52 protein-coding genes and 1 tRNA gene (2 of these 53 only partly in view) are annotated in these 56659 nt (G+C 63.6%); 37 read left to right on the top strand and 16 right to left on the bottom strand.

The window, feature by feature from the left end; genetic code table 11:
• From ADJ79_RS05995 to rpoC, 9 genes are all read left to right on the top strand, one after another.
• Positions 1-44 (top strand) — tRNA-Trp (locus tag ADJ79_RS05995); it begins 32 nt to the left of the window's first position.
• Between the two features lie 84 nt (positions 45-128).
• Positions 129-512 (top strand): preprotein translocase subunit SecE, encoded by a 384-nt coding sequence (secE, locus tag ADJ79_RS05990; protein WP_050715201.1) that lies wholly within the window; start codon positions 129-131, stop codon positions 510-512.
• Positions 512-1072 carry a transcription termination/antitermination protein NusG gene (gene nusG / locus ADJ79_RS05985; RefSeq protein WP_050715200.1) on the top strand — a complete coding sequence of 187 codons (561 nt, stop codon included), beginning with the start codon at positions 512-514 and terminating at the stop codon, positions 1070-1072. The genes secE and nusG overlap by 1 nt, the downstream gene beginning before the upstream one ends.
• Before the next feature lie 103 nt (positions 1073-1175).
• A complete protein-coding gene (gene rplK / locus ADJ79_RS05980; RefSeq protein WP_050715199.1) occupies positions 1176-1607 on the top strand; it encodes a 50S ribosomal protein L11 in 432 nt (143 codons plus the stop codon).
• A complete protein-coding gene (gene rplA, locus ADJ79_RS05975) occupies positions 1608-2306 on the top strand; it encodes a 50S ribosomal protein L1 (RefSeq protein ID WP_050715198.1) in 699 nt (232 codons plus the stop codon).
• 301 nt (positions 2307-2607) lie between these two features.
• Positions 2608-3117 (top strand): 50S ribosomal protein L10, encoded by a 510-nt coding sequence (gene rplJ, locus ADJ79_RS05970; protein ID WP_050715197.1) that lies wholly within the window; start codon positions 2608-2610, stop codon positions 3115-3117.
• A gap of 45 nt (positions 3118-3162) precedes the next feature.
• A complete protein-coding gene (gene rplL / locus ADJ79_RS05965; RefSeq protein WP_050715196.1) occupies positions 3163-3543 on the top strand; it encodes a 50S ribosomal protein L7/L12 in 381 nt (126 codons plus the stop codon).
• Positions 3544-3864: 321 nt separating this feature from the next.
• Positions 3865-7977, top strand: coding sequence for a DNA-directed RNA polymerase subunit beta (gene rpoB, locus ADJ79_RS05960; RefSeq protein ID WP_050715195.1), 4113 nt, complete (start codon positions 3865-3867; stop codon positions 7975-7977).
• Positions 7978-8125: 148 nt separating this feature from the next.
• A complete protein-coding gene (rpoC, locus tag ADJ79_RS05955) occupies positions 8126-12427 on the top strand; it encodes a DNA-directed RNA polymerase subunit beta' (protein ID WP_050715194.1) in 4302 nt (1433 codons plus the stop codon).
• A 283-nt stretch (positions 12428-12710) separates the two neighbouring features.
• Here rpoC and ADJ79_RS05950 read toward each other — a convergent pair whose 3' ends face one another.
• Both ADJ79_RS05950 and ADJ79_RS14960 read right to left on the bottom strand, forming a co-directional pair.
• On the bottom strand, positions 12711-13304 hold the full coding sequence (locus tag ADJ79_RS05950) for a LemA family protein (protein ID WP_050716456.1): 594 nt from the start codon (positions 13302-13304) through the stop codon (positions 12711-12713).
• A 65-nt stretch (positions 13305-13369) separates the two neighbouring features.
• Positions 13370-13573, bottom strand: a complete 204-nt coding sequence (locus ADJ79_RS14960) for a hypothetical protein (RefSeq protein ID WP_050715193.1) — start codon at positions 13571-13573, stop codon at positions 13370-13372.
• A gap of 413 nt (positions 13574-13986) precedes the next feature.
• On the opposite strand from ADJ79_RS14960, the gene hisF reads away from it, so the two are divergent.
• Entirely contained in the window at positions 13987-14748 is a 762-nt protein-coding gene (hisF, locus tag ADJ79_RS05940; protein WP_050716455.1) for an imidazole glycerol phosphate synthase subunit HisF, read from the top strand.
• A 67-nt stretch (positions 14749-14815) separates the two neighbouring features.
• The gene (gene gdhA / locus ADJ79_RS05935; protein WP_050715192.1) at positions 14816-16162 is read left to right on the top strand and encodes an NADP-specific glutamate dehydrogenase; all 1347 of its coding nucleotides are present in this window, start codon (positions 14816-14818) and stop codon (positions 16160-16162) included.
• A gap of 178 nt (positions 16163-16340) precedes the next feature.
• Here the strand turns inward: gdhA and ADJ79_RS05930 are convergent, their stop codons facing one another.
• The 7 genes from ADJ79_RS05930 to ADJ79_RS05900 form a co-directional block, all read right to left on the bottom strand.
• Entirely contained in the window at positions 16341-16928 is a 588-nt protein-coding gene (locus ADJ79_RS05930) for a TIGR00730 family Rossman fold protein (protein ID WP_050715191.1), read from the bottom strand.
• Between the two features lie 111 nt (positions 16929-17039).
• Positions 17040-17471, bottom strand: coding sequence for a diacylglycerol kinase (locus ADJ79_RS05925; RefSeq protein ID WP_082203152.1), 432 nt, complete (start codon positions 17469-17471; stop codon positions 17040-17042).
• The gene (locus tag ADJ79_RS05920) at positions 17455-17994 is read right to left on the bottom strand and encodes an RDD family protein (protein ID WP_082203151.1); all 540 of its coding nucleotides are present in this window, start codon (positions 17992-17994) and stop codon (positions 17455-17457) included. Before ADJ79_RS05920 ends, ADJ79_RS05925 begins: the two co-directional genes overlap by 17 nt.
• A gap of 77 nt (positions 17995-18071) precedes the next feature.
• The gene (locus ADJ79_RS05915; protein ID WP_050715189.1) at positions 18072-18494 is read right to left on the bottom strand and encodes a DUF3106 domain-containing protein; all 423 of its coding nucleotides are present in this window, start codon (positions 18492-18494) and stop codon (positions 18072-18074) included.
• Between the two features lie 21 nt (positions 18495-18515).
• Positions 18516-18947 (bottom strand): DUF3619 family protein, encoded by a 432-nt coding sequence (locus ADJ79_RS05910; protein ID WP_050715188.1) that lies wholly within the window; start codon positions 18945-18947, stop codon positions 18516-18518.
• The gene (locus ADJ79_RS05905; protein ID WP_050716453.1) at positions 18944-19516 is read right to left on the bottom strand and encodes an RNA polymerase sigma factor; all 573 of its coding nucleotides are present in this window, start codon (positions 19514-19516) and stop codon (positions 18944-18946) included. The genes ADJ79_RS05910 and ADJ79_RS05905 overlap by 4 nt, the downstream gene beginning before the upstream one ends.
• A gap of 424 nt (positions 19517-19940) precedes the next feature.
• A complete protein-coding gene (locus tag ADJ79_RS05900) occupies positions 19941-20333 on the bottom strand; it encodes a PepSY domain-containing protein (RefSeq protein WP_050715187.1) in 393 nt (130 codons plus the stop codon).
• A 175-nt stretch (positions 20334-20508) separates the two neighbouring features.
• Between ADJ79_RS05900 and ADJ79_RS05895 the strand changes: the two genes are divergently transcribed.
• From ADJ79_RS05895 to groL, 7 genes are all read left to right on the top strand, one after another.
• Complete coding sequence (locus tag ADJ79_RS05895) at positions 20509-21042, top strand: copper chaperone PCu(A)C (protein WP_082203150.1); 534 nt, start codon at positions 20509-20511, stop codon at positions 21040-21042.
• A 67-nt stretch (positions 21043-21109) separates the two neighbouring features.
• Positions 21110-21853: a PhaM family polyhydroxyalkanoate granule multifunctional regulatory protein gene (locus tag ADJ79_RS05890; protein ID WP_050715186.1), complete on the top strand. Its 744-nt coding sequence runs from the start codon at positions 21110-21112 to the stop codon at positions 21851-21853.
• Between the two features lie 190 nt (positions 21854-22043).
• Positions 22044-23345, top strand: coding sequence for an FIST N-terminal domain-containing protein (locus ADJ79_RS05885; protein WP_050715185.1), 1302 nt, complete (start codon positions 22044-22046; stop codon positions 23343-23345).
• A 98-nt stretch (positions 23346-23443) separates the two neighbouring features.
• The gene (locus ADJ79_RS05880) at positions 23444-24448 is read left to right on the top strand and encodes an L-threonylcarbamoyladenylate synthase (protein ID WP_050716452.1); all 1005 of its coding nucleotides are present in this window, start codon (positions 23444-23446) and stop codon (positions 24446-24448) included.
• 301 nt (positions 24449-24749) lie between these two features.
• Positions 24750-25529: an acetoin reductase gene (locus ADJ79_RS05875; protein WP_050715184.1), complete on the top strand. Its 780-nt coding sequence runs from the start codon at positions 24750-24752 to the stop codon at positions 25527-25529.
• 387 nt (positions 25530-25916) lie between these two features.
• Positions 25917-26207 carry a co-chaperone GroES gene (gene groES / locus ADJ79_RS05870; protein ID WP_050715183.1) on the top strand — a complete coding sequence of 97 codons (291 nt, stop codon included), beginning with the start codon at positions 25917-25919 and terminating at the stop codon, positions 26205-26207.
• A gap of 142 nt (positions 26208-26349) precedes the next feature.
• On the top strand, positions 26350-27990 hold the full coding sequence (gene groL / locus ADJ79_RS05865) for a chaperonin GroEL (RefSeq protein WP_050715182.1): 1641 nt from the start codon (positions 26350-26352) through the stop codon (positions 27988-27990).
• A 111-nt stretch (positions 27991-28101) separates the two neighbouring features.
• Here groL and ADJ79_RS05860 read toward each other — a convergent pair whose 3' ends face one another.
• From ADJ79_RS05860 to ADJ79_RS05850, 3 genes are all read right to left on the bottom strand, one after another.
• Positions 28102-28422, bottom strand: coding sequence for a YciI family protein (locus ADJ79_RS05860; RefSeq protein WP_371256938.1), 321 nt, complete (start codon positions 28420-28422; stop codon positions 28102-28104).
• Between the two features lie 272 nt (positions 28423-28694).
• Positions 28695-29492, bottom strand: coding sequence for a hypothetical protein (locus ADJ79_RS05855; RefSeq protein ID WP_050715181.1), 798 nt, complete (start codon positions 29490-29492; stop codon positions 28695-28697).
• Positions 29493-29518: 26 nt separating this feature from the next.
• Complete coding sequence (locus ADJ79_RS05850) at positions 29519-29989, bottom strand: polymer-forming cytoskeletal protein (RefSeq protein WP_050715180.1); 471 nt, start codon at positions 29987-29989, stop codon at positions 29519-29521.
• 144 nt (positions 29990-30133) lie between these two features.
• On the opposite strand from ADJ79_RS05850, the gene ADJ79_RS05845 reads away from it, so the two are divergent.
• The 15 genes from ADJ79_RS05845 (at position 30134) to ADJ79_RS05780 (ending at position 48695) form a co-directional block, all read left to right on the top strand.
• Positions 30134-31255 carry an ABC transporter permease gene (locus ADJ79_RS05845; RefSeq protein ID WP_050715179.1) on the top strand — a complete coding sequence of 374 codons (1122 nt, stop codon included), beginning with the start codon at positions 30134-30136 and terminating at the stop codon, positions 31253-31255.
• Positions 31252-32118: an ABC transporter ATP-binding protein gene (locus ADJ79_RS05840; protein WP_050715178.1), complete on the top strand. Its 867-nt coding sequence runs from the start codon at positions 31252-31254 to the stop codon at positions 32116-32118. The genes ADJ79_RS05845 and ADJ79_RS05840 overlap by 4 nt, the downstream gene beginning before the upstream one ends.
• Complete coding sequence (locus ADJ79_RS05835; protein WP_050715177.1) at positions 32119-33144, top strand: MlaD family protein; 1026 nt, start codon at positions 32119-32121, stop codon at positions 33142-33144. It begins immediately after the preceding gene.
• A gap of 167 nt (positions 33145-33311) precedes the next feature.
• The gene (locus ADJ79_RS05830) at positions 33312-33965 is read left to right on the top strand and encodes an ABC-type transport auxiliary lipoprotein family protein (protein WP_050715176.1); all 654 of its coding nucleotides are present in this window, start codon (positions 33312-33314) and stop codon (positions 33963-33965) included.
• Positions 33966-34108: 143 nt separating this feature from the next.
• Positions 34109-35017 carry a YgcG family protein gene (locus ADJ79_RS05825; protein ID WP_082203149.1) on the top strand — a complete coding sequence of 303 codons (909 nt, stop codon included), beginning with the start codon at positions 34109-34111 and terminating at the stop codon, positions 35015-35017.
• Between the two features lie 448 nt (positions 35018-35465).
• Positions 35466-35789: a hypothetical protein gene (locus ADJ79_RS05820; RefSeq protein WP_050715175.1), complete on the top strand. Its 324-nt coding sequence runs from the start codon at positions 35466-35468 to the stop codon at positions 35787-35789.
• On the top strand, positions 35786-37507 hold the full coding sequence (locus ADJ79_RS05815; protein ID WP_050715174.1) for a PepSY domain-containing protein: 1722 nt from the start codon (positions 35786-35788) through the stop codon (positions 37505-37507). The genes ADJ79_RS05820 and ADJ79_RS05815 overlap by 4 nt, the downstream gene beginning before the upstream one ends.
• Positions 37504-37791 (top strand): DUF3325 family protein, encoded by a 288-nt coding sequence (locus ADJ79_RS05810; RefSeq protein ID WP_050715173.1) that lies wholly within the window; start codon positions 37504-37506, stop codon positions 37789-37791. Before ADJ79_RS05815 ends, ADJ79_RS05810 begins: the two co-directional genes overlap by 4 nt.
• Before the next feature lie 126 nt (positions 37792-37917).
• Positions 37918-39399, top strand: coding sequence for a pyruvate kinase (gene pyk / locus ADJ79_RS05805; protein WP_050715172.1), 1482 nt, complete (start codon positions 37918-37920; stop codon positions 39397-39399).
• 241 nt (positions 39400-39640) lie between these two features.
• The gene (locus tag ADJ79_RS05800; RefSeq protein ID WP_050715171.1) at positions 39641-40528 is read left to right on the top strand and encodes a fructose bisphosphate aldolase; all 888 of its coding nucleotides are present in this window, start codon (positions 39641-39643) and stop codon (positions 40526-40528) included.
• Between the two features lie 419 nt (positions 40529-40947).
• The gene (locus ADJ79_RS14105; protein ID WP_156304049.1) at positions 40948-41154 is read left to right on the top strand and encodes a hypothetical protein; all 207 of its coding nucleotides are present in this window, start codon (positions 40948-40950) and stop codon (positions 41152-41154) included.
• Between the two features lie 85 nt (positions 41155-41239).
• The gene (locus ADJ79_RS05795) at positions 41240-44962 is read left to right on the top strand and encodes a hypothetical protein (RefSeq protein WP_156304048.1); all 3723 of its coding nucleotides are present in this window, start codon (positions 41240-41242) and stop codon (positions 44960-44962) included.
• A 237-nt stretch (positions 44963-45199) separates the two neighbouring features.
• Entirely contained in the window at positions 45200-46585 is a 1386-nt protein-coding gene (locus tag ADJ79_RS05790) for an FAD-binding oxidoreductase (protein ID WP_253273876.1), read from the top strand.
• Positions 46586-46710: 125 nt separating this feature from the next.
• Positions 46711-47769 carry an ABC transporter permease gene (locus ADJ79_RS05785; protein ID WP_050715168.1) on the top strand — a complete coding sequence of 353 codons (1059 nt, stop codon included), beginning with the start codon at positions 46711-46713 and terminating at the stop codon, positions 47767-47769.
• A gap of 5 nt (positions 47770-47774) precedes the next feature.
• Positions 47775-48695: an ABC transporter permease gene (locus tag ADJ79_RS05780; protein ID WP_050715167.1), complete on the top strand. Its 921-nt coding sequence runs from the start codon at positions 47775-47777 to the stop codon at positions 48693-48695.
• A gap of 176 nt (positions 48696-48871) precedes the next feature.
• Here the strand turns inward: ADJ79_RS05780 and ADJ79_RS05775 are convergent, their stop codons facing one another.
• The gene (locus ADJ79_RS05775; RefSeq protein ID WP_050715166.1) at positions 48872-50035 is read right to left on the bottom strand and encodes a hypothetical protein; all 1164 of its coding nucleotides are present in this window, start codon (positions 50033-50035) and stop codon (positions 48872-48874) included.
• Positions 50032-50274, bottom strand: coding sequence for a hypothetical protein (locus ADJ79_RS05770; RefSeq protein WP_050715165.1), 243 nt, complete (start codon positions 50272-50274; stop codon positions 50032-50034). Before ADJ79_RS05770 ends, ADJ79_RS05775 begins: the two co-directional genes overlap by 4 nt.
• A 41-nt stretch (positions 50275-50315) precedes the next feature.
• Between ADJ79_RS05770 and argB the strand changes: the two genes are divergently transcribed.
• Complete coding sequence (gene argB / locus ADJ79_RS05765; RefSeq protein ID WP_050716449.1) at positions 50316-51215, top strand: acetylglutamate kinase; 900 nt, start codon at positions 50316-50318, stop codon at positions 51213-51215.
• A gap of 69 nt (positions 51216-51284) precedes the next feature.
• On the opposite strand, the gene ADJ79_RS05760 is transcribed toward argB, so the two are convergent.
• Positions 51285-52085: a class I SAM-dependent methyltransferase gene (locus ADJ79_RS05760; protein WP_050715164.1), complete on the bottom strand. Its 801-nt coding sequence runs from the start codon at positions 52083-52085 to the stop codon at positions 51285-51287.
• Between the two features lie 102 nt (positions 52086-52187).
• Here ADJ79_RS05760 and ADJ79_RS05755 point away from each other — a divergent pair, with 102 nt between their 5' ends.
• The 3 genes from ADJ79_RS05755 to ADJ79_RS05750 all read left to right on the top strand — a co-directional run bounded on the left by ADJ79_RS05755 (position 52188) and on the right by ADJ79_RS05750 (position 55976).
• Complete coding sequence (locus ADJ79_RS05755; protein ID WP_082203147.1) at positions 52188-53036, top strand: hypothetical protein; 849 nt, start codon at positions 52188-52190, stop codon at positions 53034-53036.
• A gap of 373 nt (positions 53037-53409) precedes the next feature.
• Positions 53410-53565: a hypothetical protein gene (locus ADJ79_RS14100; RefSeq protein WP_156304047.1), complete on the top strand. Its 156-nt coding sequence runs from the start codon at positions 53410-53412 to the stop codon at positions 53563-53565.
• A gap of 116 nt (positions 53566-53681) precedes the next feature.
• Entirely contained in the window at positions 53682-55976 is a 2295-nt protein-coding gene (locus ADJ79_RS05750) for a hypothetical protein (protein ID WP_156304046.1), read from the top strand.
• A gap of 90 nt (positions 55977-56066) precedes the next feature.
• Here the strand turns inward: ADJ79_RS05750 and ADJ79_RS05745 are convergent, their stop codons facing one another.
• Positions 56067-56659: the 3' end of an ATP-dependent helicase gene (locus ADJ79_RS05745; protein ID WP_050715161.1), read on the bottom strand. It continues 1465 nt past the right edge of the window; 593 of the gene's 2058 nt are visible here — the last part of the coding sequence; the start codon falls outside the window, past its right edge; it ends in the stop codon at positions 56067-56069.

Raw genomic sequence — 56659 nt, 5'->3', positions numbered from 1 at the left:
TCCAAAACCGAAGGTTGGGGGTTCGATTCCCTCTGCCCCTGCCATATTTAGGCGATTAAGAGCCCGCCCTCGTGGTGGGCTTGCGTGTCTGAAGAACACTCTTTCTGGCGCCTAGATGCGTCGTTTGTATGTCAAGCACTCAAGTCGAAACGGTTAGCTCTGGCGCAGACAAGATAAAGGCTGTCGCTGCTGTCTTGTTGGTAATGATAGGGCTGGCAGCCTATTATCTATTGGCTCCAAAAGGCGTAATGTTTCAATGGAGCGGCTTGGCTGGCTCCCTTGTCTTGGCTTTTGTCATCTTTTTGTGGTCGGAGTCTGGTCGGAGTCTGATTGGTTTTGGGCGAGATTCTTGGCGAGAGGTCAGAAAAGTTGTTTGGCCAACACGCAGGGAAGCGATACAGACGACCGTTTTCGTCTTTGTTTTCTCTGTCACGCTGGCTCTGTTTCTGTGGTTCACAGATAAGACCATCGAGTGGGTAATGTATGACTTGATCCTGGGCTGGAAAAAGTAATGACGAACATTCCAGAAAATGCTAATCCAGATCTAAAGTGGTACGTGGTCCATGCTTATTCCGGCATGGAAAAGGCTGTTGAGCGCAATATTGTTGAACGAGTGCAGCGCGCTGGCATGCAAGGTAAATTTGGACGCATTCTTGTTCCCACAGAAGAAGTAGTTGAGGTGAAGAATGGCGTCAAACGTACGACCGAGCGCAAATTCTTTCCAGGCTATGTGCTGGTTGAAATGGTCATGGATGATGATACTTGGCATTTAGTCAAGCACACGAGCAAGGTCACTGGATTTGTGGGCGGCGCACGTAATCGGCCTGCGCCCATTTCAGAAGACGACGTCATGAAAATCGTCAATCAAATGCAAGAGGGCTCTGATAGGCCCAAGCATAAGGTTGAATTTGATGTTGGAGAATACGTTCGTGTTAAAGAAGGGCCTTTTGCTGATTTCAATGGCACTGTCGAAGAGGTGAACTACGAAAAGAGCAAGTTGCGCGTATTGGTTACAATCTTTGGGCGCGCAACTCCTGTTGAGCTTGAGTTTGGTCAGGTGGAAAAGACCTGATTGTGTTTTGCGTTTTCGCACCCGGCGCAGTCATTAATAAAACGGGTCGTTTCGTTCGGGGAGTCTGCGCGGCAGACGTTGGTACCCGTTAGGAGAACCAAGCATGGCGAAAAAAATCGTCGGCTTCATTAAGTTACAAGTTCCGGCTGGCAAAGCCAATCCTTCACCGCCTATTGGTCCTGCTTTGGGGCAGCGCGGTCTCAATATCATGGAGTTCTGCAAGGCGTTTAATGCCCAGACCCAAGGTGTTGAACCGGGCTTACCACTTCCGGTGGTTATTACGGCGTTTGCTGATAAAAGCTTTACTTTCATTATCAAAACGCCTCCGGCGACGACCTTGATTAAAAAGGCTATTAAGTTGGATAAGGGTTCCAGTAAGCCTCATACGGATAAGGTGGGTAAGATTACGCGTGCCCAGCTTGAGGAAATCGCCAAAACCAAGTTGAAAGACATGACAGCGGCTGATCTGAATGCGGCTGTTCGCACAATCGCGGGATCGGCTCGTTCCATGGGCGTGACGGTGGAGGGTGTGTAAATGGCCAAGCTGACCAAGAAACAAAAAGCCCTGCTGGGAAAAGTGGACCCTACCAAGCTGTATGCATTGACAGATGCATTGGCACTGGTAAAGGAATGCGCCACCGCGAAATTTGATGAATCCATTGATGTCGCCGTGCAGCTGGGCGTTGATGCCAAGAAATCGGATCAGGTTGTGCGCGGTGCAGTCGTGCTGCCGAATGGCACGGGTAAGACCACGCGGGTGGCCGTGTTTGCGCAAGGCGCCAAAGCTGAAGAAGCTAAGGCGGCAGGCGCTGATGTTGTCGGCATGGATGATCTGGCGGCACGAGTCAAGACTGGCGATATGCCTTTTGATGTGGTGATTGCCGCGCCAGATGCTATGCGTGTAGTGGGCACGCTGGGTCAGATTCTCGGCCCTCGCGGTTTGATGCCGAACCCTAAAGTAGGCACCGTCACGCCTGATGTGGCGACGGCAGTCAAAAATGCTAAGGCAGGCCAGATTCAATTCCGCGTAGATAAGGCGGGGATTATTCATGGAACGATTGGCCGCCGTTCATTTGAAGCAGACAAGTTGGAAGGTAATCTGCTTGCGCTAATCGAGGCTCTGAACAAGGCCAAGCCTGCGACCAGCAAAGGGCAATATCTACGCAAGGTGGCGGTGTCAAGCACGATGGGTATTGGTGTTCGCGTGGACACTCAAAGCCTGGCTGCTCGCTAAGGATTGCATGAGTTTCAGTCGCGCAGATGATTTTGCGTGACTGAGTGGTGGGCCGCTACTTTAGCCTTAGTTAAAGGTTAATAGGCGGGTCATCCAAGACCGCTGGTGCAGGACTTTTTCCTGCTTAATAAGTGCTTTTTTGGGTGCAGCCAGCGTAGATGGCGATCCCGCTGCAAGGTTATGATTTGGATTATTTAGTTGTGCCCAGTCAATAACGAACAGTTGGTCGCTGCATGAAGAGTGCATTTGATGCGGTTTATATTTTGTGAGCTGCAAAAGATGCTATTAAAAGGAGTAGACCTTGAGTCTGAATCGCAGTGAGAAAGAAGCGGTCATTTCCGAAGTGACCGGCCTTGCCGCAAAAGCTCAAACGCTCGTGATGGCGGAATACCGTGGCGTTACGGTCGAAGGCATGAACAAACTGCGCTTCAGTGCACGCAGTGCAGGCGTAAATCTCAGTGTATTGAAAAATACGCTGGCTCGCCGTGCTGTAGCTGGAAGCGCATTTGAAGTGGCCGTCGACCAGATGACCGGACCGCTCATCTATGGCTTTTCCGAGGATGCCGTTGCCGCCGCCAAAGTGGTGGCTGATTTCGCCAAAACCAATGACAAACTTGTCATTCGCGGAGGCGTCTATGGAGGCAAGGCCCTGGATGCTGAAGGGGTGAAACAGCTGGCCAGCATTCCATCCAAGGAAGTGTTGCTGGCGCAGCTTTGCGGTTTGCTGATGTCGCCCATATCCCGTACCGCTGTTGTGCTGGGAGCCTTGGCTGCTCAAAAAGGCGAAGGCGAACCGGCGGCTGCCGAATAAAGCGGGCAGCTTTTCATATCAACCAACTTGTTTTAGGAAACCAAAATGGCATTTGATAAAGACGCATTTCTGACCGCACTGGATAGCATGACGGTCATGGAACTCAATGACTTGGTGAAAGCCATTGAAGAAAAATTCGGTGTGAGCGCGGCGGCGATGGCTGCGCCTGCTGCCGCGACTGGCGGCGCCGCTGGCGGCGCCGCTGCCGAAGAAAAGACCGAATTCAACTTGGTGCTGGCCGAAGCGGGTGGCAACAAGGTGGCCGTCATCAAGGCCGTGCGTGAAATTACGGGCTTGGGTCTTAAAGAAGCCAAGGACTTGGTGGATGGCGCTCCCAAGCCCATCAAGGAAGGCATGCCCAAGGCCGATGCCGAAGCTGCCAAGAAAAAGCTGGAAGAAGCTGGCGCCAAGGCCGAACTCAAGTGATCCACGCAGCTTCCGGCCCATGCAAAGCATGGCTTTCAAAGGGCCGGAAGCGAAATGGCAAGGCTGGTTTTGCGACCAGCCTTTTTGCGTTTCAGATTGCACTTGAAAGCTTCCGTGTTGAGCAGGAGCTTTCAAGTGTCTTCTGACTTCCGACTAAGAAGATCCTTGGTTCGGGCTGCGTGCAATGCGCAGCCGTCTGCCATTGGTTGGTAGAGGCCAGCCGCCAAGCTGCTGCTTACGCAAACCAGCGTTCCGCGCTGATTTGCGAAGCGGCGTGAACAGTCGCCAGACATCCTGCCCCGATCACCGCCCGGAGATTTCATGGCCTACACATTCACAGAGCGCAAACGCATTCGCAAGAGCTTTGGCACACGCGAAAGCGTACTAAAAATTCCTTATTTGCTGCAAATGCAAAAAGACGCCTATACGGCTTTTTTGCAGGCAGATACGCCCCCGAAGAAGCGCACGCATGAAGGCCTGCAGGCGGCATTCGAATCGGCTTTTCCCATCATCTCGCACAACGGCTTTGTCGAGATGAAATTCATTGAATACAACCTGGCCAAGCCCACGTTTGACGTGCGTGAATGCCAAACGCGTGGTCTGACCTACGCTTCCGCAGTGCGCGCGCGCGTGCAGCTCATTATTTACGACCGCGAGTCCTCGACCGCCCAGAACAAGGTAGTCAAGGAAGTCAAGGAGCAAGAGGTTTACATGGGCGAAGTGCCCCTGATGACCGACAAAGGCTCATTCATCGTCAATGGCACGGAACGTGTCATCGTTTCTCAGCTGCATCGCAGCCCCGGCGTATTTTTCGAGCACGACAAGGGCAAAACGCACAGTTCCGGCAAGCTGCTGTTTTCCGCCCGCATCATCCCTTATCGCGGTTCCTGGCTGGACTTTGAGTTCGATCCGAAAGATATTCTGTTTTTCCGGGTGGACCGCCGCCGCAAAATGCCTGTGACGATCCTGCTCAAGGCCATAGGCATGAGTCCGGAGCAGATCCTGGCGTATTTCTTCGTCAACGACAATTTCCGTCTGATGGACAGTGGCGCGCAAATGGAATTTGTGGCCAGCCGCTTCAAAGGCGAAGTGGCGCGGTTCGACATCACGGACAAGGCAGGCAAGGTCGTCGTTGCCAAGGACAAGCGCGTGACCGCCCGGCATGCGCGCGAGCTGGAGCAGTCTGGCACCACGCACATCAGCGTGCCGGAAGAATTCCTGCTGGGCCGCGTCCTGTCCAAGGATCTCTTGGATGGCGACACGGGCGAAGTCATTGCCAAGGCCAATGACGAGCTGACGGAAGCCTTGCTGGCCAAGCTGCGCGAGGCGGGCGTGCAGGACATCCAGTGCATTTACACCAACGAGTTGGATCAGGGCGCCTACATCTCGCAAACCCTGCGCACCGACGAAACGGCGGACGAGCTGGCCGCGCGCATTGCCATCTACCGCATGATGCGCCCCGGCGAGCCGCCAACCGAAGATGCGGTGCAGGCCCTGTTCCAGCGCCTCTTTTACAACCCCGACACCTACGATCTCTCCCGCGTGGGACGCATGAAGTTCAACGCCAAGGTCGGCCGCGAAGATTCCACCGGCCCCATGGTGCTGACCAATGAAGACATTCTGGATGTCGTGAAGATTCTGGTTGAGCTGCGCAATGGACGCGGCGAGGTGGACGATATCGATCACCTGGGCAACCGCCGCGTGCGCTGCGTGGGCGAACTGGCCGAAAACCAGTACCGCACGGGCTTGGCCCGTATCGAGAAGGCTGTGAAAGAGCGTCTCGGCCAGGCCGAGCAAGAGCCGCTGATGCCGCATGACCTCATCAACAGCAAGCCGATTTCGGCAGCGCTGAAAGAGTTCTTCGGCGCTTCGCAGCTGTCGCAGTTCATGGACCAGACGAACCCGCTGGCCGAAATCACGCACAAGCGCCGTGTTTCAGCTCTGGGGCCGGGCGGCCTGACGCGCGAGCGAGCGGGCTTCGAAGTGCGCGACGTGCACGTGACCCACTATGGCCGCGTGTGCCCGATCGAAACGCCAGAAGGCCCGAACATCGGCCTCATCAATTCGCTGGCCCTGTACGCGCGCCTGAACGAATACGGCTTCATCGAAACGCCCTACCGCCGCGTGGTGGATGGCAAGGTCACGAACGACATCGACTACCTCTCCGCCATTGAGGAAGGCAAATACGTCATTGCCCAGGCCAATGCCGCGCTGGACGAAAAAGGCCGCCTGACCGATGAGCTGGTTTCCGCCCGCGAAAACGGCGATTCCGTGCTGGTGAACGCCGATCGCGTGCAGTACATGGACGTGTCGCCTGCGCAAATCGTTTCCGTGGCCGCCTCGCTGGTGCCCTTCCTGGAGCACGACGACGCCAACCGCGCCCTGATGGGCGCCAACATGTCGCGGCAGGCCGTGCCTGTGCTGCGGCCCGAAAAGCCGCTGGTGGGCACCGGCATCGAGCGTGTGGCCGCCGTGGACTCCGGCACCGTCGTCACGGCCCGCCGTGGCGGCGTGGTGGAGTACGTTGACGCCACCCGCATCGTCATCCGCGTGAACGATGCCGAAGCCGTGGCTGGCGAAGTGGGCGTGGACATCTACAACCTCATCAAGTACCAGCGCAGCAACCAGAACACCAACATCAGCCAGCGCCCCATCGTCAAGCGCGGCGACAAGCTGGCCAAGGGCGACGTGATCGCCGATGGCGCTTCCACCGACCTGGGCGAAATCGCCATCGGCCAGAACATGCTGATCGCCTTCATGCCCTGGAACGGCTACAACTACGAAGACTCGATCCTGATCTCCGAGAAAGTGGTGGCCGATGACCGCTACACCAGCATCCACATTGAAGAGCTGGTGGTCATGGCGCGCGACACCAAGCTGGGGCCGGAAGAAATCACGCGCGACATTCCCAACCTGAGCGAGCAGCAGCTGGGCCGCCTGGACGAGTCCGGCATCATCTACGTGGGCGCCGAAGTGCAGCCTGGCGACACGCTCGTCGGCAAGGTCACGCCCAAGGGCGAAACCACGCTCACGCCGGAAGAAAAACTGCTGCGCGCCATCTTCGGCGAGAAAGCCAGCGACGTGAAAGACACCTCGCTGCGCGTTGATCAAGGCTCCAGCGGCACCGTGATTGACGTGCAGGTCTTCACCCGCGAAGGCATCCAGCGCGACAAGCGCGCCCAGCAGATCATCGATGACGAACTCAAGCGCTACCGGCTGGATTTGAACGATCAGCTCCGCATCGTGGAAGCCGACGCGTTCGACCGCATCGAGAAACTGCTGAACGGCAAGATCGCCAACGGCGGCCCCAACCACATCGCCAAAGGCGCCAAGATCGACAAGGACTACCTCAAGTCAGTGGATAAATACCACTGGTTCGACATCCGTCCGGCCGATGACGATGTGGCCGCGCAGCTGGAAAGCATCAAGGCTTCCATTGAGCAGCAGCGCCACGTGTTTGACTTGGCCTTTGAAGAAAAGCGCAAGAAGCTCACCCAGGGCGACGAGCTGCCTCCCGGCGTGCTCAAAATGGTCAAGGTCTATCTGGCCGTCAAGCGCCATTTGCAGCCGGGCGACAAGATGGCCGGCCGCCACGGCAACAAGGGCGTGGTTTCCAAGATCACGCCGGTGGAAGACATGCCCTACATGGCCGACGGCACGCCCGTGGACATCGTGCTCAACCCGCTGGGCGTGCCCTCGCGCATGAACATCGGGCAGGTGCTGGAGGTTCATTTGGGCTGGGCGGGCAAGGGCATCGGCCAGCGCATTGGCGACATGCTCAAGCGCGAAGCCAATCTGGCCGAAATCCGCGCTTTCCTGGAGCAGGTCTACAACACCACGGGCCACAAGGAAGAGATCCACAAACTCTCCGACAAGGACGTGCGCGCCATGGCGCAGGAGCTGACCTCCGGCATGCCCTTCGCCACCCCCGTGTTCGACGGCGCCACGGAGCAGGAAATCCTGGACATGCTCAAGATCGCCTACCCCGACGACATCGCCCAGGCCAAGGGCCTGACGCCCACGCGCACCCAGGCGCAGCTGTATGACGGCCGCACGGGCGACCCCTTCGAGCGCAAGACCACCGTGGGCTACATGCACTACCTCAAGCTCCACCACCTGGTGGACGACAAGATGCACGCCCGCTCCACCGGCCCCTACTCGCTGGTCACGCAGCAGCCGCTGGGCGGCAAGGCACAGTTTGGCGGCCAGCGCTTTGGCGAGATGGAAGTGTGGGCGCTGGAAGCCTATGGCGCTTCCTACACCCTGCAAGAGATGCTCACCGTCAAGTCTGACGACGTGCAGGGCCGCACCAAGGTGTACGAGTCCATCGTCAAGGGCGAGCACGCCATCGACGCCGGCATGCCCGAGTCCTTCAACGTGCTGGTCAAGGAAATCCGCTCGCTGGGTCTGGATATCGAACTGGAGCGCACCTGAAGCCGCGCCCGGCCCTGCCCGCCGCCGCATCCATGAAACGCCTTTCCATGCGCCACTGGCCGCAGTTTTCAGAGCCAAATCGGCCGCAAGTCCTAGTGGAATGGGTGCGGGCAGCTATCAAATTTGAAGCAATTGGGGAAACAGTCACATGAAATCCTTGCTCGATCTGTTCAAGCAATTCACGCCGGATGAGCACTTTGACGCCATCCGCATCGGCCTGGCCTCGCCCGAAAAGATCCGCTCTTGGTCTTTTGGCGAAGTCAAGAAGCCCGAAACCATCAACTACCGCACCTTCAAGCCGGAGCGCGACGGCCTGTTTTGCGCCAAGATCTTCGGCCCCATCAAGGACTACGAATGCCTGTGCGGCAAGTACAAGCGCCTCAAGCATCGCGGCGTCATCTGCGAAAAGTGCGGCGTGGAAGTCACGCAGACCAAGGTGCGCCGCGAGCGCATGGGCCACATTGACCTGGCCGCGCCCTGCGCCCACATCTGGTTCCTCAAGTCCCTGCCCAGCCGCCTGGGCATGGTGCTGGACATGACGCTGCGCGACATCGAGCGCGTGCTGTATTTCGAAGCCTACGTCGTCACCGACCCCGGCATGACCCCGCTGAAGAAGTACAGCATCCTCACCGAAGACGACTACGACGCCAAGTACAAGGAATACGGCGACGAGTTCACCGCCCGCATGGGCGCCGAGGGCATCAAGGAACTGCTGGAAAACATTGATCTGGAAGCCGAAATCGAGAAGCTGCGCGGCGACCTCACCGGCTCCGAAGTCAAGATCAAGAAAAACACCAAGCGCCTGAAAGTGCTGGAGGCCTTCCGCAAATCCGGCATCAAGCCCGAATGGATGGTGCTGGAAGTGCTGCCCGTGCTCCCGCCCGACCTGCGCCCGCTGGTGCCGCTGGATGGCGGCCGCTTTGCCACGAGCGACCTGAACGACCTCTACCGCCGCGTCATCAACCGCAACAGCCGCCTGCGCCGCCTGCTGGAGCTGAAAGCGCCCGAAATCATCGCCCGCAACGAAAAGCGCATGCTGCAAGAAGCCGTGGACAGCCTGCTGGACAACGGCCGCCGTGGCAAGGCCATGACCGGCGCCAACAAGCGCGCCCTGAAGTCGCTGGCCGACATGATCAAGGGCAAGAGCGGGCGCTTCCGCCAGAACCTGCTGGGCAAGCGCGTGGACTATTCCGGCCGCTCGGTCATTACCGTCGGCCCCACGCTCAAGCTGCACCAGTGCGGCCTGCCCAAGCTGATGGCGCTCGAACTCTTCAAACCCTTCATCTTCGCCCGGCTGGAGCAGATGGGCATTGCCACCACCATCAAGGCCGCCAAGAAGGAAGTGGAAGCCGGCACCCCCGTGGTGTGGGACATTCTGGAAGAAGTCATCACCGAGCACCCCGTGCTGCTCAACCGCGCGCCCACGCTGCACCGCCTGGGCATCCAGGCGTTCGAGCCGATCCTGATTGAAGGCAAGGCCATCCAGCTGCACCCGCTGGTGTGCGCCGCCTTCAACGCCGACTTTGACGGCGACCAGATGGCCGTTCACGTGCCCCTGAGCGTGGAAGCGCAGATGGAAGCGCGCACGCTCATGCTGGCCTCCAACAACGTGCTCTTCCCCGCTTCCGGCGAGCCTTCCATCGTGCCCTCACAAGACATGGTGCTGGGCCTGTACTACGCCACGCGCGAAAAAATCAACGGCAAGGGCGAAGGCCTGGTGTTCGCCGATATAGGCGAAGTGCAACGCGCGCTGGACGCGGGCGAAGTGGAGCTGACTTCCAAAGTCACCGTGCGCCTGACCGAATGGACCAAGAACAAGGCCACGGGCGAACTCGCCCCCTCCACCCGCCTGGTGGACACCACCGTGGGCCGCGCCCTGCTGTCGGAAATCCTGCCCAAGGGCCTGCCCTTCGCCCTGCTGAACAAGGCGCTGAAGAAAAAGGAAATCTCCCGCCTCATCAACGCCTCCTTCCGCAAATGCGGCCTCAAGGACACCGTCGTCATGGCCGACAAGCTCTTGCAAAACGGCTTCCGGCTGGCCACGCGCGCGGGCATCTCCATTGCCATTGAAGACATGCTCGTGCCCCCGCAAAAGCCCGAAATCATTGCCCGCGCCGAGGCCGCGGTGAAAGAAATCGCCGAGCAGTTCAACGCCGGCCTTGTCACCGCAGGCGAGCGCTACAACAAAGTGGTGGACATCTGGGGCAAGGCGGGCGATGAAATCTCCAAGGTCATGATGGGCCAGCTGGCCAAGCAGAAAGTGCAAGACCGCAACGGACAGGAAGTCGATCAGGAGTCCTTCAATTCCATCTACATGATGGCCGACTCCGGCGCGCGCGGCTCCGCCGCCCAGATCCGCCAGCTGGCCGGCATGCGCGGCCTCATGGCCAAGCCGGACGGCTCCATCATCGAAACGCCCATCACCGCCAACTTCCGCGAGGGGTTGAACGTGTTGCAGTACTTCATCTCCACGCACGGCGCGCGCAAGGGCCTGGCTGACACGGCGCTGAAAACCGCCAACTCCGGCTACCTCACGCGCCGTCTGGTGGATGTGACGCAAGACCTTGTGGTCACCGAAGAAGACTGCGGCACGGCTGACGGCTCGCTCATGCGCGCCATCGTCGAAGGCGGCGAAGTCATCGAATCGCTGCGCGAGCGCATCCTGGGCCGCACCGCCGCCGAAGACCTCGTCAATCCTGAAACGCGTGAAGTCGTCGTCAAGGCCGGGCAAATGCTCGACGAAGACGCCATTGACGACCTCGAAGCCGCCGGCATCGACGAAGTGCGCGTGCGCACCGCCCTGACCTGCGCCACCCGCTTCGGCGTGTGCGCCAAGTGCTACGGACGCGACCTGGGCCGTGGCGGCCTTGTGAACGTGGGCGAAGCCGTCGGCGTCATTGCCGCGCAGTCCATCGGCGAGCCGGGCACGCAGCTGACCATGCGCACCTTCCACATTGGCGGCGCGGCTTCGCGTGCGGCCGTGGCCTCCAGCGTCGAGGCGCACTCCAGCGGCGTCATCAGCTTCAACGCCGCCATGCGCTACGTCACCAACACCAAGGGCGAGCTGGTCGTCATCTCCCGCTCCGGCGAAATCATCGTCGTCGATGAATTCGGCCGCGAGCGCGAGCGCCACAAGGTGCCCTATGGCGCCACCCTCGCCGTCAAGGCCGACCAGCCCGTCAAGGCCGGCGCCATCCTCGCCAACTGGGACCCGCTCACGCGCCCCATCATCACCGAATACGCCGGCACGGTGAAGTTCGAAAACATGGAAGAAGGCGTGACCGTGGCCCGCTCGTCGGACGACATCACCGGCCTGTCCACCCTCACCGTCATCGACCCCAAGCGCGCCGGCTCCACCAAGATCGTGCGTCCGCTGGTCAAGCTCACCGACGCGCAAGGCCAGGAAGTCAAGATCCCCGGCACCGACCACCCCGTGGCCATCGGCTTTCAGGTCGGCGCGCTCATCCAGGTGCGCGACGGCCAGGAAGTCGGCCCTGGCGAAGTCCTCGCTCGCGTGCCGATGGAAGGCCAGAAAACCCGCGACATCACCGGCGGTCTGCCTCGCGTGGCCGAGCTGTTTGAAGCCCGCAGCCCCAAAGACAAGGGCGTGCTGGCCGAAATGACCGGCACCGTCTCCTTCGGCAAGGAAACCAAGGGCAAGATCCGCCTGCAAATCACCGACGCCGAAGGCAAGGTGTGGGAAGAACTCATCCCCAAGGAGAAAAACGTCCTCGTCCACGAAGGCCAGGTCGTCAACAAGGGCGAAAGCATCGTGGACGGCCCCGCCGACCCGCAGGACATCCTGCGCCTGCTGGGCATGGAAGAGCTGGCCCGCTACATCGTCGATGAAGTGCAGGACGTTTACCGCCTGCAAGGCGTGAAGATCAACGACAAGCACATCGAAGTCATCGTGCGCCAGATGCTGCGCCGCGTGGTCGTTGAAAACCCTGGCGACTCCGACTACATCACCGGCGAGCAGGTCGAGCGCAGCGAAATCCTCAACACCAACGACGCCCTGCGCGCCGAAGGCAAAACGCCCGCCACCTACGCCAACATCCTGCTGGGCATCACCAAGGCCAGCCTGTCCACCGACAGCTTCATCAGCGCCGCCTCCTTCCAGGAAACCACGCGCGTGCTCACCGAAGCGGCCATCATGGGCAAGCGCGACGACCTGCGCGGCCTGAAGGAAAACGTCATCGTCGGCCGCCTCATTCCTGCCGGCACCGGCCTGGCCTACCACCAGGCCCGCAAGGCCAAAGAAGTCATGGACGAAGCCGAGCGCCGCGCCATCGCTGAAGCAGAAGTGCAAGCCGAGGCTGACCTGGCTGAAGTCAGCGAAGAAGCTGCCAGCGCCGCCGATGTGGACGCCATCGCCCAGGCTTTCAAAGCCCTGGCTGGCGTGGCTGACAGCGCCGAAGCCGCCGACGGCGACGCCCCCGCCGCCGAATAAAGCCCGCCCGGCTCCTTGCGGCCCAGCGCCCCGGCCCTCGCGCCCCAGCGAGCGCCGGGGCGTTTTTTTTCGCCTTTGGTCAGCCGCGCAAGGAGAGCGCCAGAGTTCGCGCGCAGCCTGGCGCGGACAGGGCAGAAAGCGCTGGATTTGCTATTTTTACGATAGCTATAGGTCTTGGTAGATATTGCGCTGACGGGTATTTCAGCAGGCCTGAATTCGCTCCTGTTTTTGATGCCCCTGAACTGGCCGTTGTGGCTGGAGCGGAACCAGGGCTACGCGGGCCTTATTGGCCGGGCTTGCTGAAATCCACCGTGGGTGCGGTGGAGATGGCTGCTTCGTTGGCGACGGTGAAGTTCTGCTTGGGTGCGTAGCCGAACACCATGCCCGTGAGGTTGGTGGGGAAGCTGCGGCGCAGCACGTTGTATTGCTGCACGGCCTGGATGTAGCGGTTGCGGGCGACGGTGATGCGGTTTTCGGTGCCTTCGAGCGTCACGCGCAGGTCGGCGAACGCCTGGTTGGCTTTCAGATCGGGGTAGCGCTCCACGGTGACCATCAGGCGGCTGAGGGCGCTGGAGAGTTCGCCTTGCGCGGCCTGGAATTGCTGGAGCTTTGTCGCGTCTTGCAGGGTTTCGGGCGTGACCTGGATGCTGGTGGCCTTGGCGCGCGCTTCAATCACCTTGGTGAGCGTTTCCTGCTCGAAGTTGGCTTCGCCTTTGACGGTGTTGACCATGTTTTGCACCAGGTCGGAGCGGCGCTGGTACTGATTGACAACTTCGCTCCAGGCAGATTGGGTTTCTTCGTCCAGACGCTGGTAGTCGTTATAGCCGCAGCCTGCCAGCGCAAGCGCCAGGGCGCAGGCGGCGGCCAGGCGGGGCAGGGAGGGCAGACGTTGCAGGGAATGTTTCATGGCGATTCCTTGGAGAGTGAAAAGGGGGCAGCGGATCAGCTGCACGGCAATGCGGATAGCCTGCTGCACATGCGCCAGCGCCTGCGTATGGGCAAAGGCGGCTGCGCCCAGACTGAACTGTTCCAGCGCGCGGGGGGCGGTCCGGCAGGCGGCAGGCCCATTTTCAGCAGTCTGGCGCCCGCCTCGCCGCGCGAGATGGCGATGAGCACGAAGGCGTCAATGACGTGAACGGCTGGCATGCAGATTCATATCAAAAAGAGGAGCAATTCAAGGAAGTTTAAAAGGCGTTTCGCGCAGTTTCTGCGGGGAGGTATTGCTATTGCCAAAGGAGCGAAATCACGCCTTCTTCCGCCTATGTGCCCGGCTGGCCGTCGCTGGCCTCGTGCGCGGCTTCGGCTTCGGCGCGGCGCTCGGCAATGAATTCGTCGGCCGCGCTGCGCCCTTCGGCGGGCGGCAGGTGGCTGTCAAAATAGGCGCGTAGCGCCGCGTAGCGTTGGCGTACCGCCGGGAAGCTGGCGTGAGCGCCAGGCGGCCATCACGCACTTCGGCGTGCAGGCGCGCGGCGGGAATGAGCACGCGCCCGTTGTCAGAAATGGCCAAGGCTGTCATGGCGGCGGATTCTGTCAGCAACCCTTCATCTGTCAAACCAAACATGCTTGCCAAACGCATCATTCCCTGTCTTGACGTGACTGCGGGCCGCGTGGTCAAGGGCGTGAACTTCACGGGCCTGCGCGATGCGGGCGATCCGGTGGAAGTGGCCGCGCGCTACAACGAGCAGGGCGCCGATGAGCTGACGTTTCTGGACATTACCGCCACCAGCGACGGGCGCGATCTGATCCTGCCCATCATCGAAGCCGTGGCCTCGCGCGTGTTCATTCCGCTCACCGTGGGCGGCGGCGTGCGCACCGTGCAAGACGTGCGCCGCCTGCTGAACGCGGGGGCGGACAAGGCCAGCTTCAATTCGGCGGCCATTGCACGCCCCGAGGTGATTGGCGAGGCGTCGGCCAAATACGGCGCGCAGTGCATCGTGGTGGCCATTGACGCCAAGCGCCGCGCCGATGGCGCGGGCTGGGAGGTGTACAGCCACGGCGGCCGCCAGAACACGGGGCTGGATGCCGTGGCCTGGGCGCGGCGGATGGCCGATCTGGGCGCGGGCGAAATATTGCTCACCAGCATGGACCGCGACGGCACGCAAAGCGGCTTTGACCTGGCGCTGACGCGCGCGGTGGCCGAGGCCGTGCCGGTGCCCGTGATTGCCTCTGGCGGCGTGGGCACGCTGGATCACCTGGCCGACGGCGTGCAGCAAGGCCTGGCCGATGCCGTGCTGGCCGCCAGCATCTTCCACTACGGCCAGCACACCGTGGCCGAGGCCAAGGCGCGCATGGCAGAGCGCGGTATCACGGTCAGGCAGTGAATATCATGGCGAATGGCGGCCTGGCTGGGCCGCTTTATCACGTTTATTTCCACGAAAAGGAGAAAAAATGACAGCCACAACCAGCCTTGAAGACTTTCTGCGCAATGTGCAGCGGCGCGATCCGGACCAGCCGGAATTTCTGCAAGCCGTGCGCGAGGTGCTTACCAGCCTCTGGCCCTTCCTGGAGAAGAACCCGCAGTACCGCGAATACGCCCTGCTGGAGCGCCTGTGCGAGCCGGACCGCGTGGTGCAGTTTCGCGTGAGCTGGACCGACGACCAGGGCCGCACGCAAGTCAATCGCGCCTTTCGCATCCAGCACAGCAAGGCCATTGGCCCCTACAAGGGCGGCATGCGCTTTCACCCCAGCGTGAATTTGTCGATTCTGAAATTCCTGGCCTTCGAGCAAAGCTTCAAAAACGCGCTCACCACGCTGCCCATGGGCGGCGGCAAGGGCGGCTCCGACTTTGACCCCAAAGGCAAGAGCGACGCCGAAGTCATGCGCTTTTGCCAGGCGCTGGTGCAGGAGCTGTTCCGCCACATCGGCCCTGACACCGACGTGCCCGCTGGCGACATTGGCGTGGGCGCACGCGAAGTGGGCTACATGGCCGGCATGATGAAAAAGCTCAGCAACAGCGCCGCCTGCGTCTTCACCGGCAAAGGCATGAGCTTTGGCGGCAGCCTGATGCGCCCCGAAGCCACGGGCTACGGCGTGGCCTACTTCGCGCAGGAAATGCTCGCGCGCAAGAGCGAAGGCTTTGAAGGCAAGCGCGTGTCCATCAGCGGCAGCGGCAACGTGGCCCAGTACGCCGCCGAAAAGGCGCTGGAGATGGGCGCGAAAGTCATCACCCTGTCGGACTCGGGCGGCACGCTGGTGCATGAAGCGGGCCTGAGCCGCGAACAAGTGCTGGCCGTGATGGAGCTGAAAAACGTGCAGCGCGGCCGCCTGGCCGACTTCGCGGCGCGGCATGGCCTCACTTTCCTGCCCGGCAGCCGCCCCTGGCACGTCAAAACCGACATCGCCCTGCCTTGCGCCACGCAAAACGAGCTGGACGGCGAAGACGCCAAAACGCTGGTCAAAAACGGCGTGCTCTGCGTTGCCGAAGGTGCCAACATGCCCAGCACGCTGGAAGCGGTGGATGTCTTTTTGGCCGCTGGCACGCTCTACGCGCCCGGCAAGGCCAGCAACGCGGGCGGCGTGGCCACCTCGGGCCTGGAGATGAGCCAGAACGCCATGCGGCTGGGCTGGACGGCGCAGGAAGTGGACGAGCGCCTGCACGCCATCATGAAAGACATTCACCAAAACTGCGTGCGCTACGGCGAGCGCGCCCAGGGCGCGGTGAACTACGTGGAAGGCGCCAACATCGCCGGCTTCGTCAAGCTGGCCGATGCCATGCTCGCCCAGGGCGTGGTCTGAAAAAGGGTGGCCCAGCCACCCTTTTTCATTTGCGGCGCGCGCCTGGCGCCTTTTTGATCTTCTGGCCTTCCATCCGGCTCCTCTGGCCCGGCGCCATCAAAATCAGGAGCTGATTCAAAGGGGTCAAAATACCGCTTTGCGCACATTCCACTAGGACGTCATGCTATAGATAAAAGAGCTAAAAAGACGCCGCAAGCGGGCTGAATTCGCCATCTGCGCCCCGGGCCAGGCGCTCCAGCAGGGCGGCTGGATGGGTATCGACATCAACCAGCGCCATCAAATCGGGGGACATGAAGCCTTGCGCCTGGCTATGGCGCAGAAAAGACAGCAGGCCGTCGTAGAAGCCGTCATGGTTGAGCAGGCCAATGGGCTTGGCGTGATAGCCGAGCTGGCGCCACGTCCAGGCTTCAAAAAATTCCTCGAAAGTGCCAATGCCGCCGGGCAGGGCCAGAAAAGCGCTGGCGCGGGCGGCCATGAGGTGCTTGCGCTCGTGCATGGTCTGCACAACGTGCAGCTCGGTGCAGCCGCGATGGGCATGCTCGCGCTCAACCAGCGCCTGCGGAATAACGCCAATGACGCGGCCGCCCGCTTGCAGCGTGGCATCAGCCACAGCGCCCATAAGGCCGTTTTTGCCGCCGCCATACACAAGCTGGCCGCCGTGCTGGCCGATCCAGCGGCCCGTTTGCGCGGCCAGGGCGGCAAAAGCAGGATCAGCGCCAGAGCGGGAGCCGCAATAAACGCAAATGGAAAAGGCGGGTTCTTTCATGAACGGACAGGCGTTGAGGGAAACCAGAATGAAAAGGAGGGCGCTGACAGCGCCAGGCGCAGCAAAAACCGGCGTCAAGCCAGTCTGCGTGCGCCCTCCCCCGCAACTTTTTCACGCAAAACGGGCGCAGATGGCGGCCAGCCAAATGCCGCCAGCCAGCAGCAGCGCCAGCAGCACGGCGGCGCTGCCCAGGTCTTTGGCCCGTTTGGAAAGCGGGTGCCGTTGCAAGCCGATGCGGTCAATGGCCGCCTCGATGCCGCTGTTGAGCAGCTCAGCCACCATGACGATGAGGCAAGAGCCAGCGAGCAGGGCGGTTTCCACCCAGTTGCGGCCCAGCCAGAAGGCGGCCGGAACGAGCACGAAGCTCAGCGCCGCTTCCTGCCGGAAGGCGGGCTCGCGCCAGGCGGCGCGCAAGCCCGCCAGCGAGTAGCCGAAGGCATGCCACAGGCGCGCCAGACCGGTGCGTTTGGGCGGCAGGCCGCTGGAAATATCCGCAGCGCCCTGGGCTTGCGGCGTGGAAGGTGAGTCAGGCGGCGTCGGCATTGGAAGCAGGAGCGGGCGAAGAGGCAGGGGCGGGCGAAGCTGGCGTTTTCGGCGCGCGCGCATCCGTCAGGCGCGTGCCGGCGAGCACGTCGTGCCAGAACTGGCCTTCGGGCTGAAAGCGCGAGAGCAGCGCCCAGACGGCGATCCAGCCCAGGGTGAGCACGCCCACTTCAGCCGCAGGCAGATGAAAAGGGGCGCTCAGGGCCAGCGGGGGCAGAAACCACAGCCAGCACAGCAGGTAGCGCCAGGCGGCGCGCGCCTGCGTGAGGGGGCGGCCTTGCCGGTCGGTGATGCCGATGCGCCAGGTTTTCATGGCCAGCGTCTGCCCCTTGGACCAGAACCAGCAAAAGTAGATGCCGCACACCAGAAAGAGAAACGCCTGCATGGCGTGTCGGTGTTCAAGCGCGTGGCGCATCTGGGCGGCAATGCTGAAAACCAGGCCCGCCGCGACGACGACGCCAAACATCAGCACGCCCTCGTACAGCCAGCAGGCCATGCGGCGGCGCAGTGGGGGGGCAGGCATGAAAAAACGGATGGAGCGGGTGAAGCAAAAAAGCCTGGCGGCGCAACAGGCGCGCGCCGCAGGCGGTGAGCGGCCGATTATCTGGCGCTGTCAGGCGCGCCAATGGCCGGGGCTGGCTCACGCGCCAGCCGTTCGCGCTCTTGCCGGGGCAGATGCTGGTAGGCCTCCCAGCGGAGCTTTTTTTCGTCAGCGGGCACGCTGCGGGCTTCGTCAAAGCTCTGGCGCGCCTGCGCGCGCTGCTGGGGCGTGAGAGCGGCCCACTCACGCATGCGGCTTTGCAGGCTCGCCTGCTCGTCCGCGCTCATGCTGCGATAGCTTTGCGCCAAAGCAAGCCAATGGCCTTGCTGCTCGGGACTCATCCCGGGCCACTGGGCGGCCAGCGGAGCCAGGGCGGTTTGCTGCTCCGGCGTGAGCGCCGTCCACGGCTGGGCATGCGCGGCGCAGGCGGCCAGCAGGCAGACGGCGGCCAGCAAGGAGCGTGGCAGGGGCGGGTATTTCATGGCGAAGGGGCGGCGCAAAAGTCAATGCACGTTGGCTGGCGGCTGGGTCAGGCGCAGGTATTGCAGAAAACCCGGGTCTGCGTAGGCTTTGGGCGGCAAGGTATCGGCCACGAGATCGGCATCGACTTCGGCCACGCGCGGATCGGGCAGGCGCATTTGCTGCGGCTGCAAGGCCAGCAGGCCTGCCAGCAACGCGGCCAGCGCCAGCGCGGGCGCCAGCCAGCCCAGCCAGCCAAAACCAGGCTCGCCGCCTGCGGCCAGCGCCGCATGGCGGCCTTGCGTCACGATGGCAGACGCGGGCTGTGCGGCGGCGAGCGCAGCGGTTTTGCGCGCGGCCAGCGCCTGCTGGCGCGCGATGCGCAGGCGTTCGCTGACGTCATGCGGCACGCCGCCGCCTTCCAGCCGGGCGGCGATGCGGTTGGCGAATTGGTCGATGCGTTTCTGGGTGGTCATGGCGAAATTCCCTGGGCCTGGAGCGTGCGGGCCAGCGCTTGCGTGGCGCGCGAGCAGTGCGTTTTGACGCTGCCAGCCGAGCAGCCCATGACGGCGGCTGTTTCGGCGACATCCAGCTCTTCCCAGTAACGCAACAGAAAGGCTTCGCGTTGACGCGCAGGCAGCTCTTGCAGCGCCTTTTCAATCAGGCGCAGCACTTCGCGGCGGCTCAGGGAGGTTTCGGCGCTTTCGGCGGCGGCCTCGGCCCCCGCAATGGCCTGGAGCACTTCAAGCGCGTCGGGGCCGCCCTCTTCTTCATCGCCGCTGATCAGATCGGCCGCGCTGGCCAGATGGGCGTCGCGCGTTTTCTGGCGGCGAAACCAGTCCATCGTCTGATTGGCCAGGATGCGCTGAAACAGCAGCGGCAGCTCTTGCGCAGGGCGGTCGCCATAACGCAGCGCCAGCTTGAGCATGCTGTCTTGCACGATGTCCAGCGCCGCGTCGTCATCGCGCACTTGCCAGACGGCACGCTTGAAGGCGCGCTTTTCCACGCTTTTGAGAAAGTCGGAGAGTTCCTGTTCGGTAGCCAAGGGCAATTGCTCAACTCAAGAGGTGCGGCAAATTATGAAGACGCGCGCCGTGGCCGCGCTTTCTGGTTTTGCCAAGACGGACTGCTCCCGCCCCGGTGAAGGCGCTCTTTCATGCGGCAACCCGTCCGTCAAATGCCTGCGGGCGGACTGGGGCGCGGCAGATGGCCGGAACCACGGTTGGCATCGCAGGCCCCGCATCATCAAAAACAGGAGCAAATTCAGAGGACGGAAATAGCATATTGCGCGGTTTCCACTAGGACATCATGCTATTGATAAAGGAGCGAAAAACCGGCGCTACGGTCTGCGCCTTGCTTCATGCGCCCCGCTCTTTTCGCGCCGGTGTGGCGGAAAGGAGGGGGCTGGCAAGGCAAGACGCTTGGGCGCCGCTGCTGCAAAGGCGGCGGGACAGCAGAGAAACGGTCATTCAATCGTCGTCATCGTCATCGTCGTCGCCATCCCAGTCCGGTTTTTCATAAATGGCGCTGCCATCGGGCGGCAGGCGCAGCTTGACACGGTAGCCGGCGGGGTTGATGGCTTCGGCTTCCCAGCGGCCATCGTCGAAATCCACGTCATGAATGCGGCGGTAGCCCGCCGAGCGCAGGATGTGGCGCACCTGTGAAGACGAGATGCGGTATTTGTGCTTGCGCGGTTTTTCAGGCGGCGGCATGTAGCCGGGCGTGACCACATAGCCCGGCGGCGCCACGTAGGCCGGGCCGCCAGGCACGACCAAGGCCGATTTTTCTTTGGCGGCGGCCGGCAGCGCCAGCGCGGCCGTGGCGGCCAGCGTGGCCATGGCGAGCAGGTTTCTGGTTTTCATGGATGGACTCCTTCGAAAGAAACAGAAAAAACGATGAGCGCATCTTCCGCCGAGCGGTCTGAATGCGGCCTGAAGCGCGCGTTCATCTGTGGTTCATGGCGCCGCGCGGTTTTCATCGCGCGGCTTTCATAATTGCAAGCTGGTTTTGATTGGCACGCAAAGGAGTTTTCCGGTCATGCGCAAATCCTATTTTCTGGCTTTGGCCGCCATGCTGGCCGCCAGCGCGGCCTGGGCGCAGCCCAAGGGCGGATTGATTGATGTGGCCGTCGAGCGCGTCTGGGCGCGCGCCACCGTGCCGGGCCAGCAGACGGCGGGGGTGTACATGACGCTGAAGTCTGCGGCCCCTGCCCGGCTGGTGGGCGCTTCTTCGCCGCTGGCCGAGCGCATTGAAATTCACGAAATGTCGCTGCAAGGCGATGTGATGCGCATGCACGCCACGCCTGCGCTGCCGCTGCCAGCGGGGCAGGCGGTAGCGCTCAAGCCCGGCGGCGGACACCTGATGCTGATGGGGTTGAAGCAGCCGCTGACGCCGCGCGCCGATGTGCCGCTGACGCTCATCTTTGAAGACGGCTCCGGCATGAAAGGCTCCATTGAGCTGCGCGTGCCCGTGCGCGCGCTGGGGCGGCCTGACCCGCAGGCTGCGGCGGAGGATGAATCGGCCAGCGCTCCAGAAAGCGCCCGTCTTTCTCCGGCCGTTCGCGCGCGCTGAAAACAGTGGTTCGGGTGCGCCGCGCGCGGTATTCTCATTGCACTTTCTACAACTTCAGGAGACCAGCATGGGCCAGTCGGGCGGCGTATTTGATTTCGGCAATTTCTTTCCGGGCCTGGACTTTTTCACGGGCAAAGGCGCTTCCGCGTGGCTGATGCCCACCGTGAGCGAGCAGGAGCTGGACAAGCGCATTGCAGAGCTGAAAACGGTGCTGTTCTGGCTGGAGCAAAACGCTGCGGCCATCAAGGCGGGCATTCAGGCGCTGGAAGTGCAGAAGATGACGCTGGCCACGCTGCAAAGCATGAACGTGGGCGCTGCCGAGCTGGCGCGCGCTTTTGCCATGCCAGCGGCAGCGCCCAGGCCAGCCGCAGCGGCCGCTTCCGCGCCGCCGCCTCCGGCGGCAACCCGGGCTGCGCCTGAGGCCGCCAAGCCCGAGCCTGCGGCAGCAGTCAATAGCGCCGTGCCCGACCCGTTGCAGTGGTGGAATGCGCTGACCCAGCAATTCCAGAGCATGGCCGCTGCGACGGCGGCGACGGCCGCCACAGCCGCCAGCGCCATGACGGCGCCCATGGCCCCGCCTGCCGCCAAGGACCCTGCGGCCAAGGCGGCTGACGCAAAGGCGGCCCAGGCCGTGGACAAGACCGCCGCCCGGCCAGCCGCCAAAACGGCGCCCAGAACCGCCGCAAAGACCCGCGCGAAAACCGCCGGAACCACCAAAGCCGCCGCCAAGGCGGGCGGCAAGGCAGGCAAGGCCGCAGCGCCCCGCAAAGGCAAGCCGGCCAGAGGTGCAAGCGCCGCAGACTTGTCATGAAGAACCTGCTCATGGCCTGTCCGTGGGGGGCAAAAGCGCGGGCCTCGGGCGCTCTGCTGCGTTGCAAACCCTTGCCGGCCACAAGACCCGGCGGCGGTTTGCGCCTTGCGGCCATTCCGATTCGCGGTTCCTCAAGGCCAGACTTCCGGGCAGGCTTTCAGGCTCACTCGATTAAGGCCCGCTTGACGGCATGAAGCTTTTTCCCGTTGGCCACGCCACGCACCCGCAGTGGCAAATGGCGGCGCACCTGGCGCTGGCGCAGTTGCGCGCGCAAATGGCGCTGCCCGGCTACGCCAGCAGCCCCACGCTGGGGCTGCTTTACATCACCAGCCCTTACGTGCCCCACGCACAGCATTTGCTGGACTGGCTGGCCGAGGCGCTGCCGGGCGTGCTGGGCTGGGCGGGCGCCGTGGGCGCGGGCGTGGCCGCGAGCAATGCGGAATATCTTGACGAGCCGGCCCTGTCCGTCATGCTCTGCGAGCTGCCGCCAGAGCAGTGGCGCGTGTTTTCAGGCGTCGCTCCGCTGCGCCGCCAGGGCGTTTTTTCTCCGCAGGCCGCCTTGGTGCATGCCGACGCGCACACGCCCGATGTGGCGGGCCTGATTGCCGAGCTGGCCGACTGCACGGCGTGCGGCCATCTGTTTGGCGGCCTGGCGGCCAGCCGGGGCGCTACCGTGCAGATGGCCGCCTCGCGCTCGGGCGGCATGGCGGGCGGCGCGCTGCTGGGCGGCGTGTTCAGCGGCGGCCTCACGGGCGTGGCCTTTGGCGAGGGCGTGCCGCTCATCACCCGCGTCACGCAAGGCTGCCATCCGGTTGGCCCCTGGCACACCATCACGCGAAGCGAAGGCAACATGGTGTTTGAAATCGACGGCGAGCCTGCTCTTGACGTGATGCTGGACGACATGCGAATCGATCTGTGCCAGCCCCAGCAGGCCATGCACGCCGTGCGGCAAATGCTGGTGGGTCTGTGCGACGCGCAAGCAGCCTGCCCCGCAGTCAGTTGCGGCATGAGCGAAGAGCTGGCCCTGCGGCATGGCCGCTTCGGCGCCGATGTGCTGGCGCGCCACCTTGTGGGCATTGACCCCGGCCAGCGCGGCCTGGCCGTGGCTGACGCAGTGCATTGCGGCCAGCGCTTGGCTTTTTGCCAGCGCGACGCCGCCAAGGCCCGCGCCGACCTGCGGCGCATCTGCTCGGGCATTCGGGACCTGCTTGAGCCGGCCTTCATTCCCGCCGAAACCGCCGCCGCGCTGGCCGCGCCGCCGCCGCTGTCGCAGCCGCATCCGGCGCGGCGCATTGCCGGGGCCATTTACGTCAGCTGCGCCAGCCGGGGCGGCCCTCACTTTGGCCATCCGGGCGCGGAGCTGCAAACCATTCGCCAGGCTCTGGGCGATGTGCCGCTCACCGGCTTTTTCTCCGGCGGCGAAATCGCCAGCCGCCGCCTGCTGGGCTATGCGGGCGTGCTCACGGTGTTCGTGGACGAGGCCACCAGCTGAAGCGGCCTGGCTTTTCAGGCACAAATCGGCCCCAGGTCCTAGTGGAATCTGCGCGGGCCGCTATCAAAATCGAAGTATTTCCGCCTTGCTCACCCATCATGATTCTTGACCCCACCCAACCCGGCGCGCTGGCGCAGGCCGCCGACGCCGTGGCCGCCGGCGAGCTGCTGGGCCTGCCCACCGAAACCGTGTATGGCCTGGCCGCCGATGCCGAAAACGCCGGGGCCGTGCGCCGCATCTTCGCCCTCAAGGGCCGGCCCGCCAGCCACCCTCTCATCGTGCATGTGGCAGGCAGCGAAGCGGCCGGGCATTTCGCGCGGCAAGTGCCTGATCTGGCGCAGCGGCTGATGGCCGCCTTCTGGCCCGGGCCGCTCACGCTCATCCTCGCGCGCCGCGAGGGCGTGGCGGACGAAGCGGCGGGCGGGCACGCCAGCATTGGCCTGCGCTGCCCCGCGCACCCCGTGGCGCAAAGCCTGCTGGCGGCCTGCGCGGCGCGCGGCGTGCACGGGCTGGCCGCGCCCAGCGCCAACCGCTTCGGGCGCGTCAGCCCCACCACGGCGGCGCACGTGGCAGAAGAATTCGCAGACGTGCTGGTGCTGGACGGCGGCGCTTGCGCGGTGGGCATTGAATCGGCCATCGTGGACTGCACGCGCGGCCAGCCCGTGCTGCTGCGCCCCGGAGCGATTTCGCGCGCCGAGCTGGAAAAAGCGGCGGGCTGCCGCGTGCGCCATCCAGACGAGCTGGCCGCGCCCGGCCCCCAGGCCCCCGGCACGCTGGCCGCCCATTACGCGCCCCGCGCCACGGTGCGGCTGATGGACGGCAAGATGCTGAAAACCGCGCTGGAGCTGCTGGGCAGCGAGGCCGCGCACATTGCCGTGTGGTCGCGCGCCGCGCTGAAATCCGCCTCGCGCAAGCTGATCTTGCGCCGCATGCCCGACAACCCCGCGCAGGCCGCGCACGAGCTGTTTGCCACGCTGCGCGCGTTTGACCAGGCGCAAGTCAAGCTCATCTGGGTGGAAACGCCCCCGCCCGAAATCGAATGGGAAGGCGTGCGCGACCGCCTGGAGCGCGCAGCAGCCAGCGCCGCAGGCGCGCGCGAGTGAGCAGAGAGTGAGTCGAGCGAAAACTTCTGCGCCAGGCGCAAGAAAAGTGCAGTCGCATTGCCATGCGCAGTGATAAAACCGGCGTCAGCTTCTGGGCCGCCGCAGACTTGGCGGCTGTAATCAGTTCTTGGTGGTGGTCTATCAGTTTTAGCTTCTTTTTTGATAGCGTGAGGTCCCCGTATTCATTGCGACACATGCTGTTTTAAAGGCATTGAATTTGCTCCTCTTTTTGAATTGAAATTATCGTTTTCCGCATCCTGCGGCCCGCTTTTCTCAACCCAGTCAGCAAAGGAGAGACACCATGACTGAAAAAGTAGCTGTCATTACCGGATCAGGCGACGGCCTGGGCAAAGGCATTGCCCAGAGGCTGGCGCAGGATGGCTTCAGGATCGTCTTGTCTGACATCAATGCCGCCACGCTGGAAAAGACCGAGGCCGAATTCAAGGCCGCAGGCCAGGCCGTCACCGCCTTCCGTGGCGACGTGAGCCGCCGCGAAGACCAGTTCGCGCTGGTGCAGCACGCCGTGCAGGCTTTCGGGCGCATCGACGTGTTCGTGAACAACGCGGGCATTGAAGACGTCATGCCGCTGGACAAAGTCACCGCCGCCGACTTTGACCGCGTGTTCGGCATCAACGTCAAGGGCGTGCTCTTTGGCATTCAGGCCGCCGCCGAGCAAATGAAAAAGCAGGGCGGCGACCGCATCTGCAAGATCATCAACGCCGCCAGCATTGCCGCGCATGAGTCTTACGACCTGCTGGGCGTGTACTGCGCCAGCAAGCACGCCGTGCGCTCGCTCACCGTCACCGCCGCCAAGGAGCTGGCGCCCTACAAAATCACCGTGAACGCCTATTGCCCCGGCGTGGCGGGCACCCGCATGTGGGACCGCATTGACGAGGAAATGGCCAAGATTCACGGCTGGCAGCCCGGCGAAGCCTTCAAGCGCTTCTCATCCGGCATCCTGATGGGCCGCCCGCAAGTGCCTGCCGACGTGGCCTCGCTCGTGCATTACCTGGCCTCGCCCGACTCTGACTACATGACCGGCCAGGCCGTGCTCATCGACGGCGGCATGGTGTTCCGCTGATGCCGCAGGCGCAGCCCGCGCCCGCCTGAAAAAAGCCGCCGCAAGACGCTTCGCCCTTGCGGCGGCTTTTTTTGCCTGGGCCTGCCCGAGCGCACCTGGCAGCGGCAACAGCGGTTAGCCAGACAGGCGAATCGTTTCAAGGCGAAAGGCGGCGCGGCGGCAAGGCGCGCAGCGGCGGGGCGAACCGGGCAGACGGGCAGGAAGAAGCGGGCGATGGTGCTTTCTTTGCCAGCGGGGCCTTGAAAGCCCGAAGCCCGCCCCTATCATTGGCACTCGTTGGCGGCGAGTGCTAACAAACCAGCCCGCCGCCATGCATTCAGCCTGGCAGGCCCGCCGCAAGGCCCCTGCCAGTCCTCTTTTTTCAAGCAACCTTTTGAAGGAATGTCCATGAAACTGCGTCCCCTCGCCGATCGCGTGATCGTCAAGCGCCTGGAAAACGAAACCAAAACGGCCTCCGGCATCGTCATCCCCGACAACGCCGCCGAAAAGCCTGACCAGGGCGAAGTGCTGGCCGTCGGCCCCGGCAAGACCAACGACAAGGGCGAAACCAAGGCCCTGAGCGTGAAAGTGGGCGACCGCGTGCTGTTTGGCAAATACAGCGGCCAGACCGTCAAGGTGGACGGCGACGAGCTGCTGGTGATGAAGGAAGACGACCTGTTCGCCGTCGTCGAGAAGTGATTTTTCCCGGGCTGCGCCGCCATCTGCATTCATCCTGCGTCCGTCTTGCAGCAACTCGCAACATATTGGCGCGCCGCCTGATCCCTTTTGATTTTTGATTTCTGCCGGGCCTGATCCCGGCTTTTTACGGAGATACACACAAATGGCAGCAAAAGACGTTGTTTTCGGCTCTGACGCCCGCGCCCGCATGGTTGAAGGCGTGAACATCCTGGCCAACGCCGTGAAGGCAACCCTGGGCCCCAAAGGCCGCAACGTGGTGCTGGAACGCAGCTTTGGCGCACCCACCATCACCAAAGACGGCGTGTCCGTCGCCAAGGAAATCGAGCTGAAAGACAAGCTCCAGAACATGGGCGCACAAATGGTCAAGGAAGTGGCCTCCAAAACCAGCGACACCGCTGGCGACGGCACCACCACCGCCACCGTGCTGGCCCAGGCCATCGTGCGCGAAGGCATGAAATACGTGGCCGCCGGCATGAACCCGATGGACCTGAAGCGCGGCATCGACAAAGCCGTGGCTGAACTCGTCGAGCAACTGAAAAAAGCCAGCAAGGCCACCACCACCAGCAAGGAAATCGCCCAGGTCGGCACCATTTCCGCCAACTCGGACGAATCCATCGGCCAAATCATTGCCGACGCCATGGACAAAGTGGGCAAGGAAGGCGTCATCACCGTGGAAGACGGCAAGAGCCTGAACAACGAGCTGGACGTGGTCGAAGGCATGCAGTTCGACCGCGGCTACCTCAGCCCCTACTTCATCAACAACCCCGACAAACAAGCCGCCGTGCTGGAAAACCCCTACGTGCTGCTGTTTGATAAGAAGATCAGCAACATCCGCGACCTGCTGCCCACGCTGGAAGCCGTGGCCAAGGCCGGCCGTCCGCTGCTCATCATTGCCGAAGACGTGGAAGGCGAAGCCCTGGCCACGCTGGTGGTGAACACCATTCGCGGCATCCTGAAAGTGGTGGCCGTCAAGGCCCCCGGCTTCGGCGACCGCCGCAAGGCCATGCTGGAAGACATCGCCATCCTCACCGGCGGCAAAGTCATTGCCGAAGAAGTGGGCCTGTCGCTTGAAAAAGTGACGCTGGCCGATCTGGGCCAGGCCAAAACCATCGAAGTGGGCAAGGAAAACACCACCATCATCGACGGCGCCGGCAAGGCCGAAGACATTGAAGCGCGCGTCAAGCAAATCCGCGTGCAAATCGAAGAAGCCACCAGCGACTACGACCGCGAAAAACTGCAAGAGCGCGTGGCCAAGCTCGCTGGCGGCGTGGCCGTCATCAAGGTAGGCGCTGCCACCGAAGTGGAAATGAAAGAAAAGAAAGCCCGCGTGGAAGACGCCCTGCACGCCACCCGCGCTGCCGTGGAAGAAGGCATCGTCGCTGGCGGCGGCGTGGCCCTGCTGCGCGCCCGTCAGGCCGCTGGCGACATCAAAGGCGCCAACCCCGATCAGGACGCCGGCATCAAGCTCGTGCTCAAAGCCATTGAAGCGCCCCTGCGCGAAATCGTCATCAACGCCGGTGACGAAGCCAGCGTGGTCGTGAACAAGGTGCTGGAAGGCAAAGGCAACTTTGGCTACAACGCCGCCAACGGCCAGTATGGCGACCTGATCGAGCTGGGCATTCTGGACCCCACCAAAGTCACCCGCACCGCCTTGCAAAACGCCGCTTCCGTGGCCGGCCTGATGCTCACCACCGAATGCATGGTGGCCGAGGCCCCGAAGGAAGAAACCCCTGCCGCCCCCGGTGGCATGGGCGGCATGGGCGGCATGGGCATGGACATGTAAAGAGCCAGCCCTGCCGGGAGTCAAGCGCCTCACCTCGGCGCTTGCCCCGCGCCCGGTATTCAAAGCTGCCAGTCCTTCGCGGGCTGGCAGCTTTTTTATTGGGCGCGGTTTTCAGGCTGTTTCCCGATATTGACTTAAATCTTCGGCGGTTTTGGTGGGAACAAATTCAGTAATCTGGTATTCCGCCACGCCTTCGCGGTGAAATGGATCTTCCCGAATCAGCCTTTCCACCTGTTCCCGATGATCTGCCTTCACCAGGATAATGCCGCCAGTGCGCGGCTTTTTGCGCCCCGACATCAAAAAGATGCCCTCTTTGTAATACCGTTCGAGATACGCAATGTGCTCGGGCAAACAGGCTTCGACTTCCGGCAATCCTTTAATATATTCCAATGATACGATAAACATTTGTTTTCCTTTGAAAATGGCGGCCATTTAATCGAACGCCGCCTAAAAACGCCGCTTCAAAATCACAGGGCGCGCCGATTTTATTGGCTTTATCCAGGACCCTATTCGCTATGCGCCTTTGGCGGCAAATTCGGTATTGACCGCCACGGCATGTGATCTGCCCGATTGGAACGGCAATGGTTTGCCGTCTGGCTCGGCGGTTCCACCATTTAAGAAGATATTCAGGGTTTGTGCTATTTGTTAATACTTGATTACCTTGCCTTGTTGCTGCGGCTTTGAGAGTGAAAAGCGGTGTGCGGCTAACGCACGGGCAGGAAAGTCAGCAGCGGGGCGGCAGCCATGCCCTGGAGAAAGGAAATGGCGGCGCGGCGGTGGCGCTCGGTCAGGTGCGCGGCCACCAGATCCAGGCGGCCAATGATCTTGCCGAACTCGCGCTCGAAGCTGAGGTTTCGCCCGGCGGGGCCAGCTTCGTTGGCCAGCAGCAAGGGGCGGCCTGCGCTGTCGCGGCGGGTGTTGAGAATCCACAGCGCAATTTCCATGTTGCGGGCGGCGTTGTAGATGTGCTGGGGGTCGGGGCCGCTCAGGTAATGGAACTGGCGCTGGCCGCCGTGGGCGGTGATGAGGGTGTCGGCGCAAGCGATGACGAAGGCCGCCACGCGGTCGCCCGTGAAATCAGGCGAGAGCGCCAGCGCCAGCGCGGCCACGTCGCGCCGCCCTTGCAGCGCGGGCCAGGCGATGGCAGAGGCGGATTCCTGCTCGGGCGGCTCCTGCCCGGCTGCCTCGTCAGCTTCCTGCATGACGGCCTGGCGGATGGCCAGCAGGGCAGCCTCGCGCGAGGCGGCGGTTTTGCGCCACTGCACGGGATTGCGGCGGTAGAGCTTGTCGGCCAGCAACAGCAGGCTTTGCAGATTGGCCTGCATGGCGGTTCCCGCCAGGCGGTTGCCTTCACTTTGCAGCAGCTCCTGCCCGCCAAATTCGGCGCCCTGCACGCTGCCGTGCGGCGTGGGGGCGTTGCTGACGCAGCCTGCGGCCAGCAGGGCGCAGGCCATGAAAAAGGCTGCCGAAGCAGCCCGATGGAAGGCGCGCAGGGCACGCATGGAAAATGCCTGCGGTACGTTTGTGGTCAGGATTTGCCAGCCTGCGCGTCAGCCGTGATTTCGCCGGAGAGCTGACCGCCTTCCTCAATCACGATCTTGCCGTAGCGCACCTTGCCGGTGACTTTGCCGGTGGGGTAGATGATGAGCTTTTGGCGCACGGTGAGCGTGCCTTCGAACAGGCCGCGAATTTCAGCCGTGTCGATTTCGGCGGTGCCTTTGAAGGCGCCTTTGTCGGCAATCTGGATGACGCGGGCGTTGATGGTGGCTTCCACTGTGCCTTCCACGGCCAGCGTGTCGCAATCGGTGATTTCAACGCCCTTGAGCTTGATGTTGGCGCCTACCGTCAGGCGCGCGCCGTTGTCAGCGGCCGCCTGCGCGGCCTGGCTGGCGGCATGCGCGCCCAGCGGCTGCACGGGCGACGCAGCGGGCGCAGCGCCCAGCGGACGCACGGGAGTGGGTTGTGATTCGTTCTCGCGTTTGCCAAAGCTCAGGGCCATGTCTTCTCCTTGGGAATAAAAGATAATGTTGAATCAAATGGCTGGCGGGCAGTCTAATGGGTGTTACGCATCAAAACGGTCTGAAATGCCCGCATTTGCCCGCTTTTTCCTTTACTTGCTTTTCTTGCAATCCCCAACGCCTGCATGACTGACTCCACTCCCCGCCTGGCCGTCTTGCCTGCTGCCCGTGGCTGCGCCCAGCCGCAAGGCGTGTGGACGGCGGCGGCGCTGGCGCAAAAAGGCGTGCTGCCGCGCCTGCGGAAAACGCTGGCGCAAGCGGCGGGCAGCGCTGGCGAATGGGATTTGCGTGGCCTGGCCGGGTTTGACCACTTGGGCGCGCTGGTGCTGTGGGACGGCTGGGGCCGCCAGTGGCCCGCCGCGCTGCACGCCAGCCAGGCGCAGCGCGCACTGCTGGAGCGTGTGGCAAACCAGCCCGCCCTGCCGCCCGCCGCTGGCGGGTATGCCAGCTTCGCGCAGCGTTTTGACAGCCTGGGCCAGGGCGTGGAAGGCGCGCTGGCGCAGGTGCGCGGCTTCGTTCAGATCATGGGCCAGCTTTTTCTGGACGCGCTGCGCCTGGCGCGCGCGCCGCAGGCCGGGCCGTGGCGCGATTTTTCGGGCAGTCTTTATCACATCGGCGCGCAGGCGCTGCCTATTACGGCGCTGGTGGGCTTTTTGATTGGCGTGGTGCTGGCCTATCTGATGAGCCAGGTGCTGCGGCAGTTTGGCGCGGATGCCTTCATCGTGGACATTTTGGGCCTGGCGCTGATTCGCGAGCTGGGGCCGCTGCTGGCGGCGGTGCTGATTGCGGGGCGTTCCGGCTCGGCCATCACGGCGCAAATTGGCGTGATGCGCGTGACCGAAGAGCTGGACGCCATGCGCGTGCTCGGCATCGCCCAAGGCTTCAGGCTGGTGCTGCCGCGCGCGCTGGCGCTGGCCGTGGCCATGCCGCTGCTGGTGGTGTGGACTTCGCTGATGGCGCTGCTGGGCGGCATGCTGGCGGCTGACATCACGCTGGGCATCACGCCCAGCTTTTTCATGCACACGCTGCCGCAAGCCGTGCGCGTGAGCAATCTGGCGCTGGCCGTGGGCAAGTCGGTGGTGTTTGGCGTGGCCATTGCGCTCATCGGCTGCCACTACGGCCTGCAAGTCAAGCCCAATACCGAGAGCCTGGGGCGCGGCACCACGGCCTCGGTGGTGGCGGCCATCACGGCGGTCATTCTCATTGACGCGCTGTTTGCCGTGCTGTTCAAGAGCGTGGGCATATGAGCGGGCGCAGCGACGCTCCCTTGCTGCCCGCGCCGGGCGATCCCGTCATTGAAATCCGGGGCCTGACCAGCGCCTTCGCGCTGCCCGAGGGCGGGCGCGTGGTCATTCACAAAGACCTCGATCTCACCGTGCGGCGGGGCGAAGTGCTCACGCTCGTGGGCGGCTCCGGCACCGGCAAGACCGTGCTGCTGCGCCAGATGCTGGGGCTGAACACGCCAGCGGCTGGCAGCGTGCGCGTGCTGGGGCGGCCCGCCGCCGAGCTGGGCCGGCCGGGCGCGGCGGCGCGCGTGGGCATGCTCTTTCAGCAAGGCGCGCTGTTTTCCGCCTTCAGCGTGCTGGACAACATTGCCTTCCCTTTGCGCGAGCTGCGCACCCTGCCTGATGAACTGGTGCGCCGCGCCGCCTTGCTCAAGCTGCAAATGGTGGGCCTGAAGCCGGGCGACGCGCACAAGATGCCCGCCGAGCTGTCGGGCGGCATGATCAAGCGCGTGGCGCTGGCGCGCGCGCTCATCATGGATCCGCCCCTGCTCATGCTGGACGAACCCACGGCCGGGCTGGACCCCGACAGCTCCGATGCCTTTTGTGCGCTGCTGCAATCGCTGCACCAGGAGCTGGGCCTGACCGTCGTCATGGTCACGCACGATCTGGACACGCTTTTTGCCCTCTCCAGCCGCGTGGCCGTGCTGGCCGAGCAGCGCGTCATCATCGCCGCGCCCGTGGCCGAAGTGCTGGCGTTTGACCACCCCTTCATCCGCCACTTCTTCCTGGGCGAGCGGGGCCTGCGCGCCATCTCTGACCTGCCGCAGCTGGCGCATCTGGCCGCCCGCCTGGCGCACCCTGCTGCCCCATCTTCAGGAGCCTGAATGGAAAACAAATCACACGCCCTGGCTGCCGGCCTGTTCGTGCTCATCGTCAGCGCCATGCTCATCGGCCTGGCCGCCTGGCTCACCAGCGACCGCACCGTGCGCGACGCCTACGAAATGAGCACACACGAGCCCATCAGCGGCCTGCAAGAGCAAGCCCCCGTGCGCTTTCGCGGCGTCACCGTCGGCAAAGTCACCCGCATCAGCTTTGACCGCGAAAAGCTGGGCAACGTGCTCGTGCGCATTGAAGTGGACAAAGGCGCGCCTATCACCCGCTCCACCTACGCGCGGCTCGATTACCAGGGCATCACCGGCCTGTCTTACGTGCAGCTTGACAACGATGGCCGCAGCACCGAGGCCATCGAGGCCGAACGCGGCCAGCTGCCCCGCATCCCTTTGCGCAGCGGCCTGCTGGGCGAATTCACCGACCACGCCCGCGTGCTCATGAGCCAGGCCAGCGAAGCCACCTCGCGCATCAATGCCCTGCTGGAAGAAGACAACCGCAAAGCCATCGCCCAGGCCATCCACGACCTTGGCGAAGCCACCCGCGACATGGCGGGCGCCGCCCGCAGCATTGCCAAACTCGCTGACGACACCAACCGCACCATCACCGCCCAGTTCGGCCCCAGCCACAGCAGCATTCCCGTCCTCGTCAGGCAGGCCACCGCCACCCTCAAGGGCTTTGAAGACGTGGCCGCGCAGGCCCGCCGCGCCACGGGCGATTTGCAGGCCGCCGCCGCCAGCGTCAAAAACGGCATGCAAAGCCTCACCGCCAACGGCGGCGCGCTTCAGAGCCTGAACGAAAGCGCCGGCATCCTGGCTGCCGACACCCTGCCCGGCATCCAGCAAGCCACCCACCACGCCAGCAGCGCCCTGCGCCGCGTGGACCGCGCCGCCGCCACCTTCACCGAGAACCCGCAATCGCTGCTCTTTGGCTATGGCCCCATCCCCCCTGGCCCTGGCGAACCGGGCTTTGCCACAGGCGGCGCCCCGGCTGAAACGCCCGTCGTCATTCCCGCACCCTGAAAGCGCACGGGCCATGAGCCATCCAGCATGCAGACAAGCCTCAATTTCGCTCCTAAAAGCATAGCTATACGTCCTAGTGGAAAGCGAGCAGAACCCGTTTCGGTACCCTCTTGATTTGCTCCGTTTTTTGATTCGCCCCGCCGCCCTGATTTCCTGCTGAAACCGCCATGAACCAGACCGCCGCCGCCCCCTCACGCGCCTTCGCGCCAGCCTGGGCCTGGGTTCTTGCCCTGGCCGCCGCCTTGCTTGCCGCATGCAGCACCCCTTTGCCAGACAAGCCCGCGCGCCCTGCCAGCTACGACCTCGGCCTGCCCGCCGCCGCAGCGGCCGGCGGCGCGGCCAGCCAGCCGCCCCTGGCCCTGCCTGCCGTGACCGCGCCCGCCGCGCTGGACGGCCCCGCCATGCTCTACCGCCTGGCCTACAAAAACGAAGCCGATCAGCCCCGCCCCTACGCGCGCGCACGCTGGAGCATGAGTCCGCCCGAGCTGCTCACCCAGCGCCTGCGCGAAACCCTGGCCGCCAGCCGCCCCGTCGTCGGCGCGGGCGAAGGGCTGGCCGCAGCCGAGCTGCGCGTGCACCTGGACGACTTCAGCCAGGTCTTTGAAGCCGAAAACCGCAGTCACGCCCGCATCCAGATTCGCGCCACCCTCATCGCTCCGCGCGCCAGCCAGCGCCTGCTGGGCCAGCGCACCTTCACCGTCCAGCGCCCCGCCCCCACGCCCGACGCCGCCGGCGGCGCCAAAGCCATGCGCGAAGCCGCCGACGCCGCCATTGCCGACCTCGCCGCCTGGCTGGACCGCCTGCCCCGCCCCGCGCCGTGAGGCTCCGGGCGGCTGAAAGCCGGAGAAGGAGCTGCGCACGGCCTGGCCGCAAGCCTGAAAGCGGCCTGCCGGAAAAACGGCGGCATGCCGCCGCTTTCTGGCATCTTCCGCATCTGCTTTCTTTTGCTCCAAGCCTGACCGTCATGAATGCCCTTGCCGCCCCCTTCGCCTTCCGCCCGCCGCGCTGGCTGAGCTGGTTGCTGGCGCTGGCCTTGTGGCTGGCCCTGGCGCTGGCGGCCAGTGCGCAGGCCCTGCAGGCCATACCCGCGCTCACCGCCCGCGTGATCGACCAGACGGGCACGCTCACCGCCGAACAAGCCAGCGCACTCGAAGCCAGCCTGGCCGCGCTGGAGCAGGAAAGGGGCGCGCAAGTGGCCGTGCTCATGGTGCCCACCACCGCGCCCGAAGACATTGCCGCCTACGCCAACCGCGTGGCCAGCGCCTGGAAGCTGGGGCGCAAGGACGTGGGCGACGGCGCCCTCATCATCGTGGCCCTGCGCGAGCGCAAGATGCGCATTGAAGTGGCCCGCACACTGGAAGGCGCGCTGCCCGACATCATCGCCAAACGCATCATCGACCAGCAGATGGCCCCGCACTTCCGCCAGGGCGACTACGCGGGAGGCCTTCAGGCCGCCATCGACGCCGTGGCCGCCCGCATCCGTGGCGAAGACCTGCCGCTGCCCGCCCAGGCCGACGCAAACCGGAGCGCAACGGGGCCGGAACTCATCTTCTTCATCCTGTTTTTCGTCATCGCCTGCCTTGGCGTGCTGCGCAGCCTGTTCGGGCGCAAGAAAGGGGCCTTCACGGCAGGGCTGGCAGGCGGCGCCATCACCTTCTTTCTGACCTTCAGCGTGGTGGCGGCGCTCATCGTCGCCTTCTTCGTCTGGCTGATCGCCCTGTCGGGCGGCGGCAAGGGCGGTGGCGGCAGCAGCTCAGGCGGCGGATGGAGCGGCGGCGGCTTTGGCGGCGGGGGCGGCGGCTTCAGTGGCGGCGGCTTCAGCTCGGGCGGCGGCGGCAGCTTTGGCGGCGGCGGCGCCAGCGGCAGCTGGTAGGCGCGTCCTTTCAGGCGCGTTCGCGCAGCTTTATCTGCCTGGCAGCGCAAAAACAGTAGCGAATTTTGGGTGCCAAGAATACCGCTTCGCGCAGTATCTACTAGGACATATTGCTATTGATAAAGGAGCAAAAAGCCTGGTGTGCCTACTGTCCGTGTCTTGCTCAGCTTCCTCTCGCCGCCCCTCACGGGCGCGTCATGGAGCGCCATGGCGCGTTTTCAGAACCTGTTCATAGCGTAGGTGTGGAAAGCGCGTCCCCGGGCGGTCTGCGGTTTTGCAAACCCCCGATGAATCACAAGGCCCTTCTGAGCCTTGCGGCCCATCCCGATCTGTCTTTTCGCTCCTCCGGCCAGACTGTGAGCTGGTTTTTGGGCGCCGCGCGGCATTTCACTCCGTTTCGTGGCCAAATCAAACGTTTTTTGAACGTTTCTCATTTTCTGGGTGTTTCATGCTTTCCATCCCCGCGCCCTGGTCTGAGCGGCTGGGCATTGTTTCGCGTGCGCTGGCGGCCATTGTGGGCGGCTATGCGCTGGCTGCTTTGTGCAGCGTGGCGCTGGCGCTGCTGCTGCCGCTGGCCCGTTCCGAGGCGGTGACCTGGGGCATGCTGGCTTCGTTTGCCGTGTATGCGGGGGCGGCGCTGTGGGCTTTTGCCGCTTCGACGGCTGCGCGCGCGTGGGGCGGGCTGGCGCTGGCCTTGGCCGTGGCGGCGCTGCCGGCGGCGTTGCGCTGGCTGGGCTGGATGGCGCCGCTTTCGGCAGGAGGCGGGGCATGAAAAACGGCTTTCGTCAATCCATGGCCTGGCTGCACACCTGGAGCGGGCTGCTGGTGGGCTGGGTGCTGTTTTTGGTGTTTGCGGCGGGCACGGCGGCTTACTGGCGGCCGGAAATCACGTTTTGGATGAAGCCTGAAATGCACGCGGCGGCCCTGCAAGCGAGCGCGCAGCCGGCCACGCCGCAGCAGCAGGCCGAGCGCGCGCGGCAGGCCATTGAGTGGATGCAGGCCAACGCGGCGGGCAGCCCGCGCTGGTTCATTGCCTTGCCCAGTGCGCGCGATCCGGTGTCCACGCTGATGTGGCTCAAGCCCAATGCCGATCCCAAGGGCGGGCGCGCCGTGCGCTTTGGCGAGGCCACGCTGGATGCCAGCGGCCAGCCGCATGCCAGCGCGCGGGACACGCGCGGGGGCGACTTTCTCTATCGCCTGCACTTTGATTTGCACTATCTCTCGCCGCTGACGGCGCGCTGGGTGGTGGGCTTTTGCGCCATGTTCATGCTGGTGGCCATCATCAGCGGCATCGTCACGCACAAGCGCATCTTTGCGGACTTTTTCACCTTCCGCCCCAAAAAAGGCCAGCGCAGCTGGCTGGATGCGCACAACGCCACGGCCGTGCTGGCGCTGCCGTATCACTTGATGATGACTTACACGGGCTTGTGCACCCTGATGTTCATGTACATGCCCTGGGCGCCCAAGGCCGCTTATGGCGAGGCGGGGCTGCCCGCCTATCAGGCCGAAGCTTTTGGCGGCCGCCCGGGCAATGCCCAGCCCAGCGGCGAAAAAGCGCCGCTGACGGATGTGGCCGCGCTGGTGGAGCAGGCGCAGCGGCGCTGGGGCGGCCTGGCCGGGCGCGTGATGGTGGAAAACCCGGGCGATGCGGCCGCCGTCATCACCATTGCCCGCCAGAGCGACGGCAGCGAAATGAGCCTGCGCCCGCCTTCCTTGCGCTTTGAAGGCGCCAGCGGCAAGCTGCTGGGCGCGGCGGGCGAAGAGCCGGGCGCTGCCGTGCACACCTACAACGTGATGGAGGGCCTGCACACGGCCCGTTTTGCCAATGCGCCGCTGCGCTGGCTGTTTTTCCTGAGCGGCCTGATGGGCTGCGCGATGGTGGCCACGGGCTTGCTGCTGTGGGCCGTGAAGGAGCGCCCGCAGCATCTGAAAGCCCTCAAGCGCGGCGAAAAGGGCAGCTTTTTGCTGCGCGTGGTGGATGGGCTGAACCTGGGCGCCATAGGCGGCCTGCTGGTGGCTTTGCCTGCCTACTTTTGGGCCAACCGGCTGCTGCCTGTCGATCTGCCGGATCGCGCCGATGCGGAAATCAGCCTGTTTTTTGCCGCGTGGGGCCTGTGCCTGGCGCTGGGGCTGGCGCGGCCTTCGCAGCGGCTGTGGCAGGCGCTGCTGGCCGTGGCCGGTGCGCTGCTGGCGCTGATGCCGCTGCTGAATGCCGCCACGGGCGGGGCGCACTGGGGGCAAAGCATTCCCGCCGGTTTGTGGCGCGTGGCCGGGTTTGACGCGGTTTGCCTGCTGCTGGGCCTGGGGCTGTGGGCCGCCGTGCGCTGGCTGCGGCAGCGCGAAGCCGCAGCGGCCGCTGCTTCGGCCAAGGCCGCTGCGCGCAAAACCGCCAGCAAGCCCGCTTCAGGAACGCCCAAGGCAGCGCCAGAGCCGCCCGCGTCCGCCGCTGCACTGCCCGCCATCGCCCCGGAAAGCCCCGCCACGCCATGAACGCCCTGCTTTTGCTGACTGCCTTTGTCTGCGCTTTTGCTGGTTTTGTGGCTTTGAGCCTGGGCATGGAGCGCCACTTTCATGACGTGCTCGGCCCGCAGCGCCCCTTTGCCCGCTGGCAGCCCTGGCTGCGCGCCGCAGGCATCGCTGGCTTGCTGCTGGCCCTGGCTGCCTGCCTGCTGGAGCGCGGCCCCGCGCAAGGCTGGGTGCTGTGGCTGGGCGTGCTGACGGCCGCCGCGCTGGCGCAAATGCTGGCGTTGAGCTACGCCTGGCCCCGCCGTTAGAGGCTGTTCAGAGTCTGGCAGGAAGCAGAAAGCGAGGCAGCGCAGCGGGGTGGCTCATGAAGGCGGGCGGGCGGGCGGTGCGCCGCTGGCGGCGCGTGCCAGAATTGCCACTTTTGCCTTGCCGCCATGCCAGTCTCGTCTGCTGCCGCTTCAGTCCTGACCGGAAATCCCATCGTGGATCAAGCCACCAAGATCGTGGCCACGCTTGGCCCCGCTTCCAGCGATGCGCAGGTGATTGAAAGCATGATCCGCGCGGGCCTGGATGTGGTGCGGCTCAATTTCAGCCACGGCAATGCGCAGGATCACATTGCCCGCGCGCAGCGGGTGCGCGAAGCTTCGCGGCGCGTGGGGCGCGAGGTGGCCATCATGGCTGATTTGCAAGGCCCGAAAATTCGCGTCGGCAAATTCGCGCAGGGCAAGGTGCAACTCAGGGAAGGCGCGCCTTTCATTCTGGATGCCGCGCGCCAGGAGCCGGGCGACGAACACGCCGTGGGGCTGGACTACAAGGAGCTGCCCGGCGACGTGAAGGCGGGTGACGTGCTGCTGCTCAATGACGGCCTGATCGTGCTGGATGTGCAGCGCGTGGCGGGCGATGCGGTGCACACGGTGGTGCGCGTGGGCGGCGAGCTGTCAGACAACAAGGGCATCAACAAGCAAGGCGGCGGGCTGACGGCGGCGGCGCTGACGGCCAAGGACATGGAAGACATCAAGACGGCCATTGGCCTTCAGGCCGATTACGTGGCCGTGAGCTTTCCCAAAAGCGGCACGGACATGGAAATGGCCCGCCAGCTGTGCAACGTGGCCGCCGCAGGCCAGCGCCACAGGCCGGGGCTGATTGCAAAAATCGAGCGCGCCGAGGCCATCGCCAACCTGAAAGAGATTTTGCTGGCCAGCGACGGCATCATGGTGGCGCGCGGCGATCTGGCCGTGGAAGTGGGGCATGCGGCCGTGCCCGCGCTGCAAAAACGCATGATCCGCCTGGCGCGCGAGCATGACCGCCTCATCATCACCGCCACGCAGATGATGGAGAGCATGATCAACAACCCCGTGCCCACCCGCGCCGAGGTGAGCGACGTGGCCAACGCCGTGCTCGACGGCACCGACGCCGTGATGCTGAGCGCCGAAACCGCCGCAGGCCGCTACCCGCTGGAGACGGTGCAGGCCATGGCCAGCGTGTGCGAAGAAGCGGAAAAGCACATGGCAGCCTCTGACCACGAGTACGACGGCAGCCACAGCCACCTGCCGCGCATCGACCAGGCCATTGCCGCCAGCGCGCTGCACGCGGCGGCGCTGGTGGGCGCCAAGGCCATCGTGGCGCTGACCGATTCCGGCTCCACCGCGCTGTGGATGAGCCGCCGCCGCATTGGCATTCCCATCTACGCGCTCACGCCGCGCGTGGCCACGCAACGCAAGATGGCGCTGTACCGCAACGTCATTCCCATGCTGATGGACACCAGCGCCGACCGCGACGAAGCCCTGCGCCAAGCCGAGAGCTGCCTGCTGCGCCACGGCGTGATGAGCCAGGGCGACATCTACGCCATCACCTGCGGCGAGCCGATGGGCGCGCCAGGCGGCACCAACATGCTCAAGATCAGCCGCGTGGGATAGAGGCGCCAGGCGGCGCAAGAGAGGCTAATTCCGCTCCTCCATTCATAGCGCGATGTCCTAGTTGAATGGGCGCGAATGGCATTTTCATGCCTGCCGAATTCGCTCTTCTTTTTGATGAAGCCTGCCTGCCTGCGCGGGCGGCCGCTGGCCCTGCGCGCCGCCGATAATCCGGCCCGCTTATCCCCGCGCCGCCTGCCCGCCCGCAGCGGCGCTTTTTTCAATCTTCCCGAAAGACACAGCCATGAACCAGCAACAGATGGACCAGATCGCCAGCGGCAAAGGCTTCATCGCCGCGCTTGACCAAAGCGGCGGCAGCACGCCCAAGGCGCTCAAGCTCTACGGCCTTGACGAATCGGCCTGGCAGAGCGAAGCGCAAATGTTCGACCTGGTGCACGCCATGCGCGCGCGCATCGTGCAAAGCCCCGCCTTCGATGGCCACCGCGTGCTGGGCGCCATCTTGTTCGAGATGACGATGGACCGCGAATTCGACGGCCTGCCCGCCGCCGATTACCTGTGGCAGCGCAAGCGGGTCGTTCCTTTCCTGAAAGTGGACAAGGGCCTGGCCGATGAGGCCGACGGCGTGCAGCTGATGAAGCCCATGCCCCAGCTGGACAGCCTGCTGGCGCGCGCCGCTGGCAAAAACATCTTCGGCACCAAGATGCGCTCGGTCATCCACGCGGCCAATGCCCGGGGCATTGCCGCCGCGCTGGATCAGCAATTTGCCGTGGGCCAGCAAATTCTCAAAGCGGGCCTCGTGCCCATTCTGGAGCCGGAAGTGAGCATCAAGGCCGCCGACAAGCCGCAGGCCGAAAGCCTGCTCAAGGCCGGCTTCATCGAGCGGCTGGACGCACTGCCCGGCGATCAGAAAGTGATGCTCAAGCTCACGCTGCCCAGCGTGGCGGGCGCTTATGGCGATCTGGTGAAACACCCGCGCGTGCTGCGCGTGGTGGCCCTCTCGGGCGGCTACAGCCGCGATGAATCCAACGCGCTGCTGGCGCAAAACCCCGGCGTCATCGCCAGCTTCAGCCGCGCTCTGACCGAAGGACTGACGGCCCAGCAAAGCGATGCCGAATTCAACGCCGCGCTGGACAAGGCCATCGAATCCATCTATCAGGCTTCCATCGCCTGACCGGCGCTCGGAACCTGCTCATGATCTGGCCGTGGGCGCGAAAAGAACGAATCCGGCCTGAGCGAGAGTTCAAGCGGCAGGCGGGCTATCTCCGGGATGGGTACACATTTCGCTCTTTTCTTCATAGCACCATGTCCTAGTGCGCATTGCGCGAAGTGCCGTTTTGATTGCCTTGAATCAGCTCCTTTTTTTGAGTGCCGCCAAGCAGGCAGGGCCGGCCTGAAGGCGCAGCTCCGGCCCTCAGCCGCGCCGGAGTCTGCTCACGGCGAATCATCTTGAACAGCCCATTGAAACAGGCCGCCTGCGCCATCAGGCCGAGCGGTTTTTTTCATGGGATTGAGCATTCATCACGCGCCAGCGCGTGTGGCATGCAACGCACAAAGCGGTAACGAAATGATGGCCTGGCACGCCCCGCCGTCATGCACGCGCAGCAGCTTTGGGCGGCCTTCAAGACGGTTTTGCAGGCAAGGCAATTACGTTTTTTGAAGCTTTCTGCTTTTGTTTTTCAAAGAGAACATTTCGTAATGCCTTTGACGCAAGTGCTTCATATAGTGCCCCGTTCGCGTTTGCGGCATGCGCTGCCCGCCATGCGGCAAACAAAGTTTCGTTATTTAGACAGGGATTGAAGAAATGACTTATATCCGTCCTCACCTTCCGCCTCCCCCGCCTCCGCCGCCGCCGCCTCCTCCTCCCCCGCCGCCCAAGCCTGAAGTGGAGAAAAAGGCGGTGGCCACGCCCCAGCAAGGGGGCGGTCAGCAGTCTGATGCGCAGTCGGCCGGACAACAATCGCAGGACAAGGCCGGGCAGGGAGCCAATTCCCTCTCTGAAATGGCCCTCGGCCAGAAGGCTGAAACCAAAGCCGCGCTGACCCCCATTCAGCAAAAGGCGCTGGCGACCGATCGCGCCGTGCAAACGGCCAGCCAAGCCAACCAGACGCTACAGGACGTGAGCGCCGCCACGCATGGCCGCAGCGCTGCGCTGCCGCATCTGCAAAGGAACGTGGAAGTCACGCAGGCCGATCTGAAAACCGCCGTGGCCGACGAAGTGAAGGCCCACGTGCAAGCCAGCCTGCCGCAAGGCCAGCAGCCCACGCAGGCGGATTACGCGCAGGCCATGCAAGTTGTCTCGCAGCGCCATCAGGACAACCCGGCCAGCGCCGCGCTGCTCAAGCAGGCCGCGCCAGCCGAGGCCGGAAACGCTTCCGGGCCTGCGGCCGCCGGGCAGAAACCGCAGAAAGAACCCACAAGCGATCCAACCACGCCGGAAGGCATGAAAGAGCGCTTCCCTGACGAGATGGGCAGCCGCAGCCAGCAGGAACAGAAGGAAGCCGCCGACGCCTCCCGGCAACTGCGCGACGGCAATGCCGAAGAAAAAGTGCAGGCCATGACCACGCTCAGCCGCTATCTGCCGGATAAAAGTGTGGATTCGCTGAGCAAGGAGCTGCGCGTTGAAAACAACCCCACCGTGCAGAAGGTGCGCCAAGACACCAAGGCGCGCGAAAACATGCGCACGCTGGCTGACCCCAAGTCTTCAGATGCACAGCGTGCCGATGCCGCCATTGGCCTGGCCAACCGCCTGAATGAAATGAAGCTGGTGCCCGGCAAGGCGGGCGAAGTGGTCAAGAAGTATCTGAAGAACTTCCCTTCGGTTGAAAGTGTTACCAAATCGCTGAACAAACTCAGCGACCCGGCAGCCACGGATGCCGAAAAGGCTTCCGCCGTCATGAAGCTGGGCCAGGATCTGGGCAAGGCCCTGCCCGGCAAGGTAGGCGACGCGCTCAAGCCCTTCCTTGACAAGCTGCCCGGTGCGCAAAAAGCCGTGGATGCCTACAACGTCCTGAGCAACCCTGAGAAATCGGCGGCGGACAAGATCAAGGCGGGGCTGGACCTGGCTGACGGTCTGGGCAAGCTCGCGCCTGAAAAACTGGGCGACGCTCTCAAGCCTTATCTCAGCGCGCTGCCGTCTGGCAAGGCGCTGGTGGACGCCATCACGACCTGGGCCAAGCCTGACGCCAGCGCGCTCGATAAGGCCAAGGCCACGCTGGATCTGGCCAATGCCATCAAGACCTCCGTGGGCGACGCCTTCCCGCAGCTGGCAGGCCACTTGCGCTATGCCGATTCCACGCTGAAGAGCGTGGGGCATGCGCTGACGCTGCTCGACCCCAATGCCTCGCTCAAAGACAAGGCTGAAGCCGCTTTGGGACTGACGGCGGAAGTGCCGCAGATCGCAGGCGACCTGCAGGAACTCAAAAAATTCCTCACCGAAGGCGGTATCGAAGCGGCCAATGCCAGCAAGATCACCGACGAAATCAAGAATCTGCCCGCCGTCAAGCAGCTGCCCGAAGGGCTGGTCAGCAAGCTTGACCCTGCCGTGGCCGAAAACCTCACGCCCGAGCAGGCCAGCCGCCTGTCCAAGCTCTACAGCGAAGGCGACAAGTCATTGCAGGAAGCCTTGGGCAAAACATTGCCCAACCTGAAAGAGTCGGCTTCCGTGGATGCGCTGCTGTCCGCCGTGGAAGGCGTGGAAGACAAGGCCGCGCGCAAAGGCTTGCTGGACGCCGTGGGCGGCCTCAAACCCGGCATGGCTGATTCATTGCTGGCCGACACCATCAACGGCAAGCCTGCCTCTGAAGCGCTGGCAGGCATTTTCAAGAGCCTGGACGGCGACACCGCCACCAAGCTGGCCGGCATGCTGGCTGACGCCGATGACAAGGCCGTGCGCTTTGCCTTGCAAATGGCCGACTCGGTTGATGGCAAGGCGCTCAAGGAAACGCTGGCAGTCATTGGCGACAGCAAGGTGGCCGGACAGGCCCTGCGCGCCTTCGCCAACATGATGGACAAGTTCGGCGTGAAGCTGACGAGCGAAGTGGCCTCTAAGCTGCTCAAGGGCCTTGCCAAGGCCGTGCCGATGGCAGGCGCCATACCCGCTGGCATAGACGCGGCGAAGATGGCCGAAATTGCCGCTGACCCCAATGTGCCCGCCGACATCCGCTACATGGCCCTGCAAGCTGCCAAGCTCAACGGCGTGGACGCAGCGCTGAGCGTGGCCGAGCCATTCATCGCTGAATTTGGTGTTCCCATCGCTGTGGACGTGACGCTGGCCGTGGCCGAAGTGGCCATGGATGTGGTCGTGACCAGCCAGCTGGAGCAGGCCAAGGAGCAAGGCAATGCCTATCAGGCCCCCGACTGGCTCAAGGCAAGCAATGTGGTTCTGGCTGCCGCCCAAGGGCCGACGGGCGCGCTGGAGCTGGCCAGCATTTACGGCCCCGAAGGCGCAACCGAGCTTGTCGGCGCTGTCTCCCGCATGGCGGGCAGCGCTGCCATCAAAGGTGCGGAAGTCGCCAGCACCCTGGCCGCTCAAGGCGTGGGCGCGGGCATGAAGATGACCGCCGAAGGCATGCATGCGCTGGCCGACATGATCCGCCACCCTGAAAAATTTGGCGCCGCAGCCGAGCAAATCGTCAATGGCGCAATCGGCAAGCTGGGCGAACTCGCCAAGGGCGCGGGCGAACTCGCAATCGCCGCCAAGGAGCAGTTCGACCAAATCGTGGGCGATCTCCGGAAACTCGGCGAAAAAGGCCTGCAAACTTTGGGCTGGATTGCCTCCCACCCGGGCGAAGCCGCGCAGAAAGCCGCTCAGGCGCTGTCTGACATGGCCAGCGAAGCCCTCCGTCTGGGCACCGAAGCGGGTAAGAAGATCGTCCAAGGCGCGATGAATGCGCTTGATGCGGCTCAAAACGCGCTGCAAGCTGCTGGCGAAGCCGGATTGCAGGCGCTGGAAAACGCCAAGAAAGCCATTGACGGCGTGATCGACAACGCCATCAAGGCCGGTGAAAAAGGACTGGAAACGCTGGCCTGGATTGCCACGCACCCCGGCGAAGCCGCACGCATTGCCAAGCAGGGCCTGTCCGACCTCATCGCCAAAGGCGGCGAGCTGGCGCAAAAGGCCTGGAACAAGGTCATTGCGCAAGGCAAGCAGGCTGTGGACGCCGCCATGGACATCGCCCACAAGCTGCGCGACGCGGGCAAAGCGGGCGTGGAAATGCTCCAGTACATCGTCAACAACCCCGGCGAAGCCCTCGACAAAGTGCGCCAGGCTGCGCTCGATGGCCTGCAAGAAATTGCCAAGGGCGTGGGAGAAGCCGCCGAGCAGGCGGTGGACGCCGTTACCACCTTGGTGGACAGCGGCATCAAGGAAGCCCAGAAAACCGCCCAGCACCTGCTCACCGAAGGCGGCGCAGCCGCGCAGCGCATCATCGACACATGGGGCAAGGAGCTGTCCGAAGGCGGCAAAGCCGTCATTGACGGCCTGAAAGACCTGGGCGACGCTGGCGCGGAAGCGCTTGGCAAGATGGCCGACGCAGGCGTCAAAGCTGCGCAGGACATCTACAACACGCTCAAGGGCGATGGCGTGCCTTTCGTTCCGTTCATCTGAGAACCGGCCGTGAGGGGCAGCGGATCGGGATGGCCTGCAAGGCGCAAGCCGCAGCAGGCCTTGCCGTCCGCTTGTGGCCCGATGGGACGTTTGCAAGGCCCATGAGCACTCGAGTGGGTGTTTTCGCCCCTCACGGCCAGCTCATGAACAGGTCTTCAGCCTTCCCGGCCCCTCGCGCTCTTGCCACGAGGGGCCGAGGCGGATTTACAGTCACGGCCTTTGCTCCAGAGAAAAAACGTGACTGAACTCTCCCCCGATCTGGCATCCGCCCTCCAGGCGCGCTTTGGCGCGCGGTTTTCGCAAGGCATGGCCGTGCGCGAGCAGCATGGCCGTGATGAATCCATCTTCAAAGTGCCGCCGCCAGCTGCCGTGGTTTTTGCCGAAAGCACGCAGGACGTGCAAGACGCCGTGCGCCTGTGCGCTGCGCACCGCGCGCCTGTCATCGCCTACGGCGCAGGCTCGTCAGTGGAAGGCCACCTGCTGGCCGTGCAAGGCGGCGTCAGCCTGGACGTCTCGCGCATGAACCACATCCTGGCCGTGAACGCCGAAGACCTCACCGTCACGGTGCAGCCGGGCGTCACGCGCGAGCAGCTCAACGAACACGTGCGCCACGCGGGCCTGTTCTTTCCCATCGACCCGGGCGCCAATGCCTCGCTGGGCGGCATGTGCGCCACGCGCGCCAGCGGCACCAACGCCGTGCGCTACGGCACCATGCGCGACAACGCGCTGGCCCTGCAAGTCGTCACCCCGCAAGGCGAAGTCATCCGCACCGGCACGCGCGCCAAAAAAAGCAGCGCGGGCTACGACCTCACGCGCCTTTACGTCGGCAGCGAAGGCACGCTGGGCGTCATCACCGAAATCACGCTGCGCCTGTATCCGCTGCCCGAAGCCGTCACGGCGGCCATCTGCACCTTCGCCAGCCTGCAAGACGCCGTGCAGACCGTCATCAAAACCATTCAGCTGGGCGTGCCCATCGCCCGCGTGGAGCTGATCGACGCGCACTCCGTGGGCCTGATCAACGCCTACAGCAAAACCAGCCTGCGCCAAGCGCACATGCTGCTGATGGAATTTCACGGCTCGCCCGCCAGCGTGCGCGAGCAGGCCGAAACCGTGCAGGCCATCGCCCACGAACACCAAGGCAATGACTTTGAATGGGCCAGCGCCCCCGAAGAGCGCCGCCGCCTCTGGGCCGCGCGGCACAACGCCTACTTTGCCGCCGTCAGCAGCCGCCCCGGCTGCCGCAGCATCTCCACCGACGTGTGCGTGCCCATCTCGCGCCTGGCCGATTGCCTGCTGCAATCGGTCGATGAAGTCAATGCCAGCGGCATTCCCTACTTTCTCGTGGGCCACGTGGGCGACGGCAACTTTCATTTCGGCTACCTCATCAACCCCGACGACGCCAGCGAGCGTGAGCGCGCCGAGCAGCTCAACCGCCAGCTCGTGGCTCGCGCCATTGGCATGGGCGGCACCTGCTCCGGCGAGCACGGCGTGGGCCTGCACAAAATGGACTTTCTCGAGCAGGAAGCCGGCGAGGGCGCGCTGGACGTGATGCGAGCCATCAAGCAGGCGCTGGACCCGCTGAACATCATGAACCCCGGCAAGATCTTCCGGCTCCAGGGCTGAAGCGGCCGCCTCCTGGCTGCTGCGAGCAGGCCCCAGCCGCAGCAGGCGGCAAAGCGCGTAGGCACAATCTGCCGTTTGCTTTTTTGCGGGGCGGATTTTGCGAATCAAGGACAAGGAGTGCAGCCATGTGGCGGCTTGAGGCCCGGCCTGCGCCTTCGCGCGTGTGGGTGTGGGCCTCGCCCGTCCTGGCGCTGGCGCTGACCACGCTGCTGGGCATGCTGCTGTTTGCCGCGCTGGGCAAAGATCCCGCGCGCGGGCTGCAAGTATTTTTCTGGGAGCCGGTGCGCAGCGTTTACGCGCTGGGCGAGCTGGGCCTGAAGGCCGCGCCGCTTTTGCTGATGGCGCTGGGGCTGGCGCTGGCGTTCCGCTCGAACGTGTGGAACATCGGCGCAGAAGGGCAGTTCGTGATGGGCGCGGTGTTTGCAGGCGGCGTGGCGCTGGCCGCTGACGCCAGCGCGGGCGGCTTGACGCTGCCGGCCATGCTGCTGGCGGGCGCGGCGGGCGGCATGTGCTGGGCGGCCATTGCGGCGCTGCTGCGCGACAAGTGCCATGCCAGCGAGATTTTGGTGAGCCTGATGCTGGTTTACGTGGCCGTGCAGGTGCTGGGCTATTTGGTGTATGGGCCGTGGAAAGACCCGCAGGGCTACAACTTTCCGCAAACGCGCCTGTTTGGCCCGGCCGCGCAGCTGCCGCGCCTGATGGACGGCTCGCGCCTGCATGCGGGGCTGCCGCTGGCGCTGGCGGGCGCGGCGCTGCTGTGGGTTTGGCTGTTTCGCACGCGCGCGGGCTTTGCGCAGCAGGTGTGCGGGCTGGCGCCGGCGGCGGCGCGCTATGCGGGCTTTTCGTCGCGGCGCGCGCTGTGGACGGCCATGCTGGTCTCGGGCGGCGCGGCGGGGCTGGCCGGGGCGCTGGAGGTGGCAGGCCCCTTGCGGCAGCTCACGCCCAATGTGCCGGTGGGCTATGGCTTTGCGGCCATCATCGTGGCTTTTGTGGGGCGGCTGCATCCGCTGGGCATCGTGCTGGCGGCGCTGCTGATGAGCATGTTCTATATCGGCGGGGAGCTGGCGCAGTCGCGCCTGGGGCTGCCCAAATCCATCACGGGCGTGTTTCAGGGGCTGCTGCTGTTTGCGCTGCTGGCGTGCGACACGCTGGTGCATTACCGCATCCGCCGGGGAGGGCGCTGAACGCCATGCAAGCCTACGCTCTTCTTCTGGCCGCCACGCTGAACGCGGGCACGGTGCTGGCGCTGGCCGCGCTGGGGCTGCTCATCAACGAAAAGGCGGGCATCGTCAATCTGGGCGCCGAGGGCATCATGCTGTGCGCCGCGCTGGCCGGTTTTGCCACGGTAGTGCACACGGGCAGCGACGCGCTGGGCTTTGCCGCAGGCGCGGGCGCGGGCGCGTTGCTGGCCGCTGCTTTTGGCGCGCTGGTGATCTGGCTGGGCGCCAACCAGTACGCAGCGGGGCTGGCGCTGAGCCTGTTTGGCGGCGGCCTGTCGGCTTTTGCAGGCATTGGCTATGTGCAAGAGCGCCTGCCCGCTCGCCCGCGCTTTGACTGGCTGGGGCTGGGCGATGTGCCTTTCATCGGCCCCGCGCTTTTTCGCCATCACCCGCTGGTGTATCTGACGGCGCTGCTGGCGCTGGCGCTGGTTTGGCTGCTGTGGCGCACGCGCGCCGGACTGGTGCTGCGGGCCGTGGGCGAAGCGCCGCAGTCGGCGCACGCGCTGGGTTACCGCGTGCGCCTGATTCGCCTGGCCGCCGTCACGGCGGGCGGCGCGCTGTGCGGGCTGGCGGGGGCGTATCTGTCGCTGGCCTACACGCCGCTGTGGGCCGAGGGCATGGTGGCGGGCAAGGGCTGGATTGCGCTGGCGCTGACCACGTTTGCCACCTGGCGGCCCGCCCGCGTGCTGCTGGGCGCTTACCTTTTTGGCGGCGTGACCATGCTCCAGCTGCACCTGCAAGGCCAGGGCGTGCAGTGGCCCAGCCAGCTCATGACCATGCTGCCCTACCTGGCCACGATCGCCGTGCTGGCGCTGATTTCGCGCAACCCGGCCTGGATACGCGCCAACATGCCCGCCTCGCTGGGCAAGCCGTTTCATCCGGCCGGGTAGCGCTGGGCGGAGCGCATCAAAAACAAGAGCAAATATAAAGGGGCGGAAATGCCGTCTTGCGCAGATTGTACTAGGACCCCATGCTCTGCTTTCAGGAGCGAATATGAGCTGTCTGAAACCGTGCCAGCCCGCTTTTTCAGGCCCTGCTCATGCCTTTGCCGCATCGGCCTTGCAGCTCAAGGATTGAACGTGAGCTTGACGACGGCGTGGCCCGACTTCAGGTAGAGCGCATCGTCCGGCCCCACAGCCAGGGCGCGCAGCGCACGCACGTTGCTTGCCACGGGCACGAACTGCGTCTGGCCAGCCGCCTTGCGGTAGAGGGTGGATTTCACGCCGTCCCGCCGCGCATCGGCGGAAGCCGAATACACATTGCCCCGGCTGTCGATGGCCACCAGCGATGAATTGGGCAGCTGGTCGGTCAGCACGCTCAAATCAGGCACGGAAACCAGCCGGCTCACGCGCCCGGCGGCAGGGCATGAATCGGTCACGTAAATGCGGCCATCGGCGCTGCCGATCAGATTGGGCGTGAAGCGCCCGGCAGGACCGCTTTGCACGTTGCCATCGCTGACATGCACCGTGCGCCATGTGCCGGGCGTGCCCTGCATGCGCGCATCCATGACGTGCAGCACGCCGTCCGCCGAAAAGGCCATGCCGGCCGGCAGGCAAAAGCTCGCTTGCGGCCCTGCGCCATCCAGCGAGGCCGCGCCCGCTTCGCACGACGCGCGCGCCACCCCGGCCACGGCGGAGATGCGGCCATCTGCAGCCACTTGCCAGATGCCCGTGGCCCGGCCTGCTGCGGGGTAGCCTGGCGCCGTCGCCAGCGAATAGGTTTCGCACACGCCGCCCGCATCCAGACCGCCATGCGGCCCGCCATCGCTCACATACAGCATGCCGCCCTTCACGGCCAGGCCCGCAGGCCGCACGAATCGGCTCAAGGCCGTGCCCGCTTGCGGCAGCGCGCCCGTGGCCACGGTGCTCACCTGGCCGTTGGGCGCAATCTTGCGCACGGCATCGGCCTGCCCGCTGTCTGCGCGGCAAGGCCGGTCGGTCAGATAAACCGCACCATCAGCGGCCACCGTCATGGCGTGGGTGATGTAGCCAAAGCGGCTTTGCAGCGGGTCGTCCGCATCCACGCGCCCGCAGGCCTTGGCCGGATCGGCCTCCAGCGAGCCGGCCAGCAGCATCGCGCGGCCATTGGGCACATCGGGCAGCGCGGCAGCGCCGGGCGTGGGGCTGGGAGGTGGCGTGGGCGAAGAATCGCCATCCCCGCCGCAAGCCGCCAGCAAAAGGCTGGCGGCAATGGCGCAAAGGCTAGCGTGTGAAAGGCGGAAAAACTTCATGACGAAAACTCCTTTTCAAGAATCGAAAAAACAGGATTGCCATCCGGCTTCAACCCGGTTTCACCAGGCGCCTGCCCAATATAGGCCGAAGTAAAATACGTCCGGCGCGCGGAAATGAGCCTCGCCATGATAATGCCAGGCATTTGAAAAACCGGGCGGAAACCCTGCAATACCGCTTTCCCCATGCCGGATGCTCCCAAATATTCATTGCGGCGGCCCTGCCATTTCATGCCATTCATTCGCGCCAGAGCCTGTTTCACTTTTGCAAAAGGAATTTCTCATGACTCAACCCGGTATTGCATCCGCCGCTTCCGCCCGGCAACAGGCGGCCATTTTGGCGCAGGCGCTGCCCTATATCCGCAAATATCACGGCAAAACCATGGTCATCAAATATGGCGGCAACGCCATGACCGACCCCGCCTTGCAGGCGGCGTTTGCCGAAGATGTGGTGCTGCTCAAGCTGGTGGGCATCAACCCCGTGGTGGTGCACGGCGGCGGCCCGCAAATTGAAGCGGCGCTCAAGCGCCTGGGCAAGCAGGGCCACTTCATTCAAGGCATGCGCGTGACCGACGCCGAGACGATGGAAGTGGTGGAATGGGTGCTGGCTGGCGAAGTGCAGCAAGACATCGTGGGCCTGATTCACCAGGCGGGCGGGCGGGCCGTGGGCCTGACGGGCCGCGACGGCGGCCTGATCCGCGCGCGCAAGCTCCGGCTGCCCGACAGCAAAGACCCCGCCGTGGTGCACGACGTGGGCCAGGTGGGCGAAATCGTGCAGATCGACCCCGGCGTGGTGCAGGCGCTGCAAGACGACCGCTTCATCCCCGTGGTCAGCCCCATCGGCTTTGGCGAAAACAACGAGAGCTACAACATCAATGCCGACGTGGTGGCCGCGCGGCTGGCCACGGTGCTGGAAGCCGAAAAGCTGCTGATGCTCACCAACATTCCGGGCGTGCTCGACCGAAACGGCGCCCTGCTGCCGGAGCTGACGGCGCAGCAAATCGAGGCGCTATGCGAAGACGGCACGATCTCCGGCGGCATGATTCCCAAAATCGCCGGCGCGCTCGATGCCGCCCGCAGCGGCGTGAATGCCGTGCACATCATCGACGGGCGCGTGCCGCACGCCATGCTGCTGGAAGTGCTGTCCGACCAGGCTTTTGGCACGATGATTCGCTGTGCGTAAAAACCGGCCGGCCTGATTGAAAACAAAAAGAGCGGCATGCGTTTGCTGCCGCTCTTTTTTTGCGCGCGTTCAGGCCGCTTTCTGATAGGTGTAAATTCCCAGCCGGTTATTGACCAGATAGAAAATGGGAGTGAACAATTTCATCCAGCCGGGCAGCATATGCTTCATTTCGTCGGTGAAATTGACATAGCCAATCTGTTTGAGCGCCGGATTGAGTTTCACGACTTCGCTGCCGTCTTTCACGCCCCAGTTGAATTGGGCCGAGGTGTTTTTCACCACGTCGTGCAAAGCGGCTTTTTTCACCATGCCCTTGTACAGCAGATCAAGCTGCGCCTCGAAATCATCAAAACTGCCGGTCAGGATGGAAAGAAACGCCTTCACGTCCTTTTCTTCCAGGTACATCAGCACGCCTTCGGAAATGATGAGAAGCTTTCTGCCCGCCCGGTCAATATCCTGCGGCCAGGAAGCGTCGAGCAGCGATTTGCCTATGGAAATGGAACGCGGCGTATCAGGCAGCAGCAGGCGGCGTTTTTCAATGACCTCGGGCAAGTCCAGGTTGTACCAGCGGATCTGGCCGTTATCCACGCGCTCGAACCGGGTGTCAAAACCGCATCCGACGGAAACCACCACGCAATCCGGGTATTTTTCAATGAATTTGCGCGCTTCGCGGTCCATGATTTTGGCCCGCGCCAGAATGCCGTAATAAGAGGCGCGCGCCGTATTGAATTTTGAAAAGTCGTAGTCGATTTTCTGAATCAGCTCCGCCGCCTTGCGGTCATTGAGCTTCGGGTGCTCGCTTTGGGCGTCCTTGGCCCGCATGTACAAAGTAATGAGCAGGGTTTCGGCCACGCCGCCCAGGTCCACTTTCATTTCGATCTCCTTTTTCGCACAGAATAAAAGTTATTCCCATTGCGAGAATTGTAGGCGGCGCATCCAGAACCCTCCGCGCCGCCGCCTCCTTCTTTTTGCGTCATGCCCTCTCATTCCCGCCCCTCGCAGCCTGCCCGCGCCTCGTTCCGCAGCATTCGTCTGCCCGCGTCAAATGCTTTGTGGCGGCACTTGCGCCAGCGTCACGCGCTGTGGCTGCATGGCTGGCTGATTGGCTTGCTCACGCTGGCGGCCATGTGGAGCGCCAGCGTCGCGCTGCGGCTGGCGGGGCTTGATTGGCTGGCGCTGCGCTACGCGCTCTGCATAGGCGCGGGCTACGCCGTCTATTTGTTGCTGCTGCGTTGCTGGGCTGCCTGGCTGCTGCGCCAGCGGCGGGCGGCAGACGCGCCCGATCCGGTAACAGACCTGCTGGATGCCGCCACCGACGCCTCTGCCCGCTCTGCCGGAGACGACGCGCTGGCCGCCAGCGGTGAAGACGGCGACTTCGCGGGCGGCGGCGCCAGCGGCTCTTTCGACGCGGAAGAAGGCGGCGTGGATGCCCTGCTGGATAGCGCCGCCGAAGGCATCGTCGATGGCGTGGTGGATGCAGGCGGCGCGGCGGAAGAAGGCGCGGTGGTGCTGATTCCCGTGCTGCTGATCTTCGCGCTGGCGCTGGTGTCTTTTGTGGGCGCGGGACTGCTGTTGCTGCTGCTGTTCGGCACCGATGTGCTGCTGGCCGTGGCCGTGGAACTGGCGTTTGCCTGGGCCGCCGCGCGCACGGCCACGCGGCTTCAGCGCCAGGGCTGGCTGACTGCCGCCATTCGCCTGAGCTACAAGCCGCTGCTGGCGGCGCTGATCAGCGCCACGCTGCTGGGCGCGGCGATTGACTATCTGGCCCCCAGCGCCCGCACCTTGCCCGAAGCCGTGCGGCTGCTGCGGTCGGGAAGCGCCTGAATCCATTTCTCAGCCGCCGTCATGTGCGCGGCGATTCATTGAAGCGGATCACCAAGGGGGAGAGAAGTGCGGCGTCTGCCGGGGCCCTTGCTGCGATGAGCGGGAGAGGCCCCCATTGGCGCAGCGCCCGGCAGATGATGAATGCCATCTTTGAGGTGCAGACCATTGGCTGCCAATGGTGCGCGCAGCCAAAGGCCCTGCCTTTGGGGCGCCCCGCGTTGAAAGCGGGCGCGCAACATTTTTCGCCGCTGGCGCCAGCGCCACATTGCAGCAGATACGATGGAGCTGCTGCCGACTGTGCTCGTGCGCTTGAGCGCTGCAAGAGCCTTTTTGTGAGGGTGTTTATACGTATAGGTGCGGATCAACTTATCGAATGGGCGTGGGCATGTTCGGCTGGAAGATCAAGCGCTGCCAGCAACACATCTTCAAGGTAAAGCCCCAAACGCTGGATTGTGCAGAGGATTTTGCCTGGCTGAGCCAATCGAGAAGACTGAGCAAGGACTACGAGGTCACTGCCCTCTTCAGCTGAAGCCTTCGTGAAGATCGCTTGCATTCGGCGCATGCTCAGGCTTTCTGGATAATTTTAAGGATAGGCTCTAAGAATATTTGGGAAATTTGTCTGTTTTGATTTTGGAATTTTAATTCATGGCCAACCAAACCGTTCCTGCTCATCACATTGAGAAGTTGTCCTTGTCTGCCGACGGTCTGCTCCAATTGCAAGGCTGGGCTTTGGAAACCGTTGCCATACATGTTTATGTGGATGGCGGTTCTTTGTTTTCACTGGCGTGCGATCAAGAAAGAAACGATGTGCTTGATCATTTCAACCTGCCGCAGGAAGCAGCCTGTCCGGGATTTGCGGGCATGCAATCCATTCGGCGGGATTTCTTCTCGGCAGTATCGGTTTCCATTTTTGGTGAGCGTAAGAAAGGCGATCGTTATTCAATTTTAAAGACGCAGCTTGTTCCGTCCGAAAATATTCATTCGTGGCGCGGCCTGTATGATGAAAATCCCTTGCACGAAAATAATGCATTTTATTTTCCGATCGCTACCAGCCGCGTAGCAAGCGGCGGCGCAGAAGGCATTCGAGAGACTTTCTCTCCTTTTGAAAGTCCAACAATGAAAGTGGGCATCCGCACGCAAATTCTGTATTTGCGCACCACATTGGGGCGCGAAGGAGATTTTGCGTTCGATCCTGATTTTGTTCCAAACAAGAAGTGCGATCACAACGAGCGCCTGGTGGCCGAAGACAGTCTGCATGCTGTCATGGATCATGCCATCCGGACACAAACTCCAGTATTGTTCACGCTCAATGGTGGCATTTGGGCCGATTCGGCAGGCCAGTCGCTGGAGTGGGACATTAATGATGTACTGGAGCAAGATGAATCTCTGTGCCAGTGGAATCAATTCAACCAGGTCATGCCTGACACCGCGCTATCCAATCTTCCCGGCTCTGTCGATTCTCCCGAGCTGGGGCGCAGTATCAGCCTGAATGTATACATGGAAAAGCCCCGCTTTTACAAGAAAAGAAATTTGCAGGCTGCCTGCCGCATCATTAATGCCTTTCGAGAAAAACATCCATCGCTCTTCATTGGCGTGAATCTGGATGCTGATGTGTACATGAATCCGTTTTTCCCGAAATTGGAAAATCCGCAGTGGTACGACTATAACCCGCAGACGCTGCGGCAATTCCGTCATTGGCTGCGTGGTGACGGCCCGTATGCAGGAAATGCTGAAGACGGTGTTCCGGATTTATCAAGCTATCGGCGCAAGAAATATTTGACACTGGCCCGCATCTCGAAACTGGCGAAAAAGAAGTTTGCAACCTGGGATGATGTCCAGCCACCCCGCCAATTTCTCTGGCACGTTTTTCTATCGCGCACCACGCCGCGCTGGTTGCGTGAATATGTACATTTCACGAAAAATCCGTGGATTGCGCTGTGGGCACAGTTTCGCCGTCATCTCGTGCAGCTTCATTACGACGAGCTGTCGCAATGGGTAGCAGAAACAGGCATTCCGTCCGACCGTATTTATTCCTCGCAGGGTTTCATGGAGCCCACAATCCGGCTTGATCCACTGGCCGAGCGCATCGACAGTCCAGTGAAAAACTATGACACGGGTGGCGCCAGCATTGAAGGCGCATGTCCCAAACACGGTCACCTGGGTGTCATTATTTACGGGCAGTGCGCTACCAATAATATTATTACGGAAAGCAAGACTTCTTTATTCAATGAGTTCCGCCGCAATAGCGCCGAATGGGCGGTGGTGGAACACAATACGGGTGATCTGACACGCGCCGATTTTCTGGGAAGCTATGCCGATGCTTATCGCTCGTTGCGAGACATCATTCATTACGGCAGCCGCTTTGTTTCCAGCATGGCCTGGAATGGCAGCCCGGGTGAGCAGCACGGCCAGCCCGGTTTTCTGGGCTACACCAGTCTGCGCCGGTCTCCGCTGGAAGCAGCCATGATTGACATCATGCAGGCGCGAGCCGGGCTGCCTCGCCAGGCGCGACTGTGGACTTTTGGTGCGGGCGAACATGTGGATAGCGACGGCTGGCTCGTCAATGGTGAAGCTGCCCGCCCTGTGCGTGCCAGTTGTTTGCTGCTAGGTACGCACTCTCCACACGAGAGCATCACGCTCGACTCTCCGCCTGAACTGGCCTGGCCGCTGTCCACTGGCAGCCGCATATTGTTGAAAGTTCATCAGCCATCTGCTGCCCAGGCTGTTCGCGTGAAAGTCAGCGCCAGATCTGAAAACGGCTTGTGGCGGGAAATTTCGCCATTCACGCCCTTTTCAGCCCTGCCCCAAACCGCCTCCTGCCTGACGCTTGAGATGCCGGCCTGCTCCTGGAGCGCGTATCAGCTCCGTCTCACATTGGTTAACCTGCCCGCCGCCGGGCTGGCGCTCAATGTCGTTGCGCTGTTGCCTGGCCAGGCATGAATGTGCGCATGCAGCAGGCATCGCATTCAGGCTTTTGGCCGCGCATGAAAAACGCGGATTTCCATAATCGGAAGGACTCCGTCCACGCCTTCAGCACCCGTGCGCCTGCTGTTGAGCTTGGGCGGCGGCTTTTTGGGCGAATTCGGCGCGCAGGGCCTTGAGTTTTTCGCGCGGGTCTTCGCGGGTGGTGGCGGCGTCCAGCGCCATTTCGGCAATGAAGCGGCTGGGCTGGGCGGCGATGGTTTCGCGGCCTTTTTTGCGGCGGCGCGTCCAGCTCACGGCCAGGGTTTGGCGGGCGCGGGTGATGCCCACGTACATGAGGCGGCGCTCTTCTTCGATGCGGGCGGCCGCTTGTGCGCCGCCGCCGTCTTCGCTGGCGCGAAAGGGCAGCACGTCTTCCGTGACGCCGGCCAGGATGACGTGGGGCCACTCCAGCCCCTTGGCGGCGTGCAGGGTGGAGAGGGTGACGACGTCGGGGTCTTGCTCGCGTTCGGCCAGCGAGGAGATGAGCGAGACGGTTTGCGCCACGTCCAGCAGGCTGCTTTCGGCGCGGGCGCTGGCGCCGGTTTCATCGCCCGCCTGGCCGCCGCAGCGGGCGGCCATCCAGTCGCAAAACTCCTGCACGTTGTGCCAGCGGGCGGCGGCTTGCTCTTTGCTGTCGGCGCTGTCGAGCAGGTGTTTTT

The sequence above is a fragment of the Ottowia sp. oral taxon 894 genome, assembly GCF_001262075.1.
Classification (GTDB): domain Bacteria; phylum Pseudomonadota; class Gammaproteobacteria; order Burkholderiales; family Burkholderiaceae_C; genus Ottowia; species Ottowia massiliensis.
Note: the sequence above shows the minus strand (reverse complement) of the source record. Positions and strands in the feature narration are given on the sequence as shown.

What these genes read in the sequence shown, in the direction of transcription:
- secE (WP_050715201.1), top strand. Translation starts at nt 129, where the DNA reads ATGTCAAGCACTCAAGTCGAAACGGTTAGCTCTGGCGCAGACAAGATA.
- nusG (WP_050715200.1), top strand. Translation starts at nt 512, where the DNA reads ATGACGAACATTCCAGAAAATGCTAATCCAGATCTAAAGTGGTACGTG.
- rplK (WP_050715199.1), top strand. Translation starts at nt 1,176, where the DNA reads ATGGCGAAAAAAATCGTCGGCTTCATTAAGTTACAAGTTCCGGCTGGC.
- rplA (WP_050715198.1), top strand. Translation starts at nt 1,608, where the DNA reads ATGGCCAAGCTGACCAAGAAACAAAAAGCCCTGCTGGGAAAAGTGGAC.
- rplL (WP_050715196.1), top strand. Translation starts at nt 3,163, where the DNA reads ATGGCATTTGATAAAGACGCATTTCTGACCGCACTGGATAGCATGACG.
- rpoB (WP_050715195.1), top strand. Translation starts at nt 3,865, where the DNA reads ATGGCCTACACATTCACAGAGCGCAAACGCATTCGCAAGAGCTTTGGC.
- rpoC (WP_050715194.1), top strand. Translation starts at nt 8,126, where the DNA reads ATGAAATCCTTGCTCGATCTGTTCAAGCAATTCACGCCGGATGAGCAC.
- ADJ79_RS14960 (WP_050715193.1), bottom strand. Translation starts at nt 13,573, where the DNA reads ATGCCAGCCGTTCACGTCATTGACGCCTTCGTGCTCATCGCCATCTCG.
- hisF (WP_050716455.1), top strand. Translation starts at nt 13,987, where the DNA reads ATGCTTGCCAAACGCATCATTCCCTGTCTTGACGTGACTGCGGGCCGC.
- gdhA (WP_050715192.1), top strand. Translation starts at nt 14,816, where the DNA reads ATGACAGCCACAACCAGCCTTGAAGACTTTCTGCGCAATGTGCAGCGG.
- ADJ79_RS05930 (WP_050715191.1), bottom strand. Translation starts at nt 16,928, where the DNA reads ATGAAAGAACCCGCCTTTTCCATTTGCGTTTATTGCGGCTCCCGCTCT.
- ADJ79_RS05925 (WP_082203152.1), bottom strand. Translation starts at nt 17,471, where the DNA reads ATGCCGACGCCGCCTGACTCACCTTCCACGCCGCAAGCCCAGGGCGCT.
- ADJ79_RS05920 (WP_082203151.1), bottom strand. Translation starts at nt 17,994, where the DNA reads ATGCCTGCCCCCCCACTGCGCCGCCGCATGGCCTGCTGGCTGTACGAG.
- ADJ79_RS05915 (WP_050715189.1), bottom strand. Translation starts at nt 18,494, where the DNA reads ATGAAATACCCGCCCCTGCCACGCTCCTTGCTGGCCGCCGTCTGCCTG.
- ADJ79_RS05910 (WP_050715188.1), bottom strand. Translation starts at nt 18,947, where the DNA reads ATGACCACCCAGAAACGCATCGACCAATTCGCCAACCGCATCGCCGCC.
- ADJ79_RS05900 (WP_050715187.1), bottom strand. Translation starts at nt 20,333, where the DNA reads ATGAAAACCAGAAACCTGCTCGCCATGGCCACGCTGGCCGCCACGGCC.
- ADJ79_RS05895 (WP_082203150.1), top strand. Translation starts at nt 20,509, where the DNA reads ATGCGCAAATCCTATTTTCTGGCTTTGGCCGCCATGCTGGCCGCCAGC.
- ADJ79_RS05890 (WP_050715186.1), top strand. Translation starts at nt 21,110, where the DNA reads ATGGGCCAGTCGGGCGGCGTATTTGATTTCGGCAATTTCTTTCCGGGC.
- ADJ79_RS05885 (WP_050715185.1), top strand. Translation starts at nt 22,044, where the DNA reads ATGAAGCTTTTTCCCGTTGGCCACGCCACGCACCCGCAGTGGCAAATG.
- ADJ79_RS05880 (WP_050716452.1), top strand. Translation starts at nt 23,444, where the DNA reads ATGATTCTTGACCCCACCCAACCCGGCGCGCTGGCGCAGGCCGCCGAC.
- ADJ79_RS05875 (WP_050715184.1), top strand. Translation starts at nt 24,750, where the DNA reads ATGACTGAAAAAGTAGCTGTCATTACCGGATCAGGCGACGGCCTGGGC.
- groES (WP_050715183.1), top strand. Translation starts at nt 25,917, where the DNA reads ATGAAACTGCGTCCCCTCGCCGATCGCGTGATCGTCAAGCGCCTGGAA.
- groL (WP_050715182.1), top strand. Translation starts at nt 26,350, where the DNA reads ATGGCAGCAAAAGACGTTGTTTTCGGCTCTGACGCCCGCGCCCGCATG.
- ADJ79_RS05860 (WP_371256938.1), bottom strand. Translation starts at nt 28,422, where the DNA reads ATGGCCGCCATTTTCAAAGGAAAACAAATGTTTATCGTATCATTGGAA.
- ADJ79_RS05855 (WP_050715181.1), bottom strand. Translation starts at nt 29,492, where the DNA reads ATGCGTGCCCTGCGCGCCTTCCATCGGGCTGCTTCGGCAGCCTTTTTC.
- ADJ79_RS05850 (WP_050715180.1), bottom strand. Translation starts at nt 29,989, where the DNA reads ATGGCCCTGAGCTTTGGCAAACGCGAGAACGAATCACAACCCACTCCC.
- ADJ79_RS05845 (WP_050715179.1), top strand. Translation starts at nt 30,134, where the DNA reads ATGACTGACTCCACTCCCCGCCTGGCCGTCTTGCCTGCTGCCCGTGGC.
- ADJ79_RS05840 (WP_050715178.1), top strand. Translation starts at nt 31,252, where the DNA reads ATGAGCGGGCGCAGCGACGCTCCCTTGCTGCCCGCGCCGGGCGATCCC.
- ADJ79_RS05835 (WP_050715177.1), top strand. Translation starts at nt 32,119, where the DNA reads ATGGAAAACAAATCACACGCCCTGGCTGCCGGCCTGTTCGTGCTCATC.
- ADJ79_RS05830 (WP_050715176.1), top strand. Translation starts at nt 33,312, where the DNA reads ATGAACCAGACCGCCGCCGCCCCCTCACGCGCCTTCGCGCCAGCCTGG.
- ADJ79_RS05825 (WP_082203149.1), top strand. Translation starts at nt 34,109, where the DNA reads ATGAATGCCCTTGCCGCCCCCTTCGCCTTCCGCCCGCCGCGCTGGCTG.
- ADJ79_RS05820 (WP_050715175.1), top strand. Translation starts at nt 35,466, where the DNA reads ATGCTTTCCATCCCCGCGCCCTGGTCTGAGCGGCTGGGCATTGTTTCG.
- ADJ79_RS05815 (WP_050715174.1), top strand. Translation starts at nt 35,786, where the DNA reads ATGAAAAACGGCTTTCGTCAATCCATGGCCTGGCTGCACACCTGGAGC.
- ADJ79_RS05810 (WP_050715173.1), top strand. Translation starts at nt 37,504, where the DNA reads ATGAACGCCCTGCTTTTGCTGACTGCCTTTGTCTGCGCTTTTGCTGGT.
- pyk (WP_050715172.1), top strand. Translation starts at nt 37,918, where the DNA reads ATGCCAGTCTCGTCTGCTGCCGCTTCAGTCCTGACCGGAAATCCCATC.
- ADJ79_RS05800 (WP_050715171.1), top strand. Translation starts at nt 39,641, where the DNA reads ATGAACCAGCAACAGATGGACCAGATCGCCAGCGGCAAAGGCTTCATC.
- ADJ79_RS14105 (WP_156304049.1), top strand. Translation starts at nt 40,948, where the DNA reads ATGCACGCGCAGCAGCTTTGGGCGGCCTTCAAGACGGTTTTGCAGGCA.
- ADJ79_RS05785 (WP_050715168.1), top strand. Translation starts at nt 46,711, where the DNA reads ATGTGGCGGCTTGAGGCCCGGCCTGCGCCTTCGCGCGTGTGGGTGTGG.
- ADJ79_RS05780 (WP_050715167.1), top strand. Translation starts at nt 47,775, where the DNA reads ATGCAAGCCTACGCTCTTCTTCTGGCCGCCACGCTGAACGCGGGCACG.
- ADJ79_RS05775 (WP_050715166.1), bottom strand. Translation starts at nt 50,035, where the DNA reads ATGAAGTTTTTCCGCCTTTCACACGCTAGCCTTTGCGCCATTGCCGCC.
- ADJ79_RS05770 (WP_050715165.1), bottom strand. Translation starts at nt 50,274, where the DNA reads ATGAATGGCATGAAATGGCAGGGCCGCCGCAATGAATATTTGGGAGCA.
- argB (WP_050716449.1), top strand. Translation starts at nt 50,316, where the DNA reads ATGACTCAACCCGGTATTGCATCCGCCGCTTCCGCCCGGCAACAGGCG.
- ADJ79_RS05760 (WP_050715164.1), bottom strand. Translation starts at nt 52,085, where the DNA reads ATGAAAGTGGACCTGGGCGGCGTGGCCGAAACCCTGCTCATTACTTTG.
- ADJ79_RS05755 (WP_082203147.1), top strand. Translation starts at nt 52,188, where the DNA reads ATGCCCTCTCATTCCCGCCCCTCGCAGCCTGCCCGCGCCTCGTTCCGC.
- ADJ79_RS14100 (WP_156304047.1), top strand. Translation starts at nt 53,410, where the DNA reads ATGGGCGTGGGCATGTTCGGCTGGAAGATCAAGCGCTGCCAGCAACAC.
- ADJ79_RS05750 (WP_156304046.1), top strand. Translation starts at nt 53,682, where the DNA reads ATGGCCAACCAAACCGTTCCTGCTCATCACATTGAGAAGTTGTCCTTG.